We start from the raw sequence: 57,671 nt of genomic DNA on the forward strand, positions 1-57,671 counted from the left end.
CAGCTGAAGTTCCTGCGGCGCACCTTCCTGGCGTGCAGGAAGGACAGCAGCAGCATCAGGCCGAAGCGGACCATCACCAGCACGCCGATGACGGCGAGGCCCACCACCAGGACGCCGGTGATGTGTTCGGAGATCTCCACCGCCCCCACGAACGCCTTGCCCTTCCAGAGCGCGAACCCCGTGACCGGGGTGTGCGCGCTGGGGGCGCCGAGCGCCGACGTCAGGTTGGTGAAGTCGTAGCCCCGCTCCTGCATCTTCGGCAGGAACTTCCCCAGGGCGGCCACGGTCTGGGACCGGTCGCCTCCGGAGTCGTGCATCAGGATGATCGCGCCCTTGCCGTGCCGGGGTGTGGCGCGCTCGATGATCGCGTGGACGCCGGGGCGCTTCCAGTCCTCGCTGTCGGTGTTGTTCACGACGGTGAGGTAGCCGCGGCTGCCGATGTACTGCGTGACCGGCCAGGACTTGTTGTCCATGGCGTCGGAGAACGAGGAGTACGGGGGCCGGAACAGCGACGTGCGGATGCCGGCCGCGCCCGCCAGTACCAGCTGGTTCTGCGAGAGCTCCCAGTCGATGCGGCTGGTGGACTGGAAGGAGAGGTCGGGGTGGTTGAAGGTGTGCAGCCCGACCTCGTGTCCCTCGTCGACCATCCGCTCGACGAGGTCCGGATAGCGCGAGGCCATGGTGCCGGTGACGAAGAAGACGCCGTGCGCGTGGTGCTTCTTGAGCTCGTCCAGGACACGCGGGGTCCAGACCGGGTCGGGGCCGTCGTCGAAGGTCAGGACGATCTTGTGGTCGGGTATCCGGAGCGTCTCGGCTTCCTCGCCCGCGACGCGGGCGTCGATGACCGGACCGCCCTCGAGCACCTTGTCAGGTACCTGGGTGGTGGGAGCGGGTGGCTGGACACGGTGGTCGGCGAGGATCTCGCTGTGCACGTATCCGCGCAGCATGAGCATGGCGAGCAGGGCCACAAGAAGGAGGGACGGAAGCAGATAGCGCATGGGAAGTCTGCGCCTGGCGGTCCGCTTCTTCTTCCGGTTGTGCCTGCCCCGCGAAACGGGGGTTGTCATCTACTGAACGCCTTCTTGTGGTTGCACCGGCGATTCCGAGGGGCCCGGCGAAGCCGGCGGGCTGTCGTCGACGGACGGCTCGGTGGTGGCCGGCGCCGACGGGTCACCGGTCGGCGGATCGGAGACCGCGCCGCCCGGGGCGACGGGGGCCGAAGAGGTCCCGGTGCGGGGAGGCTTGCTGGACGAGGAGGCCGAGGCGCTCGCGCCGGGCCCGGCGGACCCGGACGCGGAGGCGCCCTCCGACGCAGGGGCCGTCACGGTGCCGGAGGCCGGGGCGGAGGCGCTGGGCGTCGCTCCGGGGCTCTCGGACACGGCGGCGTCACTCGGAGCGGGCCGCACCTCGATCTCTTCCGCGTGCTTCCCCTCCTGCCCGGAGAGCGGCAGCCAGGGAGCGCTGGAATTCCCTCCGAGCACGGCGACCACGAGGGTCACCGCGTACACCGCGCAGATCGTGGCGAGCACCCAGCCCACCCGCCTGTACGTCTTGCTCCGGCGACCGCTCTCGTCGACGAAGACCGGACCGTCGGACGGCTCCGGACGGCCGGGTTCGACCGGCAGTTCGGCGAGCTGACGCCCGAGCCCGTCCAGTTGGACGGTGACGTCGTTCGGCTCATGCGTGTGCCCGGTCCGGGTACCTTCGCGCCAATTTTCCACAGGTGATCGCACTTCCCCCACTCAATGAAACAGGTGCGCGGGAAATGACTGGAATCGTGCCATCGGACCGGGCCCCCACCCCGTCCGCGCGCCACCTGCCACCGAGCACCCGAAACCCCGAATGTAGCGCACCCCGGCGACCGGAAGACGGCCGTATCGCCTGTTGTTCATGAACAGTGACTCATAAGTGACACATCCGCTTCCGGTAGCCACGATGTCGGTGGCCGTACCATCCATCCTTCTGTCGCGGCGAGTTCGGCCGCCGCCGCACGCAACGCGGAGAGGCCGGGGTGGTCGAGCCCCTTGCGCCACACCATCAGCAGCGGCGACAGCGGCACCGGCCGCACGAGCGGGCGCAGCACCGTCCCCGGCAGCGGCGGGAAGCCCGCGACGGCGAGCACGGGGTTCCCGGTCTTCGCCATCACACGCTGAAATTCGGCCACCCCGACGGCGAGCGGGGCTGGTGGGGCCAGGACGACGCCCCACTCCGCGAAGAGCGCTGCCGCGAGATCCGTCCACTCCAGCGTGCGCGCATTGCCCGCCCCGGCGTAGACGGTTTCACCGGTCAGGTCACTCATGGCGACCTCATCGCGCCCGGCCAGAGGATGACCGTGCGGCAGGAGGACAGCCATCGGCTCGTACCGCACCGGCTGTACGGAGAGCTGGGCGAGCACCGCGGGTTCGAGCCCGGCGGCCCGCCCGAAGGAGACGTCGAGCCGCCCGGCGAGCACCTCGCCGGCCGCCCAGGTCAGCCCGCTCTCGAAGCGCGCCATCAGCTCGCACTCCGGCGCGAGCTCCCGCGCGCGGGCCAGCACGCGGGCCGCCGTCATCCCGTCGGTGTTGAGGTCGACGAGCAACGGCCGGTCCGCCGGGTCCGTGAAGGCGGCGGAGAGCGCGGCGTGCGCGTCGAGCACCCGGCGGGCGTACGGGACGAGGCGTTCCCCGTCGGTGGTGAGCGACACCTGCCGGGTGGTGCGGACGAAGAGCTCCCGGCCCAGCTCCCGCTCCAGCCGGCGGATGTCCCGGCTCAGCGCCTGCTGGGCGACGTAGAGCCGGGCGGCGGCCCGGGTGAAGTGCAGTTCCTCCGCCACGGTGACGAAGGCGCGGAGGAGACGGGGATCGATGTCGGTGGCGGCCACGGGGCCAATTTACAACAGAAGTGCGTCAATGGGCCCTCATCAGGTGTTGGACGCCGCAGGCCGCTCGATCCGAGGGTGGACACGTGCCTCATGAAACCGCCACCCCGGCCCCGCCCGCCCTCGCCCCCTCCAATCCCTACCTGCGACTCCTCGCCACCCCCGGAGCGCGCGCGTTCACCGCTGGCAATCTCCTCGCCCGGCTCCCTATGGGCATGTTCAGCGTCAGCGCCGTCATCATGATCGCCGGGGCGCACGGCTCGTACGCCCTGGCCGGGGCCGTCACCGCGACCGGACTGGCCGCGACCGCCGTGGTCGCCCCCTGGACGGCGCGCCTGGTCGACCGTTACGGGCAGGCCAGGATCGCCGTGCCCGCCACCGCGGTCGCCGTGCTCGGCTCGCTGTCCCTGGTCCTCTGCGTGCACTACGGCGCACCGGTCTGGACGCTCTTCGCCGCCTACGCCGCCACGGCCACCACCCCGAACACCGGCGGCATGTCACGGGCCCGTTGGGCCCATCTGCACCGGGGCGACCCGGCGGCCCTGCACACGGCGAACTCCTTCGAACAGGCCGCCGACGAGCTGTGCTTCATGCTCGGCCCGGTCCTCGCGGCGTCCCTGTGCGGGGCACTCTTCCCCGAGGCCGGCACGCTCACCGGCGCGATCCTGCTCATGACCGGCGTCCTGGTCTTCGCCGCGCAGCGCGCGACCGAACCGCCGGTGGCCCCCCGCGCATGGGCGGCCTCTCCGCTGCGCACCCCGGGCATCCCCGCCCTGCTCGCCGTCTTCCTGGCGACGGGGGCGGTCTTCGGGGCGATGGAGGTCGTCTCGATCGCCCACGCCGGAGGCGCGATCCTCGCACTCCAGGCCGGCGGCTCCTGCGTCGCCGGGCTGCTGTACGGGTCGCTGCGCCCGGCGGCGGCCGTCGGACGGCGGCTGCTGCTCTGCCTGACCGGGATGACCGTACTGATGTCGCTCCCCCTGATCGCCGCGGCCACGACCGACTCGCTGCTCGTCCTGGCGGGCTGCCTGCTGCTCGCAGGGGCGGCGACGGCGCCCACCATGGTCACCGGCATGACGCTGATCCAGCGGCTCACCCCGCAGGCGCAGCTCAACGAGGGCATGACGCTCGCCGTCACCGCGCTGCTGGGCGGCATAGCGGCGGGGTCCGCGGCGGGCGGCTGGACGGTGGAGCACGCCGGGACGGTGAGCGGTTACGCGGCACCGGTGTGCGCGGCGGCCCTCGCCCTGGCCGTGGCGTCCGCGGGAACACGCAAGGCCTGAAGGGGACCACGTAAAAAACGAGGACTCCGAGAAAACGAGGACCCCGCTGCCAGGGGCAGCGGGGTCCTCGTTCACATGGGAATTGTGGAGATGGCGGGAATCGAACCCGCGTCCAACGGTGCGGAACCAGGGCTTCTCCGAGTGCAGTTCGCTACGCTTTTCTCGGCCCCGGAGGTCACGCGAACAAGCCTCCGACAGGCCCAGTCACTGTTTGATTTCCTTCCAAGCCCCGTGACCGGGCTTAGAAGTTTAGATCCCTAGTTGATGCCAGGATCCGGGTCGGGATCAACCCCGGGCTGACACTCCGCAGAGTCTTCGCTAGCTGCTAATTAGGCAGCGAGGGCGAAGGCGGAGGAATCGCGCTTGGAATTGGCGATTATTGTTTGCGACATATGGTTTACGAGATCATTGCCGCTTCCTCGACTCGCTTCCCCTGCTTCGACATCCGCTGTCGAAACCGATCATCCCCATGTTGTTTTTTCAACTACGCACACCCTCTGTGGGGTGCACGGCCCATCGTACGTGACCAACGCACGCGGATGCCACTGTATTCCGGCGGCTCCGGGGGGCGGGGCCCCGGCCACGCGCCGCGCCGGTCCGGCTACGCGCTGCGCTGACGCCTGCGGGCCGCTGAGATCGCGCGGTTCGTCTCCCGCGTGTCCTGCTTCTCGCGCAGCGTCTGGCGCTTGTCGTACTCCTTCTTGCCCTTCGCGAGCGCGATCTCGACCTTGACGCGGCTGTCCTTGAAGTACAGCGCGAGCGGCACGATCGTGTGGCCCGTCTCCTGCGACTTGGACGCCAGCTTGTCGATCTCGGCCCTGTGCAGGAGCAGCTTGCGCTTGCGCTTGGCCGCGTGGTTGGTCCAGGTGCCCTGCACGTACTCGGGGACGTGGATGTTGTGCAGCCACGCCTCCCCGTCGTCGATCTGGACGAAGCCGTCGACCAGCGACGCCCTGCCCATCCGCAGCGACTTGACCTCCGTGCCCATGAGCACGAGACCGCACTCGTAGGTGTCGAGGACGTGGTAGTCGTGCCGCGCCTTCTTGTTCTGCGCAATCATCTTGCGCCCGGTGTCTTTTTCCTTGGCCATAGTGCGGTCATTTTCGCACTACGACCCACCCCCGAGGCCACTCAATACTGTTTCGCCCCGCTGCTGGGCCTCCGGACCCGCCCCGACGTCCGGCGAGATGCCGCTCCCCTCGACGGTGCGGCCCGCCGGGGTCCGGTACTGCCCGACGGTCAGCTCGGCCACCGAACCGCCCGGGAGCTTGCTCGGCAGCTGCACGGAGCCCTTGCCGAAGGTGCGTGACCCCACGGTCACCGCCCTCCCCCGGTCCTGCAGCGCCCCGGTCAGCAGCTCGGCGGCGCTCATCGTGCCGCCGTCCACCAGGACGACCACGGGCCGGCCGGTGTCCCCGCCGGGCTCGGCGTACAGGGCGTGCTGCTCACCGTGCACGTCGTACGTGGCGACGAGCCCGCCGTCCAGGAAGGCCGAGGAGGCGGTCACGGCCTCGCTGACCAGGCCGCCCGCGTTGGCCCGGAGGTCCAGGAGGATCCCGGCGTCCCCGGGCGCCTCGTCCACGGCGTCGCGGACCGCGGTGCCGGTGCCCTTGGTGAACGCGGCGACCTTGATCAGGACAGCGGCGGAGGGGTCCGGGCCCAGGCGCCGGACGCTCACCGGATCCGTGCTGAGCCTGGCCCTGCGCAGGGTCGTGGTCCAGGAGTGCCCGCCCCGGCTCAGCCCGAGGACCACGGAGGAGCCTTCCGCCGCCTTCGTGCGGTCCCCGCGCAGCTGCGCGACCACTTCGGCGACGGGGCGCTTCTCGACCGGACGGCCGTCCACGGTGCGCAGCAGGTCGCCCTTGCGGACCCCTGCCCGGTCCGCCGGTCCACCGGACCGGACCCCGGTCACGGTGACGTCGCCACGGGCCGAGCGGCGGGCGGAGATCCCCACCCCGGTGTACGAGCCGTCGAGGGCCTGCTCGAACTCCTCGTACTCCCGCTCGTCGTAGACCGCGCCCCAGCGGTCACCGCTGCGGCTGACGACCTCCTCGGCGGCGTCCGCACCGGACTTGCCGTCGGCCTCCGCTTCGGCGACCGCGTCCGCGATCTCCTCGCGGTCCACGGGACCGACGGTGGACGACACCGCACGGGCCTCTATGTCCGTGCCCGCACCGTCCTCACGGGGCAGGGACCCGGTGGCCGCGGCAGTGGCCAGCACGCTCGCGAAAACCAGCGTCAGGGCCGCCCCGCGGCGGAGACCGCGGGGTTTCAAATGGTACGTAAGGCCCGGCATGTGGCCGAGTGTAGGACAACGCCCCGGCCGCACACGGTCCGTTGGCCGCATGCGGGACGGGGCGCTCGTCACACCTTGAGGTACTTGCGCAACGCGAAGAGGGCGGCAACCGCGGGCATCAGCAACCCGATCGCGAGGACCAGCGGAAGCTTCGTGAGAACCGCTTCCCAGCCGATGAAGTCGATCAGGTTCAGCTTCTCCTGGAGCGCCAGTCCGCCGTCGATCAGGAAGTACCGCGCCGCTATCAGGATCACGCAGGCGAGCAGCCCGCCGATCAGGCCGGCGAAGGCGGCCTCCATGATGAACGGCATCTGGATGTAGAAGCCCGAGGCCCCCACCAGCCGCATGATGCCCGTCTCACGTCTCCGGCTGAACGCCGAGACGCGGACGGTGTTCACGATGAGCATCAGCGCAATGACCAGCATCAGCCCCATCAGGAAGATCGCGGCCACGTTCATGCCGTTCATCAGCCCGAAGAGGTTGTCCAGGATGCTCCGCTGGTCCTGGACGGACTGCACCCCGTCACGGCCCGCGAAGGCCGTCGCGACGACCTTGTACTTCTGCGGGTCCTTCAGCTTGACGCGGAACGACTCCTGCATCTGGTCCGGCGTGATGTTGCCGGCCATCGGCGAGTCGCCGAACTGCTCCTGGTAGTGCTTGTACGCCTGGTCGACCGTCTCGAAGAGGACCGGCTTCTCGACGGCCTCCATCTTCTCCAGGTCGGCCTTGATCTCCTTCTTCTGCTCGGCCGTGACGGCGCCCTTGGCGCACTTGGGCACGTCCTTGGCGTCGTTCTTGTTGCAGAGGAAGATCGAGACGTTGACCTTGTCGTACCAGTAGGTCTTCATCGAGCTGACCTGCTCGCGCATCAACAGCGCACCGCCGAACAGGGCGAGCGAGAGGGCGACGGAGATCACGACCGCGAAGGTCATCGTGAGGTTACGACGAAGACCGACGCCGATCTCCGACAGGACGAACTGGGCGCGCATGGCGTCCTTTCAGTACTCGATGCTCAGTGCTGGTAGCCGTAGACGCCACGCGCCTGGTCACGGACGAGACGGCCCTGCTCGAGCTCGATGACGCGCTTGCGCATCTGGTCGACGATGTTCTGGTCGTGGGTCGCCATGATCACGGTGGTGCCGGTCCGGTTGATCCGGTCCAGCAGCTTCATGATGCCCACGGAGGTCTGCGGGTCGAGGTTGCCGGTCGGCTCGTCCGCGATCAGCAGCATGGGGCGGTTGACGAACGCCCGCGCGATCGCGACACGTTGCTGCTCACCACCGGAGAGCTGACCGGGCATGCGGTCCTCCTTGCCCCCGAGGCCCACGAGGTCGAGAACCTGCGGCACTGCCTTGCGGATCTCACCGCGCGGCTTGCCGATGACCTCCTGCGCGAAGGCCACGTTCTCGGCGACGGTCTTGTTGGGGAGGAGCCGGAAGTCCTGGAAGACCGTGCCCAGCTGGCGGCGCATCTGCGGCACCTTCCAGTTGGACAGCCGCGCGAGGTCCTTGCCGAGCACATGGACCATGCCCTGACTGGCGCGCTCCTCGCGGAGGATGAGCCGCATGAAGGTGGACTTGCCGGAGCCGGAGGAGCCCACCAGGAAGACGAACTCGCCCTTCTCGATGTCGAGTGAGACGTCCCGGAGAGCTGGACGGCTCTGCTTCGGGTAGGTCTTGGAGACGTTGTCGAATCGGATCACGGATGCACCACGGTCGGCCGGGAGTAGGTGAGCGTGACCATACGCGAACCGGACTCACGCGTGCAGTCGGCGTCCGGCAATGGGCGTTATGTGACGGAACGCGACGGCGCACGAACCGGGGCGTGCCGGACCTGTACCCGTGAGCCGCGCCGAAACCCCCGCGACCTGGCAGAGTGGTAGGGGGAACGGTTGGGTTCCCCGGAGCGTTGTGCGGAGAGAAAGCGTAGGCGGCTCCGCCGCGCGGGAGGAGGAAAGCGCATGACCTATGACCGACTGGTATGCGCGAACTGCGCGGCTCCCGTGAGCGAGGGCCGGTGCAGCGTCTGCCGGGCGAGCCGGGAGCGCATGCAGGAGGACGGCCCGTTCGCAGGGCTGAACCCCGCGATGCTGATCGCCCTGATGGTGATCCTTACGGCCGCCCTGGCACTGCTCGTGCACCAGGCCGTGTGACCGGGCGGTCACACCCGGCCACGCACCCTTCTCACCCCTCTCCCGCGAGCACCCGCGGTAGCACCTGTTCCAGCAGCTCGGCGGCCCGCACCTTGCCCGTCGGGCTGTACGGGATCGACGCGACCGGCAGCACATGGGCGGGCAGGCAGGGCACCCGGCCGGCGCAGGCGGCCCGGACGGCCCGCAGGCCCCCCGGCTCACGCTCCGCGGAGACCGGGACGAAGGGCACCACCAGCGCGTCACCGAGCGTGGGCAGGTCGACACGGAGGGCCACCGTGTCCCGCACGCAGGGCAGGTCCATCAGGTCGTACTCGAGACCGAAGACGTTCACATCCAGCGGCGCCGTCTCGTCCACCTTGGAGACACCGTCCGTACGGCCGGTGAGTTCGAGGTGGCCCTGTGCGTCGAGCACCCCGCTGTCGCCGGTGAGCAGGAAGCGCCGCGGTCCGTCGCCGTCGCCCGGGTCGAGGTCCAGGAACACGGGCTGCGCGTTGGCGTAGTCGTCCATGAGCTGGTAGCTCGCGATGGCGACACGGCCCCGCACGCCCGGCGGGAGCAGATGCCCCTGGGAATCGACCACCGCGAGGGTGCTGCCCTCCCAGGCCCTACCGGCCCTGCCGGGGACGGTGTGCAGCTCGTCCGGGGTGATCAGGGTGTTCAGACCGGTCTCGGTGGTGCCGTAGTACAGGTGCAGCACCGGCCCGAGGCGCTCCCAGGCCCTCCCGATCAGCCACCGGTTGAGCTGCCGCCCGCCGGAGAGCACGAACCGCAGCCGGGACGTGGCGGCCAGGTCCTCGGAGGCGGGGTGCGAGACCAGGGAGGCGAGAACCGGCGGAACCATCAGGGTGGTGGTGACGCCCTCCGTCCGGATCAGCCGGGCCATGTCCGCCCCGTCCCCCTCCGGGCACAGGACGATCCTGCCGCCGAGCGCCAGGAAGACCCGCGCCCAGCCGGGCCCCGAGGAGTGGTAGAGCGGGACCGTCACCAGGTGCACGTCGTCCGGGCCGAACGCGAATTGGTCGACCAGCGCGGTGAGCCGGCGTTCCTCGAAGGAGAAGTTCCGGATCACCATCTTGGGCGTACCGCTCGTACCCGAGGTGAAGCAGTACGTCGCGAACGGCTGTTCCACCGGCTTCACTTCGCGTGGGCGGGTGGCCGCCAGGGAGGCGTACGTCGGGGCGCCCTCGGTGGAGCCGTCCAGGTGGACGGTGAGCACGTCGTCACGGCCGAGGTCGGGTACGCCCGCGCTCTCCAGGAGCGGCCGGCACCTGGTGGTGCTGATCAGCACGGTGGGCCGCAGTTGCTCCAGGGCGCGCGCCGTCGCCTCGGGGGACGCGGTGTGGTCGAGGCCGACGCAGGGGATGTTGAGGCTCGCACAGGCGGCCATGACGACGACCAGCTGCCAGCTGTTCTCGGCGACGAACGCCGCCCGGGCCGGGCGCCCGGGAGGCAGGGCCGCGTGCAGTCCGGCCGTCACACGGGCCGTCCGTTCCTCGAACTGCTGCCAGGTCAGGCGGTCCGGGCCGTCGACGATCGCTGTGTCGTCCGGGCGCCGGGCGGCGTTCCTGCGAATGTCCGCGAGTTTGAGCATCTGTTCACTCCGTATCCGCTGTGGCCGCCGTGTCCGCCGTTCCGCCGAGGGGGGCGACCGCCGTTGTGCGTCCCTGGCGCAGCGTGTAGATCTCGACCCCGCTGGTGCGCAGCGCGTCGAGCTCGCCGCGGGTCCGGTCCGAGAGCTTCTCGCCGGGCACGGTGATCGGGATGCCCGGCGGGTACGCGATGATGAAGTGTTCGGCGACATCCCCCGCCAGGGCCTCCGAAGCGGCCCGGTAGGTGCGCTGGACGGTCCGCAGGGCGTCCAGCAGCCGCAGGAGTATCCCCTCGTCGACGCCGATGTGGACGTGGAAGACGACGGCGTCGCCGCTCTCCCGCGCGACGTACAGGGCGTACTCGTCGAACAGGATGCGGCGGAACTCCGCCGCGGTGATGCCCAGCGCGCCTATGTCCACCAGGACGCGGGTGGGGTCGTCGTGGACCAGCAGGCCCGGTTCGCCCAGATGTCCCTCGGGTCCGAGCGTGCGGTAGGCCGAGAGCCGGGGGTCCGTCCGGATCTCGGTGCGCAGGGTCCTGGCCAGGTTCAGCGAGCGGTCCAGGAGCGCCTCGCCCTCCACCTCCGCCTGCAGTCGGGCCAGGTCGAGGCTGGCCAGCACGGGCCAGCTCGGCGAGGTGGTGTGGTACTGGAACAGCGTCTGGGCGATCCGCTCCTGCATCTCGCCGTCGCCCATCAGATGCAGGTACGAGCCCTGCCGCAGCGCCGACATGGACTTGTGCGCGGAGTGGGTGACCGCGACGGTCATCGGCAGCCCGGGATCGGACTCGCGCAGCTGCCTCACCGCCTCCAGGGCGGTCAGCGGCTGGAGCCGCGGATGGTAGCGGTGGACGGCTCCCCAGGCCTCGTCGACCAGGACGGACACGGCGGGGTGCAGTTCGGCCAGGGCGCTCAGCAGCGCCGGCATGTCGTAGCGGACACCGTCGTAGGAGACGGCGGACAGCACGACCGTGTCGTACGGCACGCCTTCGGCGACGGCGAGGGCGAACATGTCGAGCAGCTGCCGCAGATCGGCGAAGGTCCGCGGGCAGTCGGCGCAGCACCGGCGCATCGGCGCGTACTCCGTCGTGGCGTTCATGTCGCCGAGCGCGAAGTGCACGGACTGGTGGCAGCTGCGGTCCGCGAGCACCCGGCCGCCGGGCGGCACGAGGGCGCCGAGCGCGACCCGGTTGGCGGTGCTGGTCCCGGCGGACAGGAAGACGGTGGAGTCCGCGCCGAAGCTCGCCGCCGCGAGCTGCTGCGCGGCGCGCAGCGGTCCGCGCGGCCGGAAGAACGAGTCGAGCATCGTGCCGCTGTACGACACCTCCGAGGCGAGTTGCGCCTGCCCGAACAGCGCTTCGTAGACATCACGGATCTTCGAGTTCCTGATGGAACCCCCGTGCGACAGGGGAAGGGCGTGGAACGAGGCGATGTCCCGACGGGCGACGGAGAGCACCGCCTCGGCGAGCGGTGCACCGCTCGCCGAGGCGGGCAGGGCCCCGGGCCCCGGACGTACAGCGGTACCGCTGCCGGCTTCTGGCATGGCAGTGCTCCAGGAGGTGAGGGAACACCCGCGAGGGTGCCGTGGACCCACTCTGCGTAGCCCCGCCGGGGTGTGACAGGGCCGCGTCCCGGCCCCGTCAGATGCGGGTGACTTCGTCAGGTGTTCCGTCACTTGCTCCGTCACCTCGGCGGCGGGAGTGGTGGTCACGCCACACCCTCCCGGGGCGCACATCGGGGGTTCGGGACCGCGGAGCGCGGGGGTGGTGGTGGTCCGCCCACCATCACCGGGAGCGATCTGGTGCCCGGCGCACCTCGTCCGCCACCCCCTTCAGGGGCCACCGTTGACGTATGAGTGGAGACCTGGAACAGACCAAGGATGTGTTCGCCGGATTCCCGGACGGCGCCGAGCCGTCCGATGTGGTCTCCGAACTCGCCGCCGCGGTGTTCTCCGCCTCGCTGCGGAGGAGGGACCAGCGCGCGAAGGGGGAGCAGTACCTGCGCGGGCTGCTGACCGTGGGCGGGCGCAAGACCATGCGCAACATCGCGTCCCTCGTGGGAGGTTCGGCTGCCGAGCAGAGCCTCCAGCACTTCATCTCCAGCTCCACCTGGGACTGGGCGCCGGTCCGGGAGGCGCTGGCCGGCTATGTGCAGCGGACCGTGCCGCCCCAGGCGTGGGTGCTGCAGCAGATGTCCATCCCCAAGGCGGGTGACCAGTCGGTGGGGGTGACCGCGGGTCCGGCGGCGAGCGGGGAGGCGCCCGGACAGCGGGCCTTCGGCCTGTGGTTCGCCTCGGAGGAGATGAGCGTCCCGGTCAACTGGCGGCTGCATCTGCCGGAGTACTGGCTGCAGGACAGCTCCAGGCGCCGGCGCGCGGACATTCCCGCGGAGACCGTCGCGGAGTCGCCGGACGAGTGCGCGGTCGCGACGGTCCTGGAGACGATGAACCGCTGGCCGGTGCCGCGCAGGCCGCTGCTGCTGAACGCCTGCGGGCACGACCTCCCCATGCTGATGCGGGAGTTCGGCGACTCCGGCGTCCCCGTACTGGCCAGGATCGGGCCGTCGAGCCGGCTGGCCGTGGCCGATCCGGCACTCCCCGGCTACGGCGCCGGCGCGGTGTCCGCACAGCAGATCGTCGAGGCGGTCAAGGGCCTGCGCCACGCGGTGCGCCGGGACGGTTCGGGCGCGCTGGTCGTCGCCGTGCCGGTGGCGTTCGCGCAGCGGGCGCCGTTCGCCCGGACCGTCGTGCCGGGGCGGGGGCAGCGCAGTCTGCTGCTGCTCGGGGTGTGGAACGATCCGCTGCGGCCGGCCGGTGAGCTGCTGCTCACCGACATGACGCAGGCCCCCGTGCCCGCGCTCCTGCGGATGAGCAGGCTCGCCCGCCGCGTCTCGCGGGACTTCACCGAGGTCGGGGAGCGGGTCGGGCTGCGGGACTTCGAGGGCCGCTCCTTCCGCGGCTGGCACCGGCACATCACCCTGGCCTCCGTCGCCCACGCGGCGGCGCTGCTGGGCGGGACGGGCTGGGGCGAGAACACGCTGCGGGCGCCTTTCCCGGTCGCCGCGCACACCCCGGTCACGATGCCCCACCAGACCTGGTCACGGGACCATCCGCACTCCACGGGGCCCACGCTGGTGCCTTCCGTCCCCTCCGTTCCCGGGCAGGTCCGCACGGTCCGGCCGGGGCGCGTGCCCACCCCCTATGTCGCGGGCGCCTCGGCGTGAGGCGGCGCACCGCCCTTGCGGAGCGTGTGCCGGGCGCGGTGCAGCCGTAGGGCGAGCTGGACCTCCAGGGCGCGCACGGGCTCCTGCCAGCCCGTGCCCAGGAGATCGGTGATGCGCTCCAGCCGCCGCGAGACGGTGTTGGGGTGCACGTGCAGGCTCTCGGCCGCGCGGGTGGGGCTGCTCCCGGCGGCGAAGTAGGCCTCGAGGGTGCGCACCAGCTCGGTGCACTGCTGGGTGTCGTAGTCCAGCACGGGCCCGATGGTGAACGCGATGAAGGCGACGGTGTCCGGCTGCTCCGACAGGAGCATGCCGAGAAAGCCCAGCTCCTGCGGCGACGCGGTGGCCCCGTCACCCCCCAGCGCGGTCAGCGCGTCCAGGCAGCGCCGCGCCTCCTGGTACGTCTGGACGATCGTCACGGCGCTGGTGATCGGCCCGGCCGCGCCCGCCGTCACCGGATGGCCGAGGACCGAGGACAGCTCGCTCGACACCGCGCGCGCCGCCGCCCCCGGGTCGGTGCCCGGCAGCAGGAGGACGATGCATCCGCCGTCCGTGGTCTTCAGGCCGGAGAGCCGGTAGGCGTACGAGGACGCCCACACGACGGCCTTGCCCTGCGCCCCGCCCTCCGGGCGTGCCACCACGGCCACATGAGGCTCCGTCAGGTCCACGGCGAGTCTCCGGGCCCGCTCGGCGAGCTGATCCGGTGTGTAGCGCGAGGAGCTGAGCAGCTCGTGGAAGAGCTGGTCACGCATGTGCCCTTCGGCGGCTGCCGCGCTGCGCTGCACCTGCAGCTGTACGGCGACGGCCTGGGCGACGATCCTCAGCAGCTGGGCGGTGATGTCGGTGGCCGCCTCCCGCGGTTCGAAGACGAGGGTGGCGAGGATCTCGTCGCCCGCGGCCGCGGGGCAGCACCAGAGGCCCTCGGCCGACCGGATCGGGGCCCGCTCGGTGTGCGCGTCGAGGACCGTCTTCAGCAGCGCGTCCTCGTCGAGGGCGGTGACCGCACCGGTGGCCGCCAGGTCGCGCCCGGCCACGTCACGCACCAGCAGGGCGCCGTCGAGGGCCCCGGCAGCGGCGGCGGTGAGCTCGTGCAGGTCACGGCCGCGCAGCACGAGGTCGATCAAGCGGCTCTGGGTCTCACGGAGATGGCGGGCCGCCGAGAAGAAGTCCATGGCACGGGAGGAGTCGAGCTCCAGCTCGGATATCTCGTCCCTGGCCTGGGCGAGGAGCCGGGCCTTCTTGATCGCCACGGAGACCAGGTCGCCGAGCGACGACATCTGGGTGATCTCGTCGGGCGCGAAGTGGCGCACCTTCCGGTCGGCGACGTACAGCGCCCCGAAGACGTGGTCGCCGTCGTGCAGCGGCACGGACATCAGGGCCCTCAGCCCCTCGGCACGCACCACGTCGTCGATCGCCCCGGAGTGCGGGAAGCCGTCGTCGTCCAGGTAGTCGGGTGACCAGAACGGGATGGACTGCGACCCGGACCGGTTGCCGAGACCGCCGGTCCCGGGGATGCGGAAGCCCACGGTGATCGCGGAGGCGTGCCCGTCGGCGGCCCGGACGTACGAACAGTCCTCGGCCGGATCGTGGAAGCTGATCCACGACATGTCGAGGTTGAGCAGCAACCGGGCGCGGCGGGTGATGACCTTGAGCAGCACGTCGAGCTCGTAGGGCAGGGTCAGTTCCCTCGCGGTGTCGACCAGCGCGGCGAGCCCCGCCTCGCGCTGGTGCCGGCGGGCGAAGAGACTGTGGATGTCCAGGGCGAGGCCCCTCGCCCGGTCGAGCAGCGCGGCCGACTCGGTGTCCGCGGGGTCGGGCAGCGCGGTGCGGATCACTTCCTCGAAGCGCTCCGGGGGTGCTTCCGCCGCCAGTAACTCGAACAGCCTGAACAGAGCCTCACGTACTGAAGGGTCCTCGCTCGGCAATGGTCGTTCCCTCCCCCAGGGCCGCCCCAGGGTCTCCGGGACGTAGGACCGCGAACATCCTTCCGTGAACCTAAAACCTGTGAGCTGGTTCGGTCAACCGTCCCAGGGCGGAAGTCAAGCCCCTGGTCAGAGCGGGTCGAGGGTGACCGGGTCACCGCCGCGGGCCCCGAGGGCCCGGAACACCTCCGTCATGTCGATGCCCACCTCGTCGAGGGCCGCGAGGGCGGCCCGCCCCGCGTCGTCCGCCTTCAGCAGCGTGTCGCCGTTCGGCACCCCGTGGGCCACGGCCTCCTCCAGCACTTCCACGGACACCGCCTGCGCGGTCCGCCACCCCACCAGTGCGGTCAGCCGGTGCGGCAGGGGCGCCGTCCACACCAGCCGGGGCGGCCGCGCACCGGCGGCGCGGAGCACCCGCCACCACTCGTCGCCCAGCCGCTCCTCACGCGTCCGGAACGCCAGCCTGGCGACCGCCAGCGCCGCCGTGCCCCGATGCCGCAGGGCCTCCGGCGACGCCAGCCGGGCCAGCCGGGCGTCGACCTCCGCGTCGATCTCCCCCACCGGCACCGAGATGACGGCGGCCAGCCGGCGCAGGCTCAGCCCCCCGGCGAGCGCCAGCTCCAGTCCGCTGAAGTACGCGTCCATGGCGTCGACACAGCTGTCCAGCGAGCGGACGGGCGACACGTCGACACCGAGCCCGGCGGCGACCGTCGCGGTGACCGCCCGGAGACCGGGGCCGTCGGGCGCGATGCGCACCAGCAGATTGGGCCTGTCCACCGCGAGGCTCGTCTCGCGGTCCACGGCGGCGGACACCAGTCCGGCGTCGCCGTCCGCCGCCTCGTACACCCACAGGAGCGCGTCGCAGGCCTCGCGTACGGCGTCGGCGGACCCGGAGGCGGAGAGAAGACCGCTGAAGTTCCCGTCCTCGGCGAACCTGCGCAGCCGGGCCGGTGCGAAGGGTGCCGACGCGTCTTCCGCCAGCCAGCCGGCCACGCCTTCGGCGGCCAGTTGCCGCAACAGCGCGGCTGCCAATGGGCTGATCATGGGAGCCGAGATTAGAGGAGCCCGCGCCCATGCGACAGCCGCGCTCCCGCTCTCCGTCAAGTCCTCCGTTCTTCCGTCACGTCCGCCGTTCTCCGTCAGTCCCGCAGCGCACAGTTGACTTATTCCGGGGCAGTTGACGGAATTCCTCCCCGCCCTTTGCCGCCTCGCCACGGGAACGGGATGTTCGTTGCGGTCACCGGCCCGGTGCCCGACGAGACGAGAGGACCGCAATGCCTGCAACCATTTCCGTACCGCAGTGCCTCGTGTGCGACACGGACTTCGACATCCAGGACGACTGGGAGCGGGGCGAGATAACCGAGTGCGGCGCCTGCGGGCAGGAGCACGAGATCGTCGAGAAGGATGACGCCGTCGTACGCGTCGCCCTGGCCCCCGAGGTCGAAGAGGACTGGGGCGAGTGACCGACGCCCCCGAGGTACTGCTCTCGGTCACCATGCTGCGGCCGGACGAGAAGCTCCTCCTCAACGCACTGCGCGAAGAGGGACTGAACGTCCGGCCGCTGCTGGCGGAGGACCTCGCCGAGGTGGTGTCGGGGGTGACGCCCCCGCCCGCCTTCGCGGTGATCCGCAACCTGTCCCACCGCGAGGCGGTCGGGGTCGCCCGACGACTCGAATTCACCGGCGTGACGGCCCTCAACCGTGCCGCCACCATCGAGACCTGCAACGACAAGGGCCTCCAGGCCCTGCTGTTCGCCCGGCACGGCATTCCGCACCCGGTGTCCCGCCACACCTTCAGCTACGACCAGGTGCGCAGGACCGTGACGGAGCTCGGCCTGCCCGCCGTCATCAAGCCCGTCAGCGGTTCCTGGGGGCGCGGGGTCACCAAGGTGACCGACACGGACTGCCTGGAGGCGTGGGTCGGCGGACGCGAGTCGGCGGACGCCGGCGGCAAGCTGTTCCCCGTCCTGGTGCAGCAGTACATCGACAAGCCGGGCCACGACCTCCGGGTCGTGGTGGTGGGGCGCACCCCCGTGGTCGCCATCCAGCGGGTCTCGGACAACTGGCGCACCAACACGCACCTGGGCGCCCGGATCGAACGGCTGGAGATCACCGGTCCGATCGAGAAGCTCTGTGCGCAAGTCGTCGACGCGCTGGGCGAGGGCTTCTACGGAATCGATCTCATCGAGGATCTCGCCACCGGCGAGCTCCTGGTCCTCGAAGTGAACGCGAATCCCGACTTCGCCCGTTCGTCCGCCGTACACGGCGTGAACGTGGCAGGCCATCTGGCCGCGTACATCGCGGAACTGTGCAGCGACACCACGCTTCCCGCGGCCGCGTGACACGAAGGAAGACAGATCTCATGGAACCGTTCGACACAGCCACCGTGCTCACCCGGGTGATGACCTCCGGTGTGGTCATGAGCATCGAGAAGAGCGACCGCGAACTGCCCGGCCTGGAACGCCTGCTGACCAAGCGGACCGGGCGCGCGCACGCCGTGCTCGTCAACAGCCGCAGCGCAGCCGTGCACGCGGCGCTCGCCGGTCAGGGCATCGGGCACGGAGACACCGTCAGCGTGCCCGAACTGTCCCCCAAGGACGCCGCGTTCCTGAACTGGCTCGGCGTCGGCGTGGCGGAGGAGCCGGGTCCCGCCGTCTTCGAGCACATCTCGCTGGACGCCGGCCGGGCCCACCTGCTCGACGAGCAGGCCCGGGCCCTGCGGGCACCGGCCCTGGTCGTCGACCTCACCGGTCTCGGCTTCGGCCCCGCCGCCGCTGTACTGACCGACGACCGCACCGTCTGGGCACGCGCCGAGCGGCTCAAGATCTTCGGCGCCTACGACCTGCGCACGATGTGGACGCAGGAGGAGTCGGAGGCGGACCTGATCCCCGGCGTGCAGTTCAACTACCGGCTGAGCCCGCTCGTAGCGGCCTGCGCCCGCATGGCCCTCAGCCAGGCCGTGCGTCCCCTCACCACCGGAGCCACGTCATGATCACCGACTTTCCCTCCGCCCCGCTTCCGCTGCCCTCCGCCGAGGAGCTCACCTCGGAGCTGGCCGCCCTCGGCGGCGAGGCGCTGATCCCCAAGGAGCTGCGCCGCACGCTCTTCCCGATCATCACCAAGGAGGACGTCTTCAACCTGATGCTCTCCCAGCGGAGAGCGCCCGAGAAGGTCGTCGCCGACTTCGCCGAGGCCTACCGCGCCTACGTGGGCGCGGAGTACGCGCTGCCCACCGCGAGCGGCACCTCCAGCCTGCACCTGGCCCTCGTCGGCGCCGGCGTGCGGCCGGGCGACGAGGTCATCGTCCCGGCGTTCACCTTCATCGCCACCGCGCAGGCCGTCGTCGCCGCCCACGCCATACCGGTGTTCGTCGACATCGACCCGCGGACGTACTGCATGGACCCCGCGGCGGCTGCGGCAGCGGTCACGGACCGGACCCGCGCCATCATGCCCGTACACGTGCACGGCCTGCCGGCAGATGTGCCCGCGCTGCGCGCCCTCGCCGACAAGCACGGCATCGCGCTCGTCGAGGACGCCTCGCACGCCCACTCGGCCGGCATCGGCGGCCGTATCGCCGGATCGTTCGGCGACGCCGCCGGACAGAGCCTGATGGCCGACAAGAACTTCCCGCTCGGCGGCGAGGGCGGTATCGCCTTCTTCGCCACCGAGGAGGCCCACCGACGCGCCTCCGACTACACCGTGCGCAACGGCATCGACTACGAGATGTCGTGGGTCGCCGCGGCGTTCGGCCACAGCCAGCTGGAGCGCCTGCCGTACTACGACGAGGTACGGGCCCGCAACGCGCGCCTGATCGCGCAGACCATCGACGCCACCGGATTCTTCCGGGCGCCGTACGTCCCCGAGGGCCATGTCCACGCCTACAACATGTACCGGATCACCCTGGTGCCCGAGGCCATCGGTCTGGAGGACCTCCCGGTGTGGGCGGTCAAGGAGGCGGTGCACGAACTGCTCGTCGCCGAGGGCGTGCCGGCCCGCGAGTGGCAGAACACCCCGATCCCCTGCCACCTGCCGTTCGTACACCGTGCGGGCTTCGGCAACGGCTACCCGTTCACGCTGAACCCGGGTGCGGTACGCGACCACAGGCCCGAGGACTTCCCGGCGACCCTCGCCATGCTCGACTCGACCCTCGTCCTCTGCCGCGAGCTGCGCTCACCGGTCGAGTACGAGCGGGCGCTGCGCTACGCGGACGCCTTCACCAAGGTCGCCCGGCGCCCGGACGCCATCCGCAAGCTCGTCGAGGCCGGCGACTACCGCCGTCCCTATGAGAAGGCGGCCCGCCTTGGCTGAGCAGACGACCTTCCAGAGCACGTTCTCCGACGGGAAGATCCGCGTCGCCGTGATCGGCGCGAGCGGCTACACCGGCGGCGAAGTCATCCGGCTGCTCCTCAACCACCCCCATGTGGAACTCGCGTTCCTGTCCGCCGAGCGCGGTGCGGGCAAGCAGGTGGGCGCCGTCCACCCGTGGCTGCGCAACCATCCGCGGCTCGCCGGCATCAAGCTGCGTCCGCTGGACCAGCTGGGCGAGGTCGACGTGGCGATCACCTGCCTGCCCACCGGCGCCCTGCCCGAGCGGCTCCCGCGGATCGCGGACCGCGCGAAGTACGTGCTCAACCTGGCCGGGGACTTCCGGCTCGACAACCCGCAGGAGCTGGCGAAGCACTACCCGGCATCGGTGGCCCATCCGCCGGCCGACGCCTTCGACTACTTCGTACCGGACCTGTCGGAGTCCCTGCCGGAGGGCAGGTTCATCAACCTGCCCGGCTGCATGGCCGTCGCGACGGTCTACGCGCTGTACCCCCTCTTCGCCGAGGACCTCGCCGAACAGGACGTGGTCGTCGACGCGAAGACCGGCTCCACCGGCGGCGGCCGCGGCGGCTCCGAGCAGCCGGCGGAGCGCTCCGGGAACTTCCGGGTCCACAAGCTGCACGGGCACCGGCATCTGCCGGAGATCACCCAGGCGTTGAAGCACTTCACCGGTACGGCACCCGAGCTGCGCTTCTCCACGCACAGCCTCGACGTGCCGCGGGGCATCCTGATCTCGGCGTACAGCCGGCTCAAGGACGGCGTCAGCCCGCTCGACGTCAAGCGCGCCTACGCCAAGGCGTACACGGGCAAGGCGTTCGTGCGGGTGCGTCCGTCGCCGAAGGCCCCGCAGGACTTCCCGATGCTCAAGGCCGTCGTCGGCTCGAACATCGCCGAGGTCGCGGTCTCCGTCGAGGGGAACCAGTGCGTGTCCATCTCCGCCATCGACAATCTCATCAAGGGCGCGGCCGGCCAGGCCGTCCAGGCGATGAACCTGGCCCTCGGCTACACCGAGTGGACCGGTCTCAGCTGCGCGGCGGTGGCGCCGTGACCCGCCCCCTGTACGTGGTCAAGGTCGGCAGCGCCACCCTCGACCGCGGCACCATCCACACCGAACTGGCCGCACTCGTCGGCCGCGGCGCCCGTCTGCTGCTGGTCGCGGGGGGTGCGGTCGGCATCGAGCGGCACTACGCCGCCCTCGGCCGGCCGATGCCCGAACTGCGGCTCGCCAACGGCGACGCGGTGCGCTACTGCCCGCCCGCCGAGATGACGCACCTGGTCGACGCCTACGAGCGGGTCACCCTGCCCGCCGTCGAGGACGGCCTGCGCGCGCTCGGTCTCGACGTCTTCACCGCGGTCGCCGCACGCGGCGGCCTGGTCACCGGCCGCGCCAACCGGCCGCTGAAGACGGTGAGCCCCGAGGGCCGCACCCGGGTGGTCCGCGACCACCGGGCAGGCGTACCGGTCGAGGCGGACACCGCCCGGCTGAAGGCGCTGCTGGAGGCGTACGACGTGGTGTGCCTCTCCGCTCCGGTACGTGACCGGGACGGCGGGGCCCCGCTGAACGTGGACGCCGACGTGCTCGCCGCCGCCCTGTCCAACGCGCTGGGCGCCGACCACCTGCGCCTGGTCACCGGCACCGCGGGGCTGCTCACCGACCCCTCGGACCCGGCCTCTACGCTGCCCCACGCGCACCAGGGCGAAGCCGCCCGGTACGCGGGCGGCAGGATGCGGCAGAAGGTGCGCGCCGCCGAGATGGCACTGGAGGGCGGCAGCGCCGACATCGCCATCACCGGGCCGCACACGCTGGCCGACCCGGCCGGCTGGACCCGCTTCTGGCGCGGCACCGCCCCGGAGACGGACCTGACGCTGCTCGGCCGTGCGGTCGGGGTCCCGTCGGTCTCCGGGGACGAGCACGAACTGGCCGCCTACCTGGTCGACTGGTGCACCGAGCGGGGCATCATCGACGCCAAGATCGACGCCGCCGGGAACCTGGTCGCCACCAAGGGCGCCGGGGACCGGGGCCTGCTGCTGCTCGGCCATCTGGACACCGTTCCGCACCACTGGCCCGCCGAGTGGCGCGAGGGCGAACTGCACGGCCGCGGCAGCGTGGACGCCAAGGGCAGCCTGGCCGCCTTCCTGGAGGTGCTGGCCACCGCCGAGGTCCCCGCCGACGGCAGGCTGCGGGTGGTGGGCGCGGTCGAGGAGGAGATCTCCTCCTCGAAGGGCGCCTTCCACGCCCGCGACCACTACCCGGCCGACGCCGTCGTCATCGGCGAGCCCAGTGGCAGCGACAAGCTGACGCTCGGCTACTACGGCCTGTTCAAGCTGCGGGTCACGGCCTGGGTCGACAGCGGTCACTCGGCCGGCATGGACGCCGTCTCCGCCCCCGACACACTGATCCGCGCCGTCGAGTCCATCAGGACCTCGGTGCTGGAGCAGGCCCCGGACGCCCTCAGCGCCGTCATCGACGTCCGCTGCGAGACCGGCCGGGAGCGGCACCGCGCCGTCGGCATCCTCAACTTCCGGGTACCGCCGGGCGCCGACCTCGACGCCCTGCGCACGGCCGCACTCTCGCACGGCGACGACGCCCTGGAGATCGCGGTGGAGCGGGCCACCCCCGGCCACAGCGGGGGCCGCACGAGCTCCCTGGTGAAGGTCTTCTCCCGCGCCTTCGGCCAGGCCGGCATCCGGCCGAGGTTCGTGGTCAAGAAGGGCACCTCCGACATGAACACCCTCGCCACCACCTGGCGCGGGGTGCCGATGGTCGCGTACGGCCCCGGCGACTCCGCGCTCGACCACACCGACGAGGAGCGCATCGGCGCCGAGGAGTACCGCACCGCGCGGTCGCTCCTGGCCGACGCGGTGGCCCGCTGGTTCGCCCTGCCGGAAGGGAGCCGATGATGACCGTACTGACCGACACCCTGGACTCCGCCGACACGGCGGACACCGTGGGCGCCCCCGACGCCGGCCACATCCTGCTGGCCGAGCGGGCGCTGGAGGCCCGCGGGCTCGTCGTCGACATGGCGGCGAGTCCGCGCGGCTGCCACCTCGGCGGCAGCCTCTCCGTGCTGGACATCCTGATCGCGGCGCTGCACCGGGCCTCGTCCGGGGACGGCACCGAGGTCGTCCTCAGCAAGGGCCACGCCGCCGCGGGGCTGTACGCGGCGCTGTACGTGAACGGCGTCCTGCCCGAGAACCCGGCGCCGCTGTACGGCATGGCCGGCCACCCGTACACCGGGCATCCCGGACCCAAGGTCCCCGGTGTGCGGTTCCCGACCGGGAGCCTCGGACACGGTGTGCCGTACGCGGCCGGCTGGGCGATGTCCCGCAGACTCGGCGGGAAGCCGGGTCTCGGCATCGCCGTGACGGGCGACGGCGAACTGCAGGAAGGCCTCGTCTGGGAGACCTGCCAGGTCGCGGCCGCCCAGCGGCTGGGCAACTTCGTGCTGGTCGTCGACCGCAACGGCGGCCAGAACGACGGCATGGTCGCGGACGTCTCGCCCCTGCCGCGGCTCGCCGAGCGCTTCGCCGCCTTCGGATTCGAGACGGCCGAGGTGGACGGTCACGATCTCACCGCCCTCACCGAGGTGCTGTCCGGCGACCGTTCGGACGCCACCCGGCCGCTCGCGGTCGTCGCCGACACGGTGAAGGGCAAGGGCGTGCCCGCCGTGGAGGGCAAGGCCGCCTCCCACTACGTCACCATCGACGCGGCGCGCGCCGCCAAGTGGAAGCGAGCGATCCGATGACGGCGACGATCACGGAGCCCCGCGCGGCGCTCCCGGGCCGGGACGCCTACCGCGACGAGCTCACCAGGATCGCCGAGGAGGACCCCTGGGTGGTCTGCCTGGAGGCGGACCTCGGCGGCAAGAACCACCCGTTCCAACGGGCCCATCCCGACCGGTTCTTCAACCTGGGCATCGCCGAGGGCGCCATGGTCGACATGGCCGCCGGGCTGGCGGTGGGCGGCTACCGGCCGTTCGTCTCCACCTTCGCGCCGTTCGCGGCGCTCAGGGCGGCGGAGAGCCTCAAGCTGACGCTGGGCTATCTGAACGCGGGGGTCACCGTCGTCGCACCGTACGCCGGTGTCTCCGGGGCCTGGTTCGGCACGACGCACCACTGCCTGGAGGACCTGGCGGTCCTGCGCAGCGTGCCCGGCGTGACCATCGCGGCGCCGTACGGCGAGGCCGAGATGCGGGCGGTCGTACGCGCGGCGGCCCGGTCGGGGAAGCCGCACTACATCCGCACCGGACGCAACGCGGCGTACACCTCCCTGCCCGGCCAGGACGGCGAACTCGCGCCGGTCGCCTGGGACTCCACCGGTTCGAGCGGCGAACCCTGCCTGGTCTCCGTGGGCGAGGAGGGCACCCGCCTCGCCCTGGAAGCACGGGAGCGGCACCCTGAGCTCGCCCACGCCCACCTCGTGTACCTGGACCACGACAACCTGACCCGGGCGGCCGCCGAACTGGCCCGGAGCCACAGCCGGTTCGTGGTCGTCGAGGAGCACCGGCGCGAGGGCGGTGCCGCCGAGGCCCTGGCGCTGCTGATGCCCCGGTGCGAGGTCGTGGGCGTGAACGCGGGCCACTCCTGGCCGGCCGAGGGCGGCGACCACCACGAGGTGATGGCCCGGCTCGGACTGGATCTGCCCGCCGTCCTCTCCGCCGCGGCCGAGCTGCGCGGGCCCGGTCACTAGGGCCTCTCCGGAACTCCCCGAATCCCTTCGAAACTAAGGATTTCTCATGCACATCCTCATGGTCGAATGCAACCCGAACGGCATCGCCGGCATCGCCAACGCCCTGGAGCTCGGCCACGACGTCACCTTCGTCTCCGCCGACCCCGACTTCTACCTCGGTGCCTCGCCGCTGGCCGAGGCGGCCTTCGCACACGACAGGTGCGACGTGATCAAGAGCACCGAGGCCTTCTCCATCGACGAGCTGGAGCGGCTCGCCAAGGAGATCAACGCGCGGAAGCCCGTCCACGGCGTCATGACCTACAGCGAGTACCACACGGTGCACGCCGCTTCGGTGGCCCGCTCGCTCGGCCTGCCCGGGATGAGCGTGGAGGGCGCCCTCAACGCCCGCCACAAGCACCGCACCCGCCTCACGCTGGAGAACACCGACGTACGCCAGCCGCGCTTCGTCGCCGTCTCGGACCCGAAGGACATGGCGGCCGCGGTCCACGAGATCGGCTTCCCCTGCGTGGTGAAGCCGTCGGACGGCACCGCCAGCCTGCACGTGCTCCTCCTCCGCGACGACCAGGAGCTCACCGACTACCTGGCCGAGCTGGCGAAGGTGGACGACTACGGCCGCGGCGTCACCCGCATCCCGGAGATCGTCGTCGAGGAGTTCATCGAGGGCGAGCTCGTCTCGGTCGAGGCGTGCGTGCTGCAGAGCGGCGAGATCGTCAACCTGGGGATCACCGACCGCAACCTGAGCGGCTTCCCGTACTTCATCGAGATGGGTCTCACCTACTTCAGCGGCCACCCGCTGCAGGACGAGCTGTTCGCGATGAACAAGAAGGTGCTCAAGGGCCTCGGCGTCGACTTCGGCTTCATCCACGCCGAGTACTTCCTCGCAGCCGACGGCCCCGTCCTCTGCGAGGTGAACGGCCGGCTCACCGGTGGCATCGTGCCGCAGCTGATGGAGCTCTCCAGCGGCGTCAACCCCTACCTGGAGGTCATCCGCCAGGCCCTCGGCGAGACGCCCGAGCTGCCCATCCCCGGTGAGGTCATCGCGGGCGGCCACTGGTTCGGCTCGCCCGTCGACGGGGAGCTCGTCTCCATCGGCTTCGACAAGCTCAAGGGAACCCCGGGCTTCGAGGAGGCGCTGGCGTACGCCAAGCCCGGCCGCACCGTGTCCCGGCTCTCCAAGAGCAACTTCGACTGGCTCGGCCACCTCATCTACACGGGCAAGGACCGCGACGAGGCCACCGGCCGCGTCCGGGCCGCCCTCGACGACATCGACTTCACCATCAAGGTCCAGGTGGCCCGCTGATGCGCGTCGCGATCCCGGAACTCGATCCGGCCACCCTGTACGACGTCACCGTCGACGACGGGCACTTCTCCTCCGTCCGGGCCGTCGCCGAACGCGACGTGAACGACGCGGAGACCCCGGAGCTGTGGCCCGGCTTCACCGAGGCCCACGCCCACCTGGCGCTCCCGGCCAACTTCGACGACTCGCTCGACGACCCGCGCATCTCCGCGATGCAGTACCTCTACCACGGGGTCACGCACGTCGTGGACATGTTCGGCTTCCCGCTGGTCAAGGAGGGCTGGGAGAAGGGCAGGCAGGAGTCCCCCCTCCCCTGGCCCGAGGTGGCCCACTGCGGCTACGCGGCCACGGCGACCAAGGACCTCGACGGTCACTACGGCCACGGGGTCGAATTCCCGGCCCCCGTCTTCATGCTGAGCGTCCAGGAGGACCTGGCCACGGTGCTCGCGGCCAACAAGGCACGCGGCGCGACCTTCCTGAAGGTCATGTACACCGAGGGCGCCGAACAGCCGGAGAGCACCAAGCGCTTCTCCCGGCTCCCGGGCAACCTCCTGGCGCACGTGCCCCGGCTCGCCGCCGAGCAGGGCCTGAAGACGGTCATCGACTGCAACACCCGCGACGAGGTGATGCAGGCCTACGCCTTCGGCTTCCGCATCTTCGCCCACCCGGTGCGGGACCTCATGCTCTCGGCCGCGGACTGGCAGGCGCTCGAAGGCGCCCGCTTCGTGTCCACGCTCAGCGGTCTGCGCCCCATGATCATGGAGCGCGAGGACTTCCTGCGCGAGTACGAGAGGCCCGGGTTCCGCGAGACCCAGGACCTCGCCAACCTCGACTACGTGTCGAAGATCGAGGAGCCCTTCGGCATCCGGTACGAGGTCCAGGACACCCGGACCGCGGCGCTGGTCAACATGCGGGACAACAGCCTGGCGGCACTGGAACGCGGCGCGCTGCTGATCGGCACCGACTGCGGCAACACCGGTGCGTTCCACGGCGACGCCCTCAAGGGCGAGCTGGACCTGCTGGCCGGCGACGACCTGGGCAAGCCCGGTCTGCGCGAGGCGCTGCTGCGTACGGCGACGACCACGGCCCGTGGCTTCTTCGACGAACTGTCCGGACGCGAGCCCGGCACGAATCTCATCGCGGAGGGCCGCCCGGCCACCTTCAACCTGATCGACCCGGCCGCGGCCGGCCGGCCCCTGTCGCAGCTTCCCCGGGCCACGTACGTGCGGGGCGTGGCCGTGGACCGTGCGGCGGTCGTGGCGGCCATCCAGGACCTGCGCGCCACCCCAACCCGAGGAAAGGTCACCGCATGAGCAGCCAGGAACGCCATGTCCTGAGCCCGCAGACCCGCAAGGTGCTGCTGGGCGTCAACTCCGGCATCGCGCTCGCCCACATCGGCAACTACATCTGGTTCCCGCATCTGATCTCGACGCTCGGCGTGGAGTACAGCGGCTTCTGGGCCGGGTTCGTGATGTTCCTGACGTACGTGGGACGGCTGAGCGCGACCTTCTTCTACGAGGGAGTCGCCGCCCGGTTCGGAACCCGCGCGAGCATCATCGCGGGCATCGCCCTGGAGGCCGTCGCGCTCGGCGGGATGGGCTTCGCGGACGGGGTGCCGTTCTACAGCCTGCTGGCCTTCTTCGTCGGCTTCGGCTCGGGGATCTCCTTCCCGGGGCTGAAGAACATCCTCGGCACACTGCCCGAGGCGGACCGGCCCAAGGCCTTCTCCTCGTTCCAGATGTCCTGCCAGCTCGGTGTCATCGCGGGCGCCGTGATCGGCGGTCTGTTCCTCGGCTCCTCGATGACGGTCCTGTTCCTGGTGGTGTTCGTCCTGTTCGCCGGCTACTGCGCGGCGGCGGCCTCGTTCATCCCCGCCGACGCGGGCGGGCAGGCCTCCCCGGCGGCCAAGGACACCCCGCTGGTCAACGTGGCGATCCTCAAGGGGCTGCAACTCGGCGGTGGCGGCAGCTACTTCCTGCTCTCCAGCGTCTTCTGGATCCTCTCGATCAGCTTCCTGGTCGGCATGCCGCTGCACATGGAGGAGTTCGCCGCGGACCTGCCGGTGTCCACCCCCTTCTGGATCACCGGCCTCGCGCTCCTGGTGCTTCAGTACCCGGCGTTCCGCTACATGTCGAAGCACCTGCGGCCCGGTCAGGTCATGGGTGTCGCGTTCCTCGCGATGGCGGTGGCGTACGCCCTGTTCGGAGCCGGACAGACCTCGGTGTGGGTGGTCGTGGGCTGCCTGGTCGTGGTCTTCGGCGACATCCTGTTCACGCCGTCCTTCGACCTCTGGGTCGCCAACCGGATGCCGGCGGACCGCCTCGCGCGGGCGATGGGCGCCATGCACTTCTTCCGCAGCTTCGGCAACATGGTCGGCACCCTCGCCGCCGGCGCGCTCTACGACCTCTCGCGCTCCACCGACATCCCGGGCCTCAACTGGTACGTCGTCGGTGCGATCGCGGTGGTCTGCGCCGCCGTCAGCTTCTCCTCCGCGAAGAAGGAGAGCGCGTCGGCGGAGGCCACGCCGGCGTTCGCGAAGGCCGAGGAGCCGCCCGCCGCCACCGAGACCCGGCAGGCGGCCGACACCACGGCCTGACGGCCCGTTCCGTCCCCCCACACGCCCCCCACACGCAGAGGGACCCGGTCCGCGAAAGCGGACCGGGTCCCTCTGTCTGTGCGTGTACAGCCGTCAGCTGCTAGGCAGCCGTACGACCGCCGCCGGCCAGACGCGGCAGGATGCGGAAGCCGATGCCACCGGCGATCATCGTCGCGGCACCGATCAGCAGGAACGTGGTCTCGGCCGCACCGGTCTCGGCGAGCTCGTCCTTGCCCTTGCCCTGCTCGACCGGCTGGTTGCCGACGCTGTCGGTGTCGGTGTTGTCACCGGCGTCCGGGTAGGACGGGTCCGACGGCTCAGCCGTGGGCGCGCCGGTGTCGCCGCCGGTCGCGCCACCATCGGCGCCACCATCAGCACCGCCGTCAGCACCACCATCGGCACCGCCATCGGCGCCACCGTCAGCACCGCCATCAGCACCGCCGTCAACGCCACCGTCAGCACCACCATCGGCACCGCCATCGGCACCGCCGTCAGCACCACCATCGGCGCCACCATCGGCACCGCCATCGGCGCCACCGTCAGCACCGCCATCGGCACCGCCGTCAACACCGCCGTCAACGCCACCATCGGCACCGCCATCGGCACCGCCGTCAGCACCGCCGTCAGCACCGCCGTCAGCACCACCATCGGCGCCACCGTCAGCACCACCATCAGCACCGCCATCAGCACCGCCGTCAACGCCGCCGAGCAGGCCGCCGTCGGCGCCACCATCGGCGCCGCCGTCAGCACCGCCGTCAGCACCGCCGTCAGCACCCCCATCGGCGCCACCGTCAGCACCGCCATCAGCACCGCCGTCAACGCCGCCGAGCAGGCCGCCGAGCAGGTCATCGCCGGCCGTTGCGTTGACCTGGGCGTCGCTATTAGCGTTCTCGTCGCCGTCGACACCGATTTCAACGATGCCCACGGCCTGCGCTGCGCCCGCTGCGGTAAGCGAGGCACCCGCGGCAATAACCGCACCAGCGGCTATCCGCGCGACGCGGATTCGCGTCTTCTTGGTCATATGTTGCTACCCCCAGTAGCTGATCTTGTCGATGGAGCAGCCCTATGCGGTCCACGGCCCTGCGGGGTCACACTCTCTGCAGGGCCACGCCGTACCGTGGTCATCCCGCCCGCCCCCGTTCACACCTGTCCCAGACATACGCGTGCTGCTCTAGCACCCTGTCCAGAGTTAAGGACTACGTCAAGGCCGTTCCGGGGGCATTCGGGCCGCTATGGGGGTTCTTGACGGGTATTCGGAATCACGACTGTGACTCATTCACCACAGCTCCCCCTCAACTCCCCTGCGCTCCCGGCGGGGTGAGAACACGGAAGGGCCCGGACAGGAAAGCCTGCCCGGGCCCAACAGCCTTACGGCCGCCGCTACTTCTCGTTCTGCTTGCGCCAGCGGATGCCCGCCTCGACGAACCCGTCGATCTCGCCGCCGAAGACCGCTTCCGGGTTGCCCATCTCGAACTCCGTACGCAGGTCCTTGACCATCTGGTACGGGTGGAGGACGTAGGAACGCATCTGGTTGCCCCAGGAGTTGCCGCCGTCACCCTTGAGGGCGTTCATCTTGGCCTGCTCCTCCTGGCGGCGGCGTTCGAGGAGCTTCGCCTGGAGGACGTTCATCGCGGACGCCTTGTTCTGGATCTGCGAGCGCTCGTTCTGACACGAGACGACGATGCCGGTCGGCAGGTGGGTCAGGCGCACCGCGGAGTCCGTGGTGTTGACGCCCTGGCCGCCGGGGCCCGAGGAGCGGTACACGTCGACGCGGAGCTCGGACTCGTCGATCTCGACGTGGTCCGTCTGCTCGACCACGGGCAGCACCTCGACGCCCGCGAAGGACGTCTGGCGGCGGCCCTGGTTGTCGAACGGCGAGATCCGGACGAGCCGGTGGGTGCCCTGCTCGACGGAGAGCGTGCCGTAGGCGTACGGGACCTCCACCGCGAAGGTGGTCGACTTGATGCCGGCCTCTTCGGCGTAGGCCGTCTCGTAGACCTCGGTCTTGTAGTTGTGCCGCTCCGCCCAGCGGAGGTACATGCGCTGGAGCTTCTCGGCGAAGTCGGCGGCGTCGACGCCACCGGCCTCGGCACGGATGGTGACCAGGGCCTCGCGCGCGTCGTACTCGCCGGAGAGGAGCGTGCGGACCTCCATCTCGTCCAGTGCCTTCCGGACGGACTCCAGCTCGGCCTCCGCCTCGCCGAGGGCATCGGCGTCGCCCTCGTCCTCGGCGAGCTCGAACATGATGCCGAGATCGTCGATGCGGCCACGGAGCGCCTCGGTCTTGCGGACCTCGGCCTGGAGGTGCGAAAGCTTGCTGGTGATCTTCTGCGCCGCCTCCGGGTCGTCCCAGAGGGACGGCGCCGCCGCCTGCTCCTCGAGCGCGGCGATGTCGGCCCTCAGCGCATCCAGGTCCAGGACGGCCTCGATCGACCCCATGGTCGAGGAGAGGGACTTCAGCTCTTCGGAAATATCGACGACTGCCACGGGTCCAGCGTAACGGCTGGACGAGTGAACATGTCCCTCCCCCGGATCCCGGCTTCTCCCGGGCGGCTCTCAGGGGGCCGAGGGAGCCGAATTCCGCGTGTCCTCGGGGGCGGCACCGGGGTCGTCGCCGCTCGTGGCGAACCAGCCGCCCACCCCTATCGCCGCACACAGGGCGACAGCCGCGACACCCAGGGTGATCCGCCGCTTCCGTACGGCCGCCGACTTGTTCCGGGCCGAGCCGGGGCGCGGGCGGCCGGGGGCGCGCGGCGCGCGGGCCGTGCCGAGGGGGCCGCCGGAGAGCTCGTCGGGGGCGGGGACGCGCATGCTCGTGTGGGTGTCCCGGTTGGAGTCCGGGGAGGAGCCGGGCACCAGCGGGACCGCGCCACGGCGGCGGGGCTCCTCGGGGGCCGGCGTGTACTGCTGTTCGTCGTATGCCTGCGGCTCGCTCTCGTTGTCCGGCTCGTCGACGTCGAGCGGGGGTATCCCGGCCAGCAGCGGGAGCAGCTCCCGCAGCCGGGTCGCGAGCTCGGAGGCGCGCAGCCGGGAGGCGGGGGCCTTGGCCAGGCACTGGACGAGGAGCTGCCAGAGCTCCTCCGGGATGCCGGGGAGCGGGACGACCGTCTCGGTCACGTGGCGGCGCAGGACGGCCCCGGGGTGGCCGCCGCCGAAGGGCGTGAAGCCGGCGAGCAGCTCGTAGAGCACGGTGGCGAGGGCGTAGATGTCCACGGCGGCGCGCGGCGGGAGGCCCTCGACGATCTCGGGAGCCAGGTAGTCCGGGGTGCCGATGATCTTGGTGGCCTTGGTGCGGCGCGGGGTGTCGATCAGCTTGGCGACACCGAAGTCGGTGAGCAGCGCGGGGTGCGAACCGCCGGGGCCGAGCGGGCCCTCCATGTCGAGCAGGATGTTCTCCGGCTTGACGTCGCGGTGCACCACTCCCGCGCGGTGCGCGGCGGCGAGACCGTCGGCGACGTCCGCGATGATCGCCGCGGCGGCCTCGGGCGCGAGCCGGCGCTCCCGGTCCAGACGGGTGCGCAGATCGGTGCCCCGCACCAGATCCATCACCAGCGCCAGGTCGGTGCCGTCCACCACGAGGTCGCGGACGGCGACGACGTGCGGATGCCCGAGCCCGAGCAGCGCGGTGCGCTCCTGCACGAAGCGGCCCACGAGCTCCTGGTCGGACGCGAGGTCCTCACGCAGCAGCTTGATGGCGACCGGGCCCTCGGGCCCCTCGCCGAGCCACACCGTGCCGGCGCTGCCGCGCCCCAGGATCTGGTGGGCGGTGTACCGGCTGCCGATATTCCGTGCCAAGACTGCTCCCTCAGCGGCTGGCGTTGACCCCCGGTCGACAAAGTTACGCGGCGAACGGGGTGTTGCGTGCCCTGGATGGCGCCAACCTTCACTTCTGCGGGCGAATTGGGCCCGCAGAAGTCGACAAAGACACAGAACAGGGGCTGTTACTGACCGGTCGAGCCGCCGGAGCCGCTTCCGCCGAGGTTCTCGAACCAGCCGGTGACCTCGCCGATGCCGTCCCCTATGGCGTCCCAGAAGCTCTTGCCCTGGGCGACCCAGTCCTGCAGCGGTGTCAGCTCCCAGATGAGCCAGGCGGCGACGACCAGCAGCACCACCGTGAACAGGCACCCCTTGAGGCAGCCGAGGCCGGGGATGCGCATCGGGTTGGCGCCGCGCTGCCGGGGCTGGCGCGGCGCCGGCGCCTGGGGCGGGGGCTGCTGCGGCGGCGCGTACTGCTGCCGCTGCGGCTGCGCGGGCCGCTGCTGCTGGGGTTGCGGCTGGTAGCGCTGGGGCTGCTGCTGCTGCTGCTGCGGGTACTGCTGGGCGCGCTGCGGCTGCTGGCGCTGGGGCTGCCTGTCCTGCGGCGGCTGCTGACGCTGCGGGCGGCGGCGCAGCGGGTCCTGGCTCGGGTCGAGGTACTGGACCTGCGTCTGCTCGTTGCGGTCCCGGGCGGCCCGGAGCTGGGACTGCCACGGGTGCGGCTCGTCGGGTCCGGGCGGGCCGTCGGGGCGCGGCGGCACGGGAGGCATCATCGCGGTCGGGTCCGCCTGGCCGCCCCCGCCCGGGGTCTGCCGCATCACGCTGGTCGCGGCCGACGGGTCGTACGAGCCCGCGTTGCTCGGCAGCACCTGGGTCGGGTCGGCGGCGCCAGGGGTCTCCGGAACGGCGGCGGGCGCCGGGTCGGGCGCGAGCAGGGCGCCCACGCCCTCGGCGGCCGCGATCTGCGCCGAGTTCGCGTGCACGCCGACGCCGGCGCCGACCGTACGCAGCGCGCGGGCGAGGTTCACGGCGCTGGGCCGCTGGTCCGGGTCCTTGCGCAGGCAGCGCTCCATGACCGTCCACAGCGGCTCGGGGACGGTGCTGGGGCGCTGGGGCTCCTCGCTGAGGTGCCGGTGCAGGACCTCCAGCGCGGTGCCGCCCGCGAACGGCGGGCGGCCGGTGACCAGCTCGTACAGCAGGATGCCCGCGCCGTAGATGTCCACGGCGGAGGTCTGCGGCCGGCCCTCGGCCGACTCGGGCGCCACGTAGGCGGGCGTGCCGACGAACTCATGGGTCCGGGTCAGTCCCGGGGAGTCCGCGAGGCGCGCGATGCCGAAGTCGGTGAGCATCGGCTTCATGCCGCCGTCGCGCTGGTCGAGCAGCACGTTGGCGGGCTTCAGGTCGCGGTGCACGACGCCGTCGGCGTGGCTCGCGGCCAGCGCGTCCGCGATCTGGGCGGTGAGCAGCGAGGCGGCGACCGGGGTGAGCGGGCCGTTCTCGCGGAGGTACCGGTGCAGGTCGGGGCCGTCGATCAGGTCCATCACCAGGGCGAGGAGATCGCCCTCGACGACGAGGTCCCTGGTGCGCACGATGTTCGTGTGGGTGAGCCGCAGCAGCACGGAGCGCTCGCGCAGGAACCGCATCACGACATCCGCGTCGTTGGCGAGCTCCTCCTTGAGCACCTTGATCGCAACGGTCTCGCCGGGCTGCCCGGCGACGGCCGCCTCGGCGCCCGCGGTCTCCCGCTGGCGGGCTCGCCAGACGGTGCCCGTGGCGCCGCGTCCGAGCGGCTCCTCGAGCAGGTACTTGCTGCCGACTGGCCGCACGTCACGCGCTCCCTGCTGATCGTTGTGCTCGCGGTCCCCCGGGGCCCGCCGGATGTTCCGGCCCACTCTAATGCCGCCGTACGGGGCACCGGTCGGTCGTCATCCGGTCGTGTTGCCGCCGTGTTCACGGGAAGACGCCCACACGGAAGAGTTGGTTGCCGAACGAGTGTGCAGCACGTCCCCGGCAGGACCAAGCAGGCACTTTTACACCCACACTCGGCCATTCAAGATCACTTAGCGGCCACCCCCGGGCGTGTTGTCAGTGGCAGGTGCGAGGATGCCTCCAGCACAGAACTGTGGGGTCGGGAGCCTCACGTTCCGTGACGACCTGTACCGGACGACGCGTCCGTGCCGGGTGGGGGGAATCACAGGGCATTTCCCCTGCCGGGCACCCCGCGCAGAAGGGACCGCTGACGGCGATGCAGATCCGGCTGACCGTCCTCGCGCCGCGCAGCGGCCAGACCCCGGCGCGCGCCTGCGACGTGCTCGTGACCGCCCCTGCGGGGACGGCTCTCGCGGCCGTCGCCTCCGCCCTGGCCACAGCGGTGTCCGGCCCGGAGAACTCCCTGGGCGGCGGCGCCCCCGTGCTGTACGCCGGGCGCGAGCGGCTCGACCCGCAGCGCTGCGCCCTCGGCGAGCCGCCCCTGGTGGACGGCACGGTGCTCTCGCTCCAGGTGCCCGGCGAGGACGAGGCGGCCGACGACGCCGTCCCGGCCCGGCTGCACGTGATCGCGGGGCCGGACGCCGGCGGGGTCCACCTGCTGCACGGCGGGCAGATCCGCATCGGCCGCTCCGCCGACGCGGACGTCCCGCTCGACGACCCCGACGTGTCACGGCTGCACTGCGCGGTGACGGTCTCGGACGACGGCCGCGTCTCCGTCGCCGACCTGGGCTCCACCAACGGCACATCGCTGGACGGCACGGACGTCCACGACCGCCCGGTCCGGCTCGTCCCCGGCGCCCTGCTGCGGCTCGGTGAGTCGACGCTCAGGCTCACCCCCGGCGACCGCACGCCCACGCTGACGACGACGCCGGACGGCGAGGGCCATCTGCGGGTGGCCCGCCCGGACGCGGGCGGCGCCCCGGGACCGGCCGGGGAGCCCGACGCGGACCCGGCCGGCGGACACGGCCACGCGTACGGCTCCGCCCCCACCGGCCACGAGGCGTACGACGACGGGCCGTCCGGCCACGACGCCCACCAGGGCGAGCCCTTCGCGCAGGTCACCCACGGCCGCGGTTCCGCGCTCGCCCCCGGGGAGCCGCCCCGGCGCGGCATAGGCGCCTGGGCCCGGCGGCTCACCAGCGGCAAGGGCGAGCAGGCGCACGGCATGCCGTCCGGTGACTCACCGGCGGCCGGCCCGGAGCCCGTATCCGCCCCGCACGCCCCCTCCGTACCCCCGCACTCCCCCTCCGCCCCCGCCGGGACCTGGCCGGATCCCGCGACCGTGCTCCTCACGGCGCTCGGCCCCGGCCCCCGTCTGTGGGAGCGCGACACCGCGCACCCCGAGGCCCTGGTCGTACGACTCGGGACGACGGAGCGGGCCGATCTGCCCGCCGTGCCGGTCACCGTCGGGCTGCGGGAGGCCGGCTCCCTCGGGCTCGCGGGCCCCCGGGCCCGGCTCTCCGGCCTCGCCCGCTCGACGGTGGCGCAGCTCGCCGCGCTGCACTCCCCCTTCGACCTGGAGATCGTGCTGATCAGCACGGACCGGACCCGGAGCCTGGAGGAGCGGCGGCGCGAGTGGTCCTGGCTCGGCTGGCTGCCCCATCTGCGCCCCATGCACGGCCAGGACTGCCGCCTCCTCCTCGCGTACGACCCTGAGCAGGCGGGCGCCCGCGCGGCGGAGCTGGTGCGCCGCATGGAGGAGGGGCCGCTGGGACACGGCTGGGCGAGCGCCGACCGGACCACCGTGGCCGAGGCGGCCCGGCTCCACACCGGGCCGTACACCGTGGTGATCGTGGACGGCGACCCCGGCTCCGCGGCCCTGCGCGAGACCACTGCCGGTCTGGCCGGCGCCGGAGCCGCCGCCGGAATCCACCTGATCTGCCTGGCCGAGACCCCGGCCGCCTCCCCGACCTCCCCGGTGGCCGCGACCTACGACACCGCGTGCCGGGCCTCGATCGCCTTCCGCGAGTGCGGTGCGGTGGCCATGCTCAGCGGCGACGTCGCGACCGCGCTGCGGCTCCTGCGCACGGCGGGCGGCCAGGCCGCCGGTCACGGCACGGTCGCCGCGGTGGACGCCGTGTCGGCGGCCTGGGCCGAGCGGTTCGGGCGCGCGCTGGCCCCGCTGCGGGACGAGGGCGCGGCCGCCCTCCCCGGCCGGCCCATAGCCGCGGCCCTGCCGCCCTCCGCGCGCCTGCTGGACGAGCTGGGCCTCGCCAGGGCCACCCCGGCCTCCCTGATGGCCCGCTGGGCCTCCACGGCCGAGGACCAGCCGGGCGCGACGGTGCGCGCCCCCGCGCCGTGCTCCGCGGACCTGGACACGTCGAGCTCGGGCCGCACCCTGAGCACCGGGCCGCGGGTGGGCGCGCAGCGCGAGTCCCCCGACGCCGGGCACACCCCGTTCCGGAGCAGCGGGCCGACCAGTTCGGGCTCGGGCCGCTCCGCCTACAGCCCCGCGGCCGGGAGCGGTTCCTCCCCCCGGATCGGCGCGCAGCGACGCGACAGCGGCTCCGCGGAGACCGGCCCCGCGGCCACGTCCTCCGGTTACGCGGGCCGGCCCGTGATCGTCCTGGGCGCCGGGCCCAGGGGCCCGCTCTCCGTCGACCTGGCCGACGAGGGACCGCATCTGCTGATCGAGGGCCCCGCGGGCAGCGGGCGTACGGAGCTGCTGCGCGCCGCCGCCGCCTCCCTGGCCTCCGCCGCCCGCCCCGACCGGCTCGGCATCCTCCTCATCGACGGGGCGGGCGGCGAGTACGGGGAGCGGGGCGAGGGACTGCGCCCCTGCACGGAGCTCCCGCACGTCTTCACGCACCTGGTGGCCTCCGACCCCGTACGGATGCGGGAGTTCGCCCAGGCGCTGGGCGGCGAGCTGAAGCGCCGGGCGGAGCTGCTCGGCACGCTGGACTTCGCCGAATGGCATGCGCGGTACGAGGAGTCGCAGGGGCTCACCGGCCGCCGCGCCGCCGGCTCCGCCGAACAGCGCGGCGACCTGGAATCGCCCGCCAGCGGCACTCTGCGGCTACGGCCCGCCGCAGCCCGTCCGGTGGACCCCGGGCCCTCCCCCCTTCCCCGGCTGGTCGTCCTGGCCGACGACTTCGACGCCCTGGTGGCCCCGGCGCTGGGGAGCCCCGGCCGCCCGTCCGCCGGGTCCGTCGTCCGGGTCCTGGAGGCCGTGGCCAGGGAGGGCGGGCGGCTCGGCGTCCATCTGGTCGCCGCCTCCGCCCGTCCCGACCGCACCGAGGACACGGAGCTGGCCCGGGGCGCCCGGCTCCGCATCGTGCTCGACCCGCCGGTCGTCCCCCCGTCCCCGGACGAGGCCTCGCCCGGCCGGGGGAGGCTGGGGCATCCGGACGGCCGGGTGACGCCGTTCCAGGGCGGCCGGGTCACCGGCCGCATCCCGCGCACGGCGACCCTGCGCCCCACCGTCGTACCGCTGGAGTGGGAGCGGATGGGGGATCCGCCGGCCCGCCGGCCGGTCCGCGAGCTGGGCAACGGCCCCACCGACCTGGCCCTGCTGGCCAGCGCCCTGGAGAGGGCGGCCCGTTCGGTGAACGCGGAGCCTCTCCCTCCGCTGATCCCCTAGGGCCCGGTCCGCGTTCCCTTACGACGTCACGAGCCCATCACGATCACGGAGTTGGTCCAGGCGGCGGTATTGCGGCCCCGGGGTGCCGGGCATAGGACTGTGCGCACGGACGACGTGAACCGCACGATGTGAGACGTGAACGGCACCGCAGAGTCCCACCGTTGGTGCCGGTCGACGCTCATGCGCGCGCAGGAGAGACGGGGCAGGGATGCGCACAACCCTTCGAATGCGTAGGGCCGCACTGGTGTTCACCGCGATCGGGGCGCTGGCCCTCGCCGGATGCAGCGGCGACAGCGACGGCAAGGACAAGGCGGACAAGGGCACGGAGAAGAGCGAGGACAGCGCGTCGAGCGTCGATCTGCCGAAGCTGGACGGCGAGAAGATATCGGTCGCCGCGGTCTGGACCGGACCCGAGCAGGCCAACTTCACCAAGGTCCTCGACGAGTTCGAGAAGCGGACGGGTGCCACGGTCACCTTCGTCCCGGCACAGGACCCGATCGTCAACTTCCTCGGTACGAAGATCGCGGGCGGCCAGCCCCCGGACGTCGCGATGATCCCGCAGGTGGGCGCGATCCAGCAGGCCGTGGCCAAGAAGTGGGCCAAGCCGGTCGGCAACGAGGCGCGGGCCCAGCTGGGCCAGAACTACTCGCAGGTCTGGCAGGACCTCGGCGCGGTCGACGGCACCCAGTACGGCGTCTACTTCAAGGCCGCCAACAAGTCCCTGGTCTGGTACAACACGAAGGCGTTCGAGAACGCGGGCGCGAGCGAGCCCAAGACCTGGAAGGACTTCCTGGCCACGGCCGAGACGGTCTCCGCCTCCGGTGTCACCCCGGTGTCGGTCGGCGGCGCGGACGGCTGGACGCTCACCGACTGGTTCGAGAACGTCTACCTCTCGCAGGCCGGCCCGGAGAAGTACGACCAGCTGGCCAAGCACGAGATCAAGTGGACGGACCCGTCCGTCAAGGACGCCCTGACCACGCTCGCCGAGCTCTTCGGCAAGCCGAGCCTGATCGCCGGCGGCGCCGACGGCGCACTGCAGACCGAGTTCCCGGCATCCGTCACGCAGACGTTCACCGGCGGCGACCAGCCCAAGGGCGCCATGGTCTTCGAGGGCGACTTCGTCTCCATCAACATCGCGCAGACCGAGGCGAAGATCGGTACGGACGCCAAGGTGTTCCCGTTCCCGGCGGTCGGCGCGGACTCCCCCGTGGTGACGGGCGGGGACGCGGCCGTGGCGCTGAAGGACAGCAAGGGCGCCCAGGCGCTGCTGACCTGGCTGGCCTCGAAGGACTCGGCGAAGATCTGGGCCGAGGCGGGCGGGTTCATCTCGCCCAACAAGTCGCTGGACACGGCCGCGTACCCGAACGACGTGCAGCGCACGATGGCCGAGGCGCTGATCGACGCCGGTGACGACGTCCGGTTCGACATGTCCGACCAGGCCCCGCAGTCGTTCGGCGGGACGCCCGGCAAGGGTGAGTGGAAGACGCTCCAGGACTTCCTGAAAAACCCGAAGGACATCGCGGGGACCCAGGCCAAACTGGAGTCCGACGCGGCCAAGGCGTTCACGAGCTGACGGGATGACCACAGCGACAGCGGGGGGCGCGGACAGCGCGCCCCCCGCCGACAAGCGTCCTGACACGGGAACGGGCAAGGGCAAGCGCCCACGCGGAAGCGTGACCGGCACCCGGAGGGCCGTCGCGGCGGCGTTCCTGCTGCCGGCCCTGGTGCTGCTCGGCTCACTCGTCGTCTATCCGATCGTGTACTCCGTCTACCGCTCGTTCCTCGACCAGTCCGGCACCGGCTTCGCGGGCCTCGACAACTACAAGGCGCTGTTCACGGACGACACCATCCGGACCGCGGTCAAGAACAACGCGATCTGGGTCGTGTTCGCGCCGACGGTCGCCACCGTGCTGGGCCTGATCTTCGCGGTGCTCACCGAACGGATCCGGTGGGGTACGGCGTTCAAGCTGATCGTCTTCATGCCGATGGCGATCTCCATGCTGGCCGCAGGCATCATCTTCCGCCTGGTGTACGAGCAGGCGCCGGAGCGCGGGGTCGCCAACGCCGTCGCCGTGGGGGTCCACGACACGTTCGCGCAGTCCTCGGGCTTCCCGAAGGCGCATCCGCTGCCCGTCCATCCGCTGAAGGCCGGGGGCGGCGGTTCCTTCGTCACGAAGGAACCGGTGCGGGCCGGTGAACCGGTGAACCTGCCGCTGGTCGGTGTGGTGCCCGCGAAGATGCCGGGCGACGCGAAGCCGGCGAAGGCGGCCGCGGCGTCGGGTGAGGGCATCACCGGGACGGCGTGGCTCGACTTCACCAAGGGCGGCGGCGGCAAACCCAACGTCGTCGATCCGAAGGAGCTCGGCCTCAAGGGCATCACCGTCGAGGCGGTGAAGGACGGCAAGGTCGTCGCCTCGGCGACGGCCGGCGCGGACGGGGTGTTCACCCTGCCCGCCTCGGCCGACGGGTCCCTGCTCCGGCTGCCGGCGGACAACTTCCGGGAGCCGTACAACGGGGTCGACTGGCTCGGACCGTCCCTCGTGACACCGGGGATCATCGGCAGCTACGTCTGGATGTGGGCCGGATTCGCGATGGTGTTGATCGCCGCCGGCCTGGCCGGCCTGCCACGCGAACTCCTCGAAGCGGCGCGGGTGGACGGCGCGAACGAGTGGCAGGTGTTCCGCCGGATCACGGTGCCGATGCTGGCACCCGTGCTGGCGGTGGTCCTGGTCACCCTGATGATCAACGTCCTGAAGATCTTCGACCTGGTCTTCATCATCGCGCCGGGCTCGTCCCAGGACGACGCGAACGTCCTGGCGCTCCAGCTGTACCGCTCCTCGTTCGGCACGGACGCGGACCTCGGGGTCGGCAGCGCCATCGCCGTGCTCCTGCTGCTGCTGGTGATCCCGGTGATGCTGTTCAACATCCGCAGGATGCGGAAGGAGGGGCGCCGGTGACGGCTCAGGCCTGCACGACACCAGCCTCCTGCCGGGGGTCCGGGGGTCGCCCCCCGGGAAGACACAGCAACATCCGCCGCATGCGGAAGGAGGGGCGCCGGTGACGACGACCGGGAACACAGAGGCCAAGCAGTCCCTCGGCGCGCGGATCGCCGCGCGGGTGGGCGGTGGCGCCATGCGGGTCTTCCTCGTCCTGGTGGGCCTGTTCTGGCTGATGCCGACCATCGGGCTGCTGCTCTCCTCGCTGCGCGGGCCCGAGGACATCGCGGCGAGCGGCTGGTGGAAGGTCTTCACCGCACCCTCCGAACTCACCTTCGACAACTACCAGCGTCTGCTGGACAACTCGACCATCACCGATTCGCTCTTCAGCACGGTCATGATCACCGTCCCGTCCACCTTCCTGGTGGTCGTCATCGGATCGCTCGCCGGATACGCCTTCGCCTGGATGGAGTTCCCCGGCCGCGACTGGTGGTTCCTGGTGGTCGTGGGGCTGCTGGTGGTCCCCGTGCAGGTCGCCCTGATCCCGGTCTCCGAGCTCTTCGGCACCATCGGGATCTTCGAGACGACCTTCGGCGTGGTCATGTTCCACACGGCGTTCGGCCTGCCCTTCGCCATCTTCCTGCTGCGGAACTTCTTCGCCGAGATCCCGCGCGAACTGCTGGAGGCCGCGCGGCTGGACGGCGCGGGCGAGATCCGGCTGTTCACCCGGGTCGTGATGCCGCTCGGCGGCCCCGCGATCGCCTCGCTCGGGATCTTCCAGTTCCTCTGGGTGTGGAACGACATGCTGGTCGCGCTGATCTTCGCGGACTCGGAGTCCCCGCCGATCACCGTCGCCCTGCAGCAGCAGGTCCGGCAGTTCGGCAACAACATCGACGTACTGGCGCCCGGCGCCTTCGTGTCCATGGTGATTCCGCTGGCGGTGTTCTTCGCCTTCCAGCGGCAGTTCGTCTCCGGGGTGATGGCGGGCGCCGTCAAGTAGCGCGCGGCCGCGAAGCGGCACTCCAGCACATACGTTCGTCAACACCAGGGCGGCCCGTTCACTCGTGATCGGGCCGCCCTACCTCGTACTTCCCCCGAATGCCATATTCCACGTAACCAAGTCACCCCATCGGCCGTTTGCGGGCCACCTGCCCTCCCGCGAGCGACCCCTGGATGTGTTGTGCCCCGGTTCAGTGTCATCGTGCCCGCGTACCGGGTCCAGGCGTACCTGCACGCGTGTCTCGACTCCGTGCTGAACCAGTCCTTCAAGGACTACGAGATCATCGTGGTCGACGACTGTTCGCCGGACGCCTGCGGCCCGATCGCCGACGAGTACGCCGTACGCGACCCCCGGGTCAGCGCCGTCCACCTGCCGCACAACTCCGGCCTCGGCCCGGCCCGCAACGCCGGGGTCGCCAGAGCGACCGGGGACTACCTGCTCTTCCTCGACGGCGACGACACCTTCTCCCCCGAGGCGCTCCAGGCCATCGCCGACCGCCTGGAAGCCACCGGCGGCCCCGACGTCCTGGTCTACGACTACGCCCGTACGTACTGGTCGGGCGAGAGCGTACGCAACACCTTCGCCCACCACCTCGCCGAGACCGGGCCCGCCTCCTTCCGGCTCACGGAGCGGCCCGAGCTGCTCAAGGTCCTGATGGTCGTCTGGAACAAGGCGTACCGCCGCGAGTTCATCGAGGCCGAGGGCTTCACCTTCCCGCCCGGCTACTACGAGGACACCCCCTGGACCTACCCGGTGCTGATGGCCGCCGGGTCGATCGCCGTGCTGGACAGCGTCTGCGTGCTGTACCGCCAGCGGCGCCGGGGCAACATCCTCTCCACCACCAGCCACCGGCACTTCGACGTCTTCGACCAGTACGACCGGGTCTTCGCCTTCATCGACGCCCGCCCCGAACTCGCCGGCTGGCGACCGGTGATGTTCCGCCGGATGCTCGACCACTTCTCGACCCTCTTCACCTCCCGGGGCAGGCTGCCGCGCGGCAGCCGGGCCCAGTTCTTCCGCCGCGCCCGCGCCCACTGCCGCCGCTATCGCACCCCCGGCGCCCCCGTGTCCCGCCGCACCCGGGTGCGGCACGCGCTGTTCCGGCTGGGCGCCCACCGCACGTACCGCGCCCTGTGGGCCGCACAGCGGCTGCACGGCAGGCTCGGGCGCGCGGCCTCGGCGGCCCGCCGGGCGGTGCGCGCGGCGGCGCTCCAGCTGCACTACCGCGTCCAGCTGCGGCTGCCCGTCCGGAGCGCGGACGCCGTGTTCGCCGCCTACTGGCACCGCGGCTACACCTGCAGCCCCGCCGCGCTGGAGGCCACGGCCAGGGCCCTCGTGCCCGGGCTGCGCACGTCCTGGATCTGCCGCCCGGAGGACGCCCACTCGGTGCCGGAGGCGACCCGCGTGCTGCACCCGGGGACGGCCGCCTACTGGACGGCGCTGGCACGCTCCAAGTACCTCGTGAACAACGTCAACTTCGACCGCAGGCTCGTGAAGAGACGCGGCCAGGTGCTGTTGCAGACCCACCACGGGACCCCGCTGAAGACCATGGGGACCGACCTCGTCCACCGCCCGGCGGCGGCCGGCTCCATGGACTTCGACCAGCTGCTGCGCAACGTCGACAAATGGGACTACTCGCTCTCGGCCAACCAGCACTCCACCCTCGTCTGGGAGCGCACCTACCCGTCGGGCTACACGACGCTGGAGTACGGCAGCCCGCGCAACGACGTCTTCCGCCGCACGAGCCCCGAGGAGGCCGCGCTGCTGCGCGAGCGCCTGGGGGTCCCCGAGGGCAGCACCGCCCTTCTGTACGCGCCGACCCACAGGGACTACCGGCGTGCCCAGCGGCACTCCCTGGACCTGGAGCAGCTGGTCCGGGTCCTGGGGCCGCACTTCGTGATCCTGGCCCGCTCCCACTACCTCGACGCGACCGCCCGGGCCACCGCGGGTCACATCCGGCACCCGCGGATCATCGACGTCAGCGCCCATCCGTCCGTCGAGGAGCTCTGTCTCGCCTCCGACGGGCTGATCACGGACTACTCGTCGCTGATGTTCGACTACGTCAACCTGGACCGGCCGGTCGTCCTGCACCTGGAGGACGCACAGGCGTACGAGGCGGCCCGGGGCACGTACTTCGATCCGGCGGCCTTCCCGCCCGGCGCGGTCGCCCGTGACCAGGAGGAGCTGCACGAGATCTTCGCCACGGACCACTGGCGCGGGCCCCGCTCCGCACAGCGCCGTGCGGCGTTCCGGGCCAGGTTCTGCCCGTACGACGACGGGCACGCGGCGGAGCGGGTGGTGCGCCGGGTCTTCCTGGACGACACCTCGGGCCTGCCGCTGCCCGCCCCCCAGCCGAGCTGCGGGACCACGGGGGTCCCCCGGCAGGTGACCGTCCGGGAGTACAGCAACGGGTGAGGCCCCGCCCCGGGGTGCCGGACACCCCGGGGCGGGCGATCCCGGGGCGTTCAGCGCTCCAGGAACGCGAACAGCTCTTCCCAGCGGCCCATGATCTCCGCCTCGGAGAACCGCTGGACGTTGGTCCGCGCCCGGTCCCCCATCGCGTCCCGCATCCGGGGGTTGCCGGTGAGCCGCAGCAGCCGGTCGGCGAGCGCGCCGATGTCACCCGCGGGCGCGAGCAGCCCGTCCTCGCCGTCCCGCACGATCTCCCGTACACCCGGCGCGCAGTCGAACGCCGCGCACGGCACCCCGCTCGCCATGGCCTCCAGGAGCGCCAGGGGGAAGCCCTCGCCGCGTGAGGACTGGACGAAGACGGAGGAGGCGGCGAGCGCCCCGGGGACGTCGTCGGTGCGCCCCCGCCACCCGACCGAGGAATCGAGCCCCAGTCCGGTGCACTGCGCCCTCAGGTCCGCCTCGTCCTCTCCGGCCCCGTACACGTCCAGCCGCCAGTCCGGCCGCTGCGGAGCGACCAGCGCCCAGGTGTCCAGGAGCATGTCGATGCCCTTCTGGTCGGTGAGCCGCCCGATGCTGGCGACCGACTTCTCCCGGCGCGGGGAGGGCAGTTCGGGCAGGGCTGCCAGGGCGTTGGGCATGAAGCCCACGTTGTTCATCCCGTCGCCCGCCCACTTGTCGGCGTCCTCCTCCGTGAGGACGAGCCAACGGTCGAGCGGCGGATAGTGGTTCTTGATCCAGCGGTAGCGATGGCTCGCCCGGGAGTAGTCGTAGGACTCGTGGCTCATCCCGATGACCCGCATGCCGCCGGTGTCCGCCTCGCCGACCCACTCCATCGCCCAGACCTGGCTGACGATCACCACCCCTCCCGGCCGGGCCGCCCGGAAGATCTCCGAGAGCTGGTCGACCGCCAGCCGCTTCCGCGCCGCGCGGCCCGCCTCCGCGCGCCGAGCGGCGAAGCGGAAGCGGTCCCGGACACCCTTCGGCGCCCAGGGCGTCGGCGGATGCGCCGGATACAGGGCGGTCACCGGGTAACCCGGCGGCTCCGGCAGGGCCATCTTCCGCTCGGCGGCGTGGATGCCGATGGTGTGCACCCGGTGGCCGGCTTCCTGGAACAGCTGGGCGGTCCGGTGCATCCAGCCGGTCACACCGCCGAGTTCGTCGGTGCTGTTGGAGACGATGAAGACGTCACGGCTGCGGTTCATCGACGGGGCTCCCCGGTGCGAGCGGTACGGGACGGGACGAGATGCCGGGCGAACACGGTGTCGACGACAGCCCGGGCCGCGTCCCCCCGGTCGTACGCTCCGAACTCCTCGGCGAAGGCGGCGCGCCGTTCCTGGAAGCCGGTGTCCGCGGTCTTCAGCCGGGCCAGCACGGCGAACAGCTCCTCCTCGGTCGCCGTCACCGGGCCCGGCGCCTTCTCCCGCAGGTCGAAGTAGCTGCCCCGCTCGGCGGCGTAGGCGTCGAGATCGGGGGCGAAGAGGACGATCGGGCGGTCCAGGAGGGCGTAGTCGAACATGATCGACGAGTAGTCCGTGACCAGGACGTCCGCGAGCGCGAGGAGTTCGCTGACGTCGTGGTGGCGCGAGACGTCCACGACCGTCCCGGGCGGGCAGGCGGGCAGGCTCGCCGCCTCCAGGTAGTGCGCCCGCACCAGCAGCGTGTACGTGTCGCCGAAGCGCTCCGCGAAGCGCGCCGCGTCCAGGAGCAGCCGCTGCCGCTTGCGCTTGCCCGGCCCGCCCCGGAACGTCGGCGCGTACAGCACGACCTTGCGGTGGTCGGGCAGCCCGAGCTCGGCCGCGAGCGCCGGGCGCGGCAGCCTCCCCTGGGCCTCGTCCCGGGCCCGCGCGGCGAGCAGCGCGTCGTTGCGCGGGTAGCCGGTGCGCAGCAGCGTCCTCTCCGGCAGCCGGTAGGCACGGGCCAGCGTGCGTTCGTCGTGCTCGGACCGTACGAGGAAGTGGTCGAACCGGTGCACGGCCCGCTGGAGCCGCTCGCGCTGCGGGGCGTTCTGCATGCGCACCCGGGTCTCGTCGAACCCCATGCGCTTGTACGCCGATCCGTGCCAGGTCTGGAGATACGCCGTGCCGGAGGGCTTGTCGAGGTTCTGGGGGAACCCCTGGTTGTCGACCCAGTACTCCGCCCGTGCCAGGGCCCACAGATAGCGCCAGGACCAGCGGCGGACCAGCCGGGCGTCCGCGGGGAAACCGGCCGGGGAATCGGCGTACGACCAGACGCAGCGCAGCGGGAGCCCCCGGGCGCGCACCTCCTCGTGGACGGCCCGGGGGCTGTCGCCGTAGCAGGTGCCCATGTGGCTCTCGAAGACCACGTAGCCCTTGCGCACGGGCAGCCGGAGCAGCCACGAGCGGTAGACGGAGACCTTGAGGCCCCTGGCGTGCAGCCGGTCCCGGCGCTTACGCAGAGCCCGCAGCAGAAGCCTGGCCCGGCGGGCGGGACGGAAGTGGGTGGCGTAGTGGACCAGCCGGCGGGCCGTACGGGCGGGCCGGTGGCGGGCTTCGAGCCGCAGCGCCAAGTGGTCCCGGAGCGTGATGTACGGCTGCCAGGTGTCCCCGGTCGTTCTGCCCAGCCGGGGTGAGGCGGGGGAACGGTCCGACGGGCCGACGAGGTCGTGGGCGGCGAAGAGATCGCTCACCGAACGGGTCCGGCCGTCCTCCACGACCATCCGCGCGTCCCACACCGTGTCGCGGGGCCCGAAGGGGCGCACCAGCCGCGTGAGGTCGGCCCGGACGGACCAGCTGATCCCGGTGGCGTCCGGCCGCAGTTCACCGACCGGGGCGCGGAAGGCGCGGGAGCCGTCGCGTACGCGGAACTCCAGCTGGGCCGTGAGGGGGCCCTCCGGGGCGGGCCCGGTGTGTGCGGGCAGCACGAGCCGGCCTTCGAGCAGGACCCGGCGGCCGTCCACCTCGTAGCGGGTGAGCCTGTTCATCAGCTTCAGCTCGCCGAACGCCCGGTACTGATGGCCCAGTTCGGTGACGTCCAGCACGGGATCGGGGCCGCCCGGCCAGTACACCCGCCCGTCGTCCGCCGTGATGAGGGGCGCGGCCACGACCCCCCTCCTGCGCAGCGCGTACGCCGCGGTGAGCACCCCCTCCGCGTCGCCCCGCTCCAACAGCCGGACACCGACGCGCTCGACGGGCGGGAGGGTGAGCAGGACCGGCTCGGGAACACAGCCGGGCAGCACCCGGGCCGCCGTCGCCGCGACGCGTTCGCGTGCCGCGGCGGGCAGTTCGGGGAAGCCGCGCACCAGCGGCACGAGGTGGTCCAGGAGGAAGGCGCCGTCCCGCTGCTCACGCAGTTCCGCGAGCCCCTGGGCCACCAGCACGTGACAGACGCGCCGGTGCGCCTCGACGAGCCCGGCGAGGTCCCGGCCCGCGTCGGGCACGGCCCGCCCGGAGACGATCCGGCGGCGTACGAGGGCAATCCGGCCGACCACGGACGCCACCAGGGGGCCGAACAGGACCCCGCTGTGGGTGAGGTCCTCGTCGTAGCGCAGCGCGTGCCGCTCCAGTGCCGCGCGCCGCACGCAGAACCCGGTCACCAGGGCGTCGCGCACGGCCAGTTCGGGGGCGTCGGAGAACCGGACGACCGTACGGGAGCGGAGGAACAGCGGATGCTGCCAGGAGGGCTCCCGTTCCTTCGTCCCCTCCCCGGTGAGCCGGGCCCAGCGCCCGGCGACCAGGTCGGCGCGGGTCCGCGCCCCGGCCTCCCAGAGGTTGCGGCACGCATGCCGCTGGAGGCGCTCGCCGACGTCCAGGACGAGGACGTACGTGCCGCGCGCCGCGTCCAGGCCGGCGTTGCGCAGGGAGGCGACGGAGTCCGTACCGGGGTCGAGCACGCGGACGCGGTCCGGGGAGCGCCCGGCGAGTGAACCGGCCGCGCTCCGCAGGGCGGCGGGGGCTCCGGCGGGCAGGACGACGAGGGCCTCGACGGCGCGCAGGCTCTGGTCGAGCACGGACTCCACGGACGCCGTCAGTGCTGCCTCCCCGCCCTCCGCGGCGGTGATCACACAGCTGAAGTCGGGCGTACTCATGCCTGCGCCCCCTTCAGCATCCGGTCCACTACCTGGGCGGACGCCGTCCCGTCGTCCAGATCGCAGAACGCCTCGCGGAAGCCGGCGTACGCCTCCCGGTGGCCCGCCGTCGCGGCCTCCGGGTCGCGCAGCGCCTCGACGACGGAGGCCGAGTCGGTGATCAGCGGGCCGGGGGCCCGGTTCTCGAAGTCGAAGCAGAAGCCGCGCAGGGTGTCGCGGTAGTGCTCCAGGTCGTAGGTGTGGAAGAGCATGGGGCGTCCCGTCTGCGCGAAGTCGAACATCAGGGACGAGTAGTCCGTGACCAGCACATCGCTGATCAGCATCAGCTCGGCGACATCGGGATGGCGTGACACGTCGCGCACGAAGTCGTCCTCCGGGATGCTCCCGCCGACCAGGTAGTGGCGGCGCACCAGCAGGACGTGGTCGTCCCCGAGCGCCTTCCGCGCCTGTTCCAGGTCCAGTTGGAGATCGAGCCCGTACAGCCCGCTCTGCTTCGTCCGGTCCTCGCGCCAGGTGGGGGCGTACAGGACGACGCGCTTGCCCTCGGGGACGGCGAGCGACTGCCGGACCGCGGCGGCGACCTTCGCGCGATCAGGGGCGTACAGCAGGTCGTTGCGCGGGTAGCCGCACTCCAGCACCTCGCCGGTGTGCCCGAACGCGCGGCGCAGGACAGGCGTGGAGAAGCGGTTCGGCGAGACGAGGACGCTCCACTGGGCGGCCCGGCGGGGCATGGACTCCATGTACGCGGTGTCCGCGAAAGCGGTGCCCGCCAGGTCACGGCCGATGCGCTTGAGGGGGGTGCCGTGCCAGGTCTGGACGACGAACTGCCCGTCCGCCCGTTCGAACCACTCGGGCAGCTGGGTGTTGGTGACGATCCACCGGCTGCGGGCGAGCGCGTCGTGCCACTCGGCGCTGTGCAGGGCGACGGCGCGGGCCCCGGCGGGCACCACGGCCTGCTGGTCCCGCACCACCCAGAGGTGCTCGACGCCGGTGCCGCGCCGGACCAGCTCCTCGTGGACGGCGCGGGGCGAGTCCGAGTACTGGCGTCCGTCGAAGCTGGAGTACAGCACGGCGTCCCGGAGCTCCCGGCCGCGCGCGTCAACGTACCGCTCGCGCAGCCGGCGCTGCCCGTACGCCCCCCGGTCCGCCGGTGGCAGGGCGCTGCCCGACCGCAGGGAGATCCGGTCGTGGAAGCGCCGCTCCAGGGTGAAGAGACGTCCTCCCGACTCGCGCCCGAGCGGCAGTTCCGCGTGCAGCTGGTGCACCACGCGCAGCGGCAGGTAGAGCTCCGGGTCGGTCTCTCCGCGCTCCCGCAGGAACGGGTACCACCGGCCCTCGGCGAGCGGCAGGCTGCCGCCCGCCCCGTCGACCGCCCCGGGGGTCAGCACCGTACGGAAATCAGCACCCGTCCGCTCCAGGGCGAAGGTGTGCTCCTCCTGGTAGCCGCTGTGGCGCAGGACGAGCTCGACCGGGTCGTGCCGCACCGCCGGGAAGGCCCCCTCCAGGACCAGGCCGGCGTCGTCCGCCCATGACACACGTGTGACCACGGGCCGCACGTCCCGGTCGGTGAGCACCAGGTCCCCGGAGGGATTGGCGGCGGCGTAGACCTCACGGCCGCGGGGCAGCGGATACCGGCCGGCGTCGGTCTCCGGACGGGCCGCGACGGTGAGCCGTCGCGCGCCGCCGGCCAGCTGGACACCCCAGTCGCCGTCGGAGCCCCCGAACGCCACCAGCGGCACCTCGGCAATGAAGGTGCGCCCGTCGGTGTCCTCGCCGGGCACCAGCGGGAACTCGCGGGTCTCCTTCGTACGCCACTCCTGGATCCGCAGAGCCGTCGGCGCGTCCTGGCCCAGCAGCCGCACCGCGATCCGGATCCCGTCCCCGGCCTCCGTCGGTCCGTGTCCGGCGAGCACGGCGTCCACCCGCTCGGCGCGCAGTTCCAGCTTGTTCCCGGAGAGCAGCGGGACGACCCGGGTGCGCTCGTCGACGTAACGCACGGCGGGCGCGGCCGGATTGCCGAGCAGCCGCATCGGGCCGCGTCGCGGGCGTCCCGCGCCGACGACGACGGATTCCAGCTTCCAGAGCGTGCGGGTGCCCCGTGCCGCGCCCCGGGTGACGAGCCGGCGCGGGTCGACGACGGTCTCGAAGCCGGACCGCTCGTAGCAGTGCAGCGAGCGGCCCGACCCGGCCGTCGCCTCGTCCGTCGCCGTCCTGCGCAGCCGCAGGGGGATCAGCCGGCGGCCCGACCTCAGCCAGCCGGCCCCGGCCGACCTCCCCGGGGCGTTGCGGACGTACGCGTACCCCTTGAGATGCAGCAGCCCGTCCCTCCACACAACCTCGGTGAGATGCGCGTGCACGGGGAGGTCCCCGGCGGACAGTGCGGTGGCCTTGTGCGGGAGGGGAGCGTCGACTCCCGGGTACTGGGCCCTGGGCCGCAGCCGGCCCCGGACGTGGAAGGTGTCGCGGTCGGTGGACTCGTGGGCCAGGAGCGCGAGCAGCTCCGCCGTCCTGCGCTCCCGGATGAGCTGCCACTTGACCCGCAGGTGCAGGGGCAGCGCGTCGAGGACCGCGGGTTCGACCGTCGAGGCGAAGGCGTTGGCGTGGGTGAGGAACGCCTCGTGGAAGCTCTCGTCGCCGTCCGGGAGCGCCTCGATGAAGAGCCACAGATCGCCGGAGAGCGCGTGCTCGTCGTAGCGCCGCTTCGCGTCCGTCATGCCCCGCTCGGCGAGGAACCGGCTGACCGTGGAGACCGCCGTCACCCGGTCGCGAATGCCCCGGGCCACCGCGCGCCGGGTGGTGATCGAGCCGTCGCGGTCCCGCCAGTGGTAGACGGGCTCCTCCACGACGTCGACGCTCCGGGCCAGGAAGTGGGCCGGCAGGACCACGGCGATGTCCTCGTACAGGACCCCGGTCGGGAAGGCGAAGGCGTGCTGGTCCCAGAAGGACCTGCGGAACACCTTGTTGCACGCGATGCGGTCGCCGAGCAGGATCCAGTCCCGGGTGACATGGGTGGCCCGGCGGGCCTTCTCCATCGGCCTGCGGAACATGGGGGACTGTTCGAGCACCCCGTTCGCCCGGAGCCTGAGTACGTTGCCCGTCGCGAAGTCCGAGCCCGAGGCGTCCAGTTCACCGAGCATCCGGGCGAAGGCGCCCGGCGGCACGACGTCGTCGCTGTCGACGAACGTCAGGAAGTCCGCGTCCGGGTGGGCCTGTCCGGCGCCCGCGTTGCGCGCGGCCCCCAGCCCGGCGTTCCTCTGCCGGATCAGCCGGAAGCGGGAGTCCTGCCGGGCGAACCGCAGTGCCACGTCGGCGCTGCCGTCCGTCGAACCGTCGTCGACCATGACGACTTCCAGGTCGGCCATGGTCTGCCCGGCGAGCGAGTCCAGGCAGGCTCCGAGGTACTCCTCGACGTTGAAGAGCGGGACGACGACGGTGAGACGGGGTGCCATACGCTGCGCACGATCCTTCCGGACGGACGAACGGACTTCCTCTGTATGGAACGAGCCCCGTGCCGGGGAGGCACGGGGCTCGTCACGGGGCAATACACCTAGGGCTTGACGGCGATGCGGCCCTCGTCCATGCGCAGCAGCAGAAGCTGTTCCCCGGTCTCCTCCAGGAATTCGTCCACTGCCTGGCGTGATCCCTGCCAGTAACCGTAGTCGTCGATCAGGAGCACCCCGCCGCTCACCAGACGCCCGTACAGGTGGGTGAGCTCGTGCTTCGTCGACGCGTACCAGTCGGTGTCCAGGCGGAGGATGGAGATCTGCTCCGGCGCCTGCTCCGGGACGGTGTCCTCGACCTTGCCCTGCACGTAGTGGATGCGGTCCTTCGGGTACGGGACCTGCTCGAACCCGGCCTGTACGTCCTCCAGGGAGGCCACGGCCCAGATGGGCCGGTCCTTGCCCTGCGCGTCCAGCAGCTCCTGGGCCGGCCTGCCGTCCCGCCGCAGGTCCTCCGCGGTGGGCGGCGTCATGCCCTCGTACGTGTCGAAGAGATAGAGGTCGCGCTCCGTCTCACCGAGCGACAGCAGCGTCCTGGCGCAGGCCTGCATGGAACCGCCGCGCCACACCCCGCACTCGACGATGTCGCCCGGGATGCCGTGCTTGACGATGTGCCGCGTCGCGAGGACGAAGGCGTTGAGCCGCTCCGGGGAGGTCATCGTGTACGGCTTGACCGCGCGGATGACGTCCTTCGCCTCGTCGTCGTAGTCCGCGGGGAACTGCGGCGGCTTCTTGGCCGCCGCCTTCCGGGCGGGCGGTGCGGGCGGCGGCGTCGGCACCGCGGCCGGGGGCCCCGTGGGGGCGGAGCGGGGAGCGGGCAGGGTCGCGCGCCTGAGCTGGTATCCGGTGAGTTGCTGAAGGACGCCGTTGACGGCGTTGCGCCAAGCCATGGGGCCGGACAGTACGCGCGTTTTGCGGCTCATGTCATCTTTCGTCAACCTGTGGTTGATGGGACCGTACGGCTGTCCGGACGCCCGCACCGCTCCCGTCCGTCCAGCGGGCGCGGCAGCGGCACGCGGTCCACTCCGCCGGCCCGGTTGGCCCACCACACGGCCGTCTCCCGCACGGCGAGGTCCGCCAGGCTGTTCTTCAGCCGGGTCACCGGCCGGCGGTGGGGCAGCGGACGCCGGAAGACGCCCACGGAGTCGCCCCAGTAGGCGGCCTTGGTGTCGATGGAGGCGTAGTCGTGCCAGATGCCCTTGGCGGGCGGGAAGTCCGTGTACGCCTCGCAGAGTTCGAGGCGGGAGTGGGCGGCCATCGCGCGGAAGCCGTCGGGGTAGTAGCGCCAGCAGTCCTGCGCGTCGTGGGCGTGGCCGCGCGAGGGGGCGGTGATGAAGGCGTAGCCGCCGGGCCTGAGCACCCGGGCGATCTCCATCATCGACACCCAGAAGAAGGGGATGTGCTCGAACGCCTGGCCCGACAGCACCACATCGGCGCTGCGCGACCTGGCGGGGATCCGGTAGGGCTGCTCCATGACGGCGTCGACGTTGGGGCCGTCGAGGACGTCGACGCCGAAGTAGTCGATGTCGTGTTCGGCCAGGAGCCCGCGGTGGGTCCGGGTCTGCTTGCCGGAGATCCGGGAGCCGAGGTCCACGACGCGGTGCCTGCGGGTCCTGGGCAGATACTCCTCGATGCAGAGCTGCATCTGCTCGTATGCGGACCGGTGCATGAGCTTCTCCCAACGTTGCCGTGTGCGCGCGCTGTTGAGCACAACGACGGTGGCGTACGGAGGGAGCGCCCCGTACGGGTGATGCCGGTGTTCAGTTCGAACCCACGGGGAAGACCCTGCGCACCACGCGCTCCGCCGCGTGCCCGTCGTCGTACGGGCAGAAGCGACGGCGGAAGGCGGCGCGCAGTGCGTCGGCCTCCTGGGACCTCCAGGCTCCGCTCACCAGCACCTCGCGCAGCTCGTCCTCCGTGGTGGCGACCGCCCCGGGGGTGTCACCCGGGCGGCCGGACAGCAGGTCCACGTAGGTGCCTCGGGCGGCCCGGTAGGCCTCCCAGTCGGGCACATAGGTGATGATCGGGCGGTCCAGGCAGGCGTAGTCGAACATCAGGGACGAGTAGTCCGTGATCAACGCGTCGGAGGCCAGGAAGAGTTCTTCCACGACGGGATGACCGGTGACGTCGACGACCCGGCCCCCCGCCGCCGTCCCTGCCGATCGCCCGTAGAAGTAGTGGGCGCGCACCAGCAGCACACAGCCGGGCCCCAGATCACGCGCGAGACGCTCCAGGTCGAGCAGCGGGAGGAAGCCCTCCCGGTAGTCGCGGTGGGTCGGCGCGTACAGCAGCACGGTCGATCCGGGGGCGATGCCGAGCTCCGCACGGAGCTTGCCGGTCTGCTCGGCTGTGGCGTTGCACAGGACGTCGTTGCGCGGGTACCCGTACGGCAGTTGTTCGTACGAGGACGGGTAGACCCGGTCCCAGACCTCGGTGCTGTGCGGGTTGGCGGAGAGGCTGAAGTCCCACTGGTCGGTGTGCGCGACGATCCGTTCGAAACTGACGCCCTTGGTGAGTGCGGGGTACGGGAGCTGGTCCAGGCCCATCGTCTTCAGCGGGGTCCCGTGGTGGGTCTGGAGGTAGACCTGGCCGGGCCGTTTGATGAATCCGCCGGGGAAGCTGGAGTTGTTGACGAGGTACGTCGCGGTGGCCATCGTCCGCCAGTAGGCGCGGGACCCCTCGATGACGTACGGCACCCCGGGCGGCATCCGGTCGCGGTGGCGGGAGGAGACGACCCAGACGCCGCGGATGTGCGGGACCAGCTCGCGGGCCTTGGCGTAGACGGCGGCCGGATTGCAGGCGACGCCCCTGTTCCAGTAGGCCCCGTAGACGGCGAGGCGGGGATCCAGCGGCCGGCGCAGATCGGCGCGGTAGAGGGCCCTCATCACGCGGGCGCGCAGCGACTTCCTGCCCGCGCGCGCGGCAGCGCGCGCCCGGGCACGCACGGCGCGGACCGCTCGTCTGCCCCGGTGGGCCGCGTACCGGCCGGGGAGCCCCGCCGCCCGGAAGAAGGCCGCGCGGTCGCCCGGGGCGATCCGGCCCGGGTCGTCGAGCACGGCGGTCAGGTGCGCGGTGCGCACGGCCGGGATCCGCGGGTCGCCCCCGGTCTCGGCGGTCAGCCGCTCGTAGGCGCCGACGACCGCGAAGTGCGCGCGGCCCGATGTCGTGGCCGACGTGCCGGTACGGCGCACCCGGTGGCGCACGCAGACCCGGTCGAGCGAGGCGAGGGAGCCCGCGTCGGAGGCGAGGAAGTGCGCACGGTGGACGGGCACGACGTCGTCGTACGGGCCCTCGGTGAAGCGGAGCCGGTGGGCGTCCCGGAAGGCGCGGCGGACGAGCTGGTTCCGGGCGGCCGGGAGGGCGTCACCCGGCTCCACCGTGCCCCACCAGTCGACCCGGTCGTGACCCAGGCGCAGCACGTCGGGCCGGTCCTCCGCCAGCCGTGCGGAGATCTCCGCCATCGCTCCGGGGAGGAGCAGGTCGTCACCGTCGAGGAAGAGCAGATAGGTCCCGCGCGCCGCCTCCGCACCGGTGTTGCGGGCCGCACCCGTGTCCCAGGGGCCGTCGGGCACGCACACACGCACCCGGGGGTCACGCCCGGCGAACTCCCGTGCGACGGCGAGCTCCAGCTCGCCGTCGGCCGCACAGACGACGACCAGCTCCAGGTCCGCCTGCCCGCTCTCCGCCGACGACTGCTCGGTCACGGACTCCAGGGCCGCCCTCAGGTATCCCTGAACGCGATGGGCGGACACGACGACGGTGAGCAGCATGGCAGCCGAGCGTAACGGTGACCGTACGGCCGGCCCCAGGGATCGTCACCCGTTCGGGTCAGTGGCGTGACCCGGGGCGCTCCCCCGGGTTGAGCGGTACATGAAGCCACTCCTCAGCGTCGTCGTCCCGGTGCACAACGTCGAGGACTATCTGGAGGAGTGCCTCGTCTCGCTGGCCGGGCAGACCCTGAAGGACATCGAGGTGGTGCTCGTCGACGACGGCTCGACGGACGGGAGCCGCCGTATCGCGGAGGACTTCGCCGCCCGGGACGACCGCTTCCGCTGCGTCCACCAGCCCAACGCGGGCCTGAGCGCCGCCCGCAACACGGGGATCGCCCGCACCACCGGCACAGTGCCCTACCTGGCGTTCGCCGACAGCGACGACGTCCTCGTCCCCGACGCGTACGAACGGATGCTGGCCTCCCTGGAGTCGACCGGCTCGGATCTGGTCACGGGCAACGTGTGGCGGCTCGACGAGCGGGGAAGGCAGCAGGCCTGGCAGTACCGCTGGCTGACCGCCGACCGCCCCCGCACCCACATCACCCGCGATGCCCGGCTGCTGGCCGACCGCGTCGCCTGGAACAAGGTGTTCAGACGCTCCTTCTGGGACCGGCACGCCTTCACCTTCCCGGTGGGCAAGCTCTACGAGGACACCCCGGTGATGATCCCGGCGCACTACCTCGCCGGGACGGTGGACGTGCTGCGCGAACACGTCTACTACTGGCGGGTGCGGGAAGGCTCGATCACCCGGCGGCGTACGGACGTCCGGGGTGTACGGGACCGGATCGCCGCCTGTGAACAGGTCAGCGCCTTCCTCGGGGACCGCGACGCCGCACAGCGGCTGCGCTACGACGCGTCGTGCCTGCGCGACGACTTCGTGTACTTCCTGGAGGGGCTGCCGATGGGCGGGCCCGCCTACCGATCCGCGTTCATGGCGGACGCGGGCGCCTTCCTCGACCGGGCGGGTGACGCGGCCCTGGCCGGGCTGCCCGCCGAGGCGCGCATCCGCTGGCAGCTGGTGCGTGAGCGCCGCGTGGACGAACTGCTGGCGGTCCTGGAGTCCGAACGGGCCAACGGGACGGGCACGTTCGCCGTCGCGGGCCCGCCGGGAAGGCGGCGTGCCGTGCACCCCGGAGCCGGCCGGCGCGCCTCGGCGCGCCTCGGCCGGGGCGATCTGCCCGCCGTGGCGCGGCTGGTGGAGTCGTCGTGGGGTGAGGACGGCAGGCTGCGGCTGCGCGGATACGCGTACATCCGCAACCTCCCGGCCCGGGCGGCCCGGCACTCGCTGAAGGCGGGACTGGTGCGGGAGGCGGGGGGCGGACTGCCGCGTGCCGTCCCGGTGCGCTCGGTACGGACGGACCGCGCGACCGCCGACTCGGGTCAGGAGCTGCACAGCTACGACCACGCGGGCTTCGACATGGTCCTCGACCCCGGGCGGCTGGGGCCGGGCAACTGGCTGGTCGGTGTGGTCGTGGCCGGGCACGGCGTCGTACGGCGGGCGGCGGTGCGGGCCGTGGAGGCGGCGGCCGCGCAGCCGCTGGTCCACGACCTGGGCGGCGGAAGGCGCGCGGTGCTGGGCTACCGGGACGGCCGGCTGGAGCTGGCCGTGTCCCGGCTGCCCGCGGTGGCCACCGGCCACAACGGCGGACCGGACACCCTGGAGCTGACCGGCGGGCTGTACGGGGACACCCGGCCGACAGCCCTCGTCCTGACCCGTGAGGGCGGCGCGGAGCGCGTCTGCCCGGTGTCGTGCGGCGACGGGGGCGGCTTCAGCGCCCTGATCCCGCTCGCCGCCCTCGCCACCCTCGCCGCGGAGGCGGCACCGGCCTCCGGCGGGCCTCACGAATCCGCCCCGGGGGGCGGGGCCCGGTGGCGGGCGGCGCTCCTGACCGACGGCGTCCGCGTGCCGCTCGCCGCGGCCCCGGACCTGCCGCCGCCCGCCTTCGCGGACGCGGCGGGCCACCTGGTGGTGGACGTGTCCGGGGAGCCGCGCGTGGACCGCGCGGGGCTCGCTCCGGACGGAGGGCTGCGTATCGAGGGGACCGGGACCGGCGCGCTCGAACTGCGGCACAGCGCCCTCGGGGAGACGGTGGCCGTTCCCCCGGCCGTCCTCCCGGACTCCACCGCCGAGGAGCGCTTCGCCGCCGTGCTCGCGGCCCCTCCCCGCGAAGGCGACTGGGAGGTGTTCCTGGACGGCCGGCCCGTGCGCGTGGGAGCGGTGCTCGCCGCCCTCCTGCCGATGAGCGCGGTGAGCGCCGCCGGCGCCCGCTTCCGCCTCGACCGCCGTCACGGTGACCGGTTGACCGTGCACTGCGCGCCGGCGCTCGACGACGCGGAGCGGAGCGCGTACCACCAGGGGGTGCTGCGGACGGCGCACCACCCGGCGCAGCGCCGGCTGCCGCTCCGGGACGTCGTGCTCTACACCGGAGAGGGCCCCCCGCGCGCCGTGCACGCCGAG

General features: G+C 72.0%; 41 protein-coding genes and 1 other RNA gene (2 of these 42 running past the window's edge). 20 read left to right on the forward strand and 22 right to left on the reverse strand.

The genetic code is table 11. The features are described from left to right. From ACIP63_RS06945 to ACIP63_RS06955, 3 genes are all read right to left on the reverse strand, one after another. Nucleotides 1–1,067, reverse strand: partial view of a glycosyltransferase gene (locus ACIP63_RS06945; protein WP_401512107.1) — the start only. It extends 1,132 nt beyond the left edge of the window; only the first 1,067 of its 2,199 coding nucleotides appear in the window; it begins with the start codon at nucleotides 1,065–1,067; its stop codon lies off the left edge, out of view. Then, on the reverse strand, nucleotides 1,068–1,721 hold the full coding sequence (locus ACIP63_RS06950) for a hypothetical protein (protein ID WP_401512109.1): 654 nt from the start codon (nucleotides 1,719–1,721) through the stop codon (nucleotides 1,068–1,070). A 167-nt stretch (nucleotides 1,722–1,888) separates the two neighbouring features. After that, nucleotides 1,889–2,860 (reverse strand): LysR family transcriptional regulator, encoded by a 972-nt coding sequence (locus ACIP63_RS06955; protein ID WP_401512111.1) that lies wholly within the window; start codon nucleotides 2,858–2,860, stop codon nucleotides 1,889–1,891. Between the two features lie 83 nt (nucleotides 2,861–2,943). Between ACIP63_RS06955 and ACIP63_RS06960 the strand changes: the two genes are divergently transcribed. Continuing rightward, the gene (locus ACIP63_RS06960; RefSeq protein ID WP_401512112.1) at nucleotides 2,944–4,140 is read left to right on the forward strand and encodes an MFS transporter; all 1,197 of its coding nucleotides are present in this window, start codon (nucleotides 2,944–2,946) and stop codon (nucleotides 4,138–4,140) included. Between the two features lie 82 nt (nucleotides 4,141–4,222). Here the strand turns inward: ACIP63_RS06960 and ssrA are convergent. The 5 genes from ssrA to ftsE all read right to left on the reverse strand — a co-directional run bounded on the left by ssrA (nucleotide 4,223) and on the right by ftsE (nucleotide 8,138). Continuing rightward, nucleotides 4,223–4,609: a transfer-messenger RNA gene (gene ssrA / locus ACIP63_RS06965) on the reverse strand. A 132-nt stretch (nucleotides 4,610–4,741) separates the two neighbouring features. Continuing rightward, nucleotides 4,742–5,230: an SsrA-binding protein SmpB gene (gene smpB, locus ACIP63_RS06970; protein ID WP_401512113.1), complete on the reverse strand. Its 489-nt coding sequence runs from the start codon at nucleotides 5,228–5,230 to the stop codon at nucleotides 4,742–4,744. An 18-nt stretch (nucleotides 5,231–5,248) separates the two neighbouring features. Beyond that, nucleotides 5,249–6,436 carry a S41 family peptidase gene (locus ACIP63_RS06975; protein ID WP_401512114.1) on the reverse strand — a complete coding sequence of 396 codons (1,188 nt, stop codon included), beginning with the start codon at nucleotides 6,434–6,436 and terminating at the stop codon, nucleotides 5,249–5,251. Nucleotides 6,437–6,504: 68 nt separating this feature from the next. Further along, nucleotides 6,505–7,425, reverse strand: coding sequence for a permease-like cell division protein FtsX (gene ftsX, locus ACIP63_RS06980; RefSeq protein WP_356708698.1), 921 nt, complete (start codon nucleotides 7,423–7,425; stop codon nucleotides 6,505–6,507). Between the two features lie 23 nt (nucleotides 7,426–7,448). Beyond that, entirely contained in the window at nucleotides 7,449–8,138 is a 690-nt protein-coding gene (ftsE, locus tag ACIP63_RS06985; RefSeq protein WP_031100680.1) for a cell division ATP-binding protein FtsE, read from the reverse strand. A 258-nt stretch (nucleotides 8,139–8,396) separates the two neighbouring features. On the opposite strand from ftsE, the gene ACIP63_RS06990 reads away from it, so the two are divergent. Further along, nucleotides 8,397–8,588, forward strand: a complete 192-nt coding sequence (locus ACIP63_RS06990) for a hypothetical protein (protein ID WP_104786324.1) — start codon at nucleotides 8,397–8,399, stop codon at nucleotides 8,586–8,588. Between the two features lie 31 nt (nucleotides 8,589–8,619). Here the strand turns inward: ACIP63_RS06990 and ACIP63_RS06995 are convergent, their stop codons facing one another. Both ACIP63_RS06995 and ACIP63_RS07000 read right to left on the reverse strand, forming a co-directional pair. Further along, entirely contained in the window at nucleotides 8,620–10,179 is a 1,560-nt protein-coding gene (locus ACIP63_RS06995) for a class I adenylate-forming enzyme family protein (protein WP_401512117.1), read from the reverse strand. A gap of 4 nt (nucleotides 10,180–10,183) precedes the next feature. Continuing rightward, nucleotides 10,184–11,719 (reverse strand): arginine decarboxylase, encoded by a 1,536-nt coding sequence (locus ACIP63_RS07000; protein WP_401512119.1) that lies wholly within the window; start codon nucleotides 11,717–11,719, stop codon nucleotides 10,184–10,186. A gap of 308 nt (nucleotides 11,720–12,027) precedes the next feature. On the opposite strand from ACIP63_RS07000, the gene ACIP63_RS07005 reads away from it, so the two are divergent. Further along, nucleotides 12,028–13,398 (forward strand): IS701 family transposase, encoded by a 1,371-nt coding sequence (locus ACIP63_RS07005; RefSeq protein ID WP_401512121.1) that lies wholly within the window; start codon nucleotides 12,028–12,030, stop codon nucleotides 13,396–13,398. Here the strand turns inward: ACIP63_RS07005 and ACIP63_RS07010 are convergent. Both ACIP63_RS07010 and ACIP63_RS07015 read right to left on the reverse strand, forming a co-directional pair. Continuing rightward, a complete protein-coding gene (locus ACIP63_RS07010; RefSeq protein ID WP_401512122.1) occupies nucleotides 13,374–15,320 on the reverse strand; it encodes a helix-turn-helix domain-containing protein in 1,947 nt (648 codons plus the stop codon). The two genes, ACIP63_RS07005 and ACIP63_RS07010, sit on opposite strands and share 25 nt — an antisense overlap. Before the next feature lie 126 nt (nucleotides 15,321–15,446). Continuing rightward, the gene (locus ACIP63_RS07015) at nucleotides 15,447–16,361 is read right to left on the reverse strand and encodes a hypothetical protein (RefSeq protein ID WP_401512124.1); all 915 of its coding nucleotides are present in this window, start codon (nucleotides 16,359–16,361) and stop codon (nucleotides 15,447–15,449) included. A gap of 230 nt (nucleotides 16,362–16,591) precedes the next feature. Here ACIP63_RS07015 and ACIP63_RS07020 point away from each other — a divergent pair, with 230 nt between their 5' ends. The 11 genes from ACIP63_RS07020 to ACIP63_RS07070 are packed head-to-tail and all read left to right on the forward strand — an operon-like array spanning nucleotide 16,592 to nucleotide 28,225. Then, entirely contained in the window at nucleotides 16,592–16,780 is a 189-nt protein-coding gene (locus ACIP63_RS07020) for a lysine biosynthesis protein LysW (RefSeq protein ID WP_104786329.1), read from the forward strand. Further along, a complete protein-coding gene (locus ACIP63_RS07025) occupies nucleotides 16,777–17,658 on the forward strand; it encodes a RimK family alpha-L-glutamate ligase (protein WP_401512126.1) in 882 nt (293 codons plus the stop codon). Before ACIP63_RS07020 ends, ACIP63_RS07025 begins: the two co-directional genes overlap by 4 nt. 20 nt (nucleotides 17,659–17,678) lie before the next feature. Next, complete coding sequence (locus ACIP63_RS07030; RefSeq protein ID WP_401512128.1) at nucleotides 17,679–18,308, forward strand: DegT/DnrJ/EryC1/StrS family aminotransferase; 630 nt, start codon at nucleotides 17,679–17,681, stop codon at nucleotides 18,306–18,308. Continuing rightward, nucleotides 18,305–19,624, forward strand: coding sequence for a DegT/DnrJ/EryC1/StrS family aminotransferase (locus ACIP63_RS07035; RefSeq protein ID WP_401512129.1), 1,320 nt, complete (start codon nucleotides 18,305–18,307; stop codon nucleotides 19,622–19,624). Before ACIP63_RS07030 ends, ACIP63_RS07035 begins: the two co-directional genes overlap by 4 nt. Continuing rightward, complete coding sequence (gene argC, locus ACIP63_RS07040; RefSeq protein ID WP_401512131.1) at nucleotides 19,617–20,690, forward strand: N-acetyl-gamma-glutamyl-phosphate reductase; 1,074 nt, start codon at nucleotides 19,617–19,619, stop codon at nucleotides 20,688–20,690. Before ACIP63_RS07035 ends, argC begins: the two co-directional genes overlap by 8 nt. Then, nucleotides 20,687–22,543, forward strand: coding sequence for a M20/M25/M40 family metallo-hydrolase (locus tag ACIP63_RS07045; RefSeq protein WP_401512132.1), 1,857 nt, complete (start codon nucleotides 20,687–20,689; stop codon nucleotides 22,541–22,543). Before argC ends, ACIP63_RS07045 begins: the two co-directional genes overlap by 4 nt. Then, the gene (locus ACIP63_RS07050; RefSeq protein WP_401512133.1) at nucleotides 22,543–23,388 is read left to right on the forward strand and encodes a thiamine pyrophosphate-dependent enzyme; all 846 of its coding nucleotides are present in this window, start codon (nucleotides 22,543–22,545) and stop codon (nucleotides 23,386–23,388) included. The genes ACIP63_RS07045 and ACIP63_RS07050 overlap by 1 nt, the downstream gene beginning before the upstream one ends. Further along, nucleotides 23,385–24,332 carry a transketolase family protein gene (locus ACIP63_RS07055; RefSeq protein ID WP_401512135.1) on the forward strand — a complete coding sequence of 316 codons (948 nt, stop codon included), beginning with the start codon at nucleotides 23,385–23,387 and terminating at the stop codon, nucleotides 24,330–24,332. Before ACIP63_RS07050 ends, ACIP63_RS07055 begins: the two co-directional genes overlap by 4 nt. Before the next feature lie 46 nt (nucleotides 24,333–24,378). Next, nucleotides 24,379–25,632 (forward strand): ATP-grasp domain-containing protein, encoded by a 1,254-nt coding sequence (locus ACIP63_RS07060; protein ID WP_401512137.1) that lies wholly within the window; start codon nucleotides 24,379–24,381, stop codon nucleotides 25,630–25,632. Continuing rightward, nucleotides 25,632–26,942: a hydrolase gene (locus tag ACIP63_RS07065; RefSeq protein WP_401512139.1), complete on the forward strand. Its 1,311-nt coding sequence runs from the start codon at nucleotides 25,632–25,634 to the stop codon at nucleotides 26,940–26,942. Before ACIP63_RS07060 ends, ACIP63_RS07065 begins: the two co-directional genes overlap by 1 nt. Then, a complete protein-coding gene (locus ACIP63_RS07070; protein ID WP_401512141.1) occupies nucleotides 26,939–28,225 on the forward strand; it encodes an MFS transporter in 1,287 nt (428 codons plus the stop codon). Before ACIP63_RS07065 ends, ACIP63_RS07070 begins: the two co-directional genes overlap by 4 nt. Nucleotides 28,226–28,325: 100 nt before the next feature. Here the strand turns inward: ACIP63_RS07070 and ACIP63_RS07075 are convergent, their stop codons facing one another. The 4 genes from ACIP63_RS07075 to ACIP63_RS07090 form a co-directional block, all read right to left on the reverse strand. Next, on the reverse strand, nucleotides 28,326–29,246 hold the full coding sequence (locus ACIP63_RS07075) for an LPXTG cell wall anchor domain-containing protein (protein WP_401512143.1): 921 nt from the start codon (nucleotides 29,244–29,246) through the stop codon (nucleotides 28,326–28,328). 359 nt (nucleotides 29,247–29,605) lie between these two features. Further along, the gene (prfB, locus tag ACIP63_RS07080; RefSeq protein ID WP_401512145.1) at nucleotides 29,606–30,712 is read right to left on the reverse strand and encodes a peptide chain release factor 2; all 1,107 of its coding nucleotides are present in this window, start codon (nucleotides 30,710–30,712) and stop codon (nucleotides 29,606–29,608) included. A 69-nt stretch (nucleotides 30,713–30,781) separates the two neighbouring features. Further along, nucleotides 30,782–32,020 carry a serine/threonine-protein kinase gene (locus ACIP63_RS07085; protein ID WP_401512146.1) on the reverse strand — a complete coding sequence of 413 codons (1,239 nt, stop codon included), beginning with the start codon at nucleotides 32,018–32,020 and terminating at the stop codon, nucleotides 30,782–30,784. A gap of 146 nt (nucleotides 32,021–32,166) precedes the next feature. After that, nucleotides 32,167–33,807, reverse strand: coding sequence for a serine/threonine-protein kinase (locus tag ACIP63_RS07090; RefSeq protein WP_401512148.1), 1,641 nt, complete (start codon nucleotides 33,805–33,807; stop codon nucleotides 32,167–32,169). A 419-nt stretch (nucleotides 33,808–34,226) separates the two neighbouring features. On the opposite strand from ACIP63_RS07090, the gene ACIP63_RS07095 reads away from it, so the two are divergent. The 5 genes from ACIP63_RS07095 (at nucleotide 34,227) to ACIP63_RS07115 (ending at nucleotide 43,901) form a co-directional block, all read left to right on the forward strand. After that, nucleotides 34,227–37,550 (forward strand): FHA domain-containing protein, encoded by a 3,324-nt coding sequence (locus ACIP63_RS07095; protein WP_401512150.1) that lies wholly within the window; start codon nucleotides 34,227–34,229, stop codon nucleotides 37,548–37,550. Nucleotides 37,551–37,758: 208 nt separating this feature from the next. Beyond that, nucleotides 37,759–39,123, forward strand: coding sequence for an ABC transporter substrate-binding protein (locus ACIP63_RS07100; RefSeq protein ID WP_401512152.1), 1,365 nt, complete (start codon nucleotides 37,759–37,761; stop codon nucleotides 39,121–39,123). A gap of 4 nt (nucleotides 39,124–39,127) precedes the next feature. Beyond that, the gene (locus tag ACIP63_RS07105) at nucleotides 39,128–40,507 is read left to right on the forward strand and encodes a carbohydrate ABC transporter permease (protein WP_401512154.1); all 1,380 of its coding nucleotides are present in this window, start codon (nucleotides 39,128–39,130) and stop codon (nucleotides 40,505–40,507) included. A gap of 100 nt (nucleotides 40,508–40,607) precedes the next feature. Beyond that, nucleotides 40,608–41,486 carry a carbohydrate ABC transporter permease gene (locus ACIP63_RS07110; protein ID WP_401512155.1) on the forward strand — a complete coding sequence of 293 codons (879 nt, stop codon included), beginning with the start codon at nucleotides 40,608–40,610 and terminating at the stop codon, nucleotides 41,484–41,486. Between the two features lie 180 nt (nucleotides 41,487–41,666). Beyond that, entirely contained in the window at nucleotides 41,667–43,901 is a 2,235-nt protein-coding gene (locus ACIP63_RS07115; protein ID WP_401512157.1) for a CDP-glycerol glycerophosphotransferase family protein, read from the forward strand. Between the two features lie 50 nt (nucleotides 43,902–43,951). Here ACIP63_RS07115 and ACIP63_RS07120 read toward each other — a convergent pair whose 3' ends face one another. From ACIP63_RS07120 to ACIP63_RS07145, 6 genes are all read right to left on the reverse strand, one after another. Continuing rightward, complete coding sequence (locus tag ACIP63_RS07120; RefSeq protein ID WP_401512161.1) at nucleotides 43,952–45,100, reverse strand: glycosyltransferase; 1,149 nt, start codon at nucleotides 45,098–45,100, stop codon at nucleotides 43,952–43,954. After that, complete coding sequence (locus ACIP63_RS07125; RefSeq protein WP_401512163.1) at nucleotides 45,097–47,943, reverse strand: CDP-glycerol glycerophosphotransferase family protein; 2,847 nt, start codon at nucleotides 47,941–47,943, stop codon at nucleotides 45,097–45,099. Before ACIP63_RS07125 ends, ACIP63_RS07120 begins: the two co-directional genes overlap by 4 nt. Beyond that, the gene (locus ACIP63_RS07130) at nucleotides 47,940–51,392 is read right to left on the reverse strand and encodes a CDP-glycerol glycerophosphotransferase family protein (protein WP_401512164.1); all 3,453 of its coding nucleotides are present in this window, start codon (nucleotides 51,390–51,392) and stop codon (nucleotides 47,940–47,942) included. The genes ACIP63_RS07125 and ACIP63_RS07130 overlap by 4 nt, the downstream gene beginning before the upstream one ends. 98 nt (nucleotides 51,393–51,490) lie before the next feature. Further along, nucleotides 51,491–52,366 (reverse strand): TylF/MycF/NovP-related O-methyltransferase, encoded by an 876-nt coding sequence (locus ACIP63_RS07135; RefSeq protein ID WP_401512166.1) that lies wholly within the window; start codon nucleotides 52,364–52,366, stop codon nucleotides 51,491–51,493. Between the two features lie 11 nt (nucleotides 52,367–52,377). Continuing rightward, nucleotides 52,378–53,112, reverse strand: a complete 735-nt coding sequence (locus ACIP63_RS07140) for a methyltransferase domain-containing protein (protein WP_401512168.1) — start codon at nucleotides 53,110–53,112, stop codon at nucleotides 52,378–52,380. A 91-nt stretch (nucleotides 53,113–53,203) separates the two neighbouring features. Then, on the reverse strand, nucleotides 53,204–55,213 hold the full coding sequence (locus ACIP63_RS07145) for a CDP-glycerol glycerophosphotransferase family protein (RefSeq protein WP_401512170.1): 2,010 nt from the start codon (nucleotides 55,211–55,213) through the stop codon (nucleotides 53,204–53,206). Nucleotides 55,214–55,313: 100 nt separating this feature from the next. Between ACIP63_RS07145 and ACIP63_RS07150 the strand changes: the two genes are divergently transcribed. Next, a protein-coding gene (locus tag ACIP63_RS07150) for a CDP-glycerol glycerophosphotransferase family protein (RefSeq protein WP_401512172.1) crosses the window boundary here: on the forward strand, nucleotides 55,314–57,671 show its 5' portion. 1,095 nt of this gene lie beyond the right edge of the window; the window shows 2,358 of its 3,453 coding nt (coding positions 1–2,358); its start codon is at nucleotides 55,314–55,316; its stop codon lies off the right edge, out of view.

The sequence above is a fragment of the Streptomyces sp. NPDC088746 genome, from assembly GCF_044751065.1.
Classification (GTDB): Bacteria; Actinomycetota; Actinomycetes; order Streptomycetales; family Streptomycetaceae; genus Streptomyces.

What these genes read in the sequence shown, in the direction of transcription:
- smpB (WP_401512113.1), bottom strand. Translation starts at nt 5,230, where the DNA reads ATGGCCAAGGAAAAAGACACCGGGCGCAAGATGATTGCGCAGAACAAG.
- ACIP63_RS06975 (WP_401512114.1), bottom strand. Translation starts at nt 6,436, where the DNA reads ATGCCGGGCCTTACGTACCATTTGAAACCCCGCGGTCTCCGCCGCGGG.
- ftsX (WP_356708698.1), bottom strand. Translation starts at nt 7,425, where the DNA reads ATGCGCGCCCAGTTCGTCCTGTCGGAGATCGGCGTCGGTCTTCGTCGT.
- ACIP63_RS06990 (WP_104786324.1), top strand. Translation starts at nt 8,397, where the DNA reads ATGACCTATGACCGACTGGTATGCGCGAACTGCGCGGCTCCCGTGAGC.
- ACIP63_RS06995 (WP_401512117.1), bottom strand. Translation starts at nt 10,179, where the DNA reads ATGCTCAAACTCGCGGACATTCGCAGGAACGCCGCCCGGCGCCCGGAC.
- ACIP63_RS07000 (WP_401512119.1), bottom strand. Translation starts at nt 11,719, where the DNA reads ATGCCAGAAGCCGGCAGCGGTACCGCTGTACGTCCGGGGCCCGGGGCC.
- ACIP63_RS07005 (WP_401512121.1), top strand. Translation starts at nt 12,028, where the DNA reads ATGAGTGGAGACCTGGAACAGACCAAGGATGTGTTCGCCGGATTCCCG.
- ACIP63_RS07015 (WP_401512124.1), bottom strand. Translation starts at nt 16,361, where the DNA reads ATGATCAGCCCATTGGCAGCCGCGCTGTTGCGGCAACTGGCCGCCGAA.
- ACIP63_RS07020 (WP_104786329.1), top strand. Translation starts at nt 16,592, where the DNA reads ATGCCTGCAACCATTTCCGTACCGCAGTGCCTCGTGTGCGACACGGAC.
- ACIP63_RS07030 (WP_401512128.1), top strand. Translation starts at nt 17,679, where the DNA reads ATGGAACCGTTCGACACAGCCACCGTGCTCACCCGGGTGATGACCTCC.
- ACIP63_RS07035 (WP_401512129.1), top strand. Translation starts at nt 18,305, where the DNA reads ATGATCACCGACTTTCCCTCCGCCCCGCTTCCGCTGCCCTCCGCCGAG.
- ACIP63_RS07050 (WP_401512133.1), top strand. Translation starts at nt 22,543, where the DNA reads ATGACCGTACTGACCGACACCCTGGACTCCGCCGACACGGCGGACACC.
- ACIP63_RS07055 (WP_401512135.1), top strand. Translation starts at nt 23,385, where the DNA reads ATGACGGCGACGATCACGGAGCCCCGCGCGGCGCTCCCGGGCCGGGAC.
- ACIP63_RS07060 (WP_401512137.1), top strand. Translation starts at nt 24,379, where the DNA reads ATGCACATCCTCATGGTCGAATGCAACCCGAACGGCATCGCCGGCATC.
- ACIP63_RS07065 (WP_401512139.1), top strand. Translation starts at nt 25,632, where the DNA reads ATGCGCGTCGCGATCCCGGAACTCGATCCGGCCACCCTGTACGACGTC.
- ACIP63_RS07070 (WP_401512141.1), top strand. Translation starts at nt 26,939, where the DNA reads ATGAGCAGCCAGGAACGCCATGTCCTGAGCCCGCAGACCCGCAAGGTG.
- ACIP63_RS07075 (WP_401512143.1), bottom strand. Translation starts at nt 29,246, where the DNA reads ATGACCAAGAAGACGCGAATCCGCGTCGCGCGGATAGCCGCTGGTGCG.
- ACIP63_RS07095 (WP_401512150.1), top strand. Translation starts at nt 34,227, where the DNA reads ATGCAGATCCGGCTGACCGTCCTCGCGCCGCGCAGCGGCCAGACCCCG.
- ACIP63_RS07100 (WP_401512152.1), top strand. Translation starts at nt 37,759, where the DNA reads ATGCGCACAACCCTTCGAATGCGTAGGGCCGCACTGGTGTTCACCGCG.
- ACIP63_RS07105 (WP_401512154.1), top strand. Translation starts at nt 39,128, where the DNA reads ATGACCACAGCGACAGCGGGGGGCGCGGACAGCGCGCCCCCCGCCGAC.
- ACIP63_RS07120 (WP_401512161.1), bottom strand. Translation starts at nt 45,100, where the DNA reads ATGAACCGCAGCCGTGACGTCTTCATCGTCTCCAACAGCACCGACGAA.
- ACIP63_RS07125 (WP_401512163.1), bottom strand. Translation starts at nt 47,943, where the DNA reads ATGAGTACGCCCGACTTCAGCTGTGTGATCACCGCCGCGGAGGGCGGG.
- ACIP63_RS07130 (WP_401512164.1), bottom strand. Translation starts at nt 51,392, where the DNA reads ATGGCACCCCGTCTCACCGTCGTCGTCCCGCTCTTCAACGTCGAGGAG.
- ACIP63_RS07135 (WP_401512166.1), bottom strand. Translation starts at nt 52,366, where the DNA reads ATGAGCCGCAAAACGCGCGTACTGTCCGGCCCCATGGCTTGGCGCAAC.
- ACIP63_RS07140 (WP_401512168.1), bottom strand. Translation starts at nt 53,112, where the DNA reads ATGCACCGGTCCGCATACGAGCAGATGCAGCTCTGCATCGAGGAGTAT.
- ACIP63_RS07145 (WP_401512170.1), bottom strand. Translation starts at nt 55,213, where the DNA reads ATGCTGCTCACCGTCGTCGTGTCCGCCCATCGCGTTCAGGGATACCTG.